Raw genomic sequence first — 48,528 nt, 5'->3', positions numbered from 1 at the left:
CCGCCCGCACCTCATCCATCACCGGCCCCAGATCAGCAACCACCCCCCGCACCCGCGACGCAAAATCACGATGCGCCCGCCCCAGAGCCCACAACCTGTCCTCATCAGCCTTCGGCCAGTCCCCACCCGCCAGCTTCGCCACCCACTGCAACCCCGACGGCAACATGATGCTCACGCGCCCGGATCACCCACCCACGAGGAAGAGGCCATATCCGGAACATATGTCTCTTCAGTAACCACCCAGCGAGAGGATGGCCAATGCCCGGTGAACTGACCGGGACGCCGGGGGATCACACCGTGCGGCCCTGCCGTGGGCGGCCGGGCAGCCGCGCCCGTTCAGCCGCGCCGTGACCGCAACGCGCTCGCCGCGAGAATCCGTGCCACCGGAGCGGACGAGCTGAGGAACAGCACGTCGCATCCTCGCGGCAACCGGGCCAGGAGTTCGGGCACCGGCATCACCCGGTGTGCGGGCAACCGGTCCTTCTCCAGCCCCGGCGAGGTGGAGAAGACCGGTACCACCGGCGTTCCGTCAGGTGCCTCGGTCACCGCAGGCCGCCCGTCGTCGCCGACGCACACGGCCAGCTCGGCCTCCGCGACGGCCGCGACGAGCGACTCCTCCGTGCCGTAGCCGGTGGCGGCCAGCTGAACGGCGGCGTCAGCGGGACCGACCGGGCGGGCCCACCCCAGCGCGTCGGGTGAGGGGCGGTACTCGCTGTTCCTCTCCCACTCGACGATCTCGCCGTGTTCGTCGCTGCGCCAACGACCCAGCACGGCCCAGGAAGGCGGGGCCTCGTCGTCGGAGCCGCGCCAGTGCCGGTCGATGACGGACAGCCAGTGGTTCGGGGCCACGGAGGCGGCCGCGACGAAGTCGTCCGGTGGTGTCCGGAACCCCGGCTCACCTCTCAGAGCCCCGGAAGGGCCACCGTCGGCGCCGACGGCGCCGACGTCACCGGTGCCGTCAGGGCCGGATGTCGTACTGCTCACGGGGCGTCCCCCAGGTCCGCGTCGTCGCCGGGCCTGCTGTCCGGCCGTCGGCGGGTGTTGAGCCAGACACCCGGCATCGAGGTGTCCGGATCCGGCAGGGTGCCGATGTCCAGCGGATCGGCGGGGTCGTCCGGCGTCGGACGGCCGAAGGATCCGCTGTAGCTGAAGCCGGGCCGGCCGGTACGGTCCGAGTACGCCTGCGGCAGTCGGCGTCCCGGTGCCCCGAGACCGGATACCAGGTAGACGACCGGGATCCCGAGACGGAGTCCGCGCAGCAACGGGCTGAGCTGCAGCAGCGCCAGGAACTCCCGGTCCCGCACGGGAACGGCACCGAGTCGGGGGAGGTGCAGCACCAGCCCGCCGGCCGGATCCGTGTCGGTCCACACGATGTGGTACTCGAGGGGTTTTCCTTCCTCCTTCCAGGGCGCGGCAACCGTCTGCTGACGGCCGTCGGCCCCGATGACGTGGACGTGCTCCGCGTCCACTCCGCCCGGTGCCGGCCTGCCGCTCCAGTTGACCCCCTGGGTGCGGCCGTTCCGCCTGAGGAGGGCCGGTGGCAGATACGCCCCGTTCCCCACCAGGTGGAAGGCGCCCAGTACGTCGCGGTCAGCGGTGTCCAGTCCCTCCGTGTCCGCCATGGCGACCAGGAACCCCAGCGTCTGACGCCTCGACGGATCCCACGGGTCGGTGTCGCGCATGTGGAGCACCGCACGGCCCAGCGTCTCGAGTTCCGCGGGAGACTTCCCGGCGAGCGTCCGGGCCGTCCGCGCCAGGGCCCAGAGCACCCGCGCCCTGTCCTGGTCCCGCACCGGGGCACCAGGAGGGAGCCTCAGCACCGACCGGACCGTGGCCGCGCCCTTGGCCACCTCCCGGAGAGCGAGGTTCAGATCCGCGTCCTGGACCATTCTGCCGAGCCAGTCGTCCGGTTGCCGCCGGATCCGCTGCCAGGCGGCGCCCAGCACCCGCGCGTACGCGGCCTTGTCAGGGGTTCCCTCGGTGAACCGCTGGGCGAAGAACGTCCACATGTCCAACCGGAACGGTGTGAAGCGTCCCAGTGCCGGGTCGTTCGCCCGCAGTCTTTCCAGCGCGCCGATGGATTCCCAGGCCTGTGCGTATGCCCCGCCGGGCACACCGCGGGTGTCCTCGATCTCGTTGCCGAACACCGCCCGCAGCGCCCGCACCAGCCTGCGTGTCACCCACCGGAGTTCCCTCGGCGAGAGACCGGCCACCGTGTCCAGGGCCGCCGCCCCTGCCAGGGCGTCCAACTCCTCATCCAGAGGCTCCGGGTAGAAGGTCACCATACGACCCTCCACGCCATGTTGCGGGCTCGTCATGGCACGCTCGAAGAGCTCGAAGCGCACGAAACCCTTCATGCCGGTCGGCGCTTTGAACTCCCTCCTGCTCACGTTCGCGACGTGCTGGGACAGCGGCACGTCTTCCAGCGGGTCGTCCACGTGCGGTGGGGGTCCGGCGGCAAAGTCCTCCTGGCTTCGGGAGCCAGACGTCGCGGACCAGCACACCGTCAGCATTCCCTTGTACTCGGGCGGCAGTTCGGTCAGCTCACGCAGCCCGCCGATGTACCTTCCACCGTCCTCGGCACTCAGCGACACCGTCTTTCCACGGACGACCAGTCCCAGCCTGCCCGGCTGTCCGTGGGCGGCGAAGTGGTAGACCATGGGGTCAGGCGTCTGCGTCGGCTCCACCCGAGTCGCCTGCACAGTGTCGCCGTCCCACACCGTGTGGATGAGCGAGCCCGGTTCCAGGTAATCCCTGAAGCCCTTCTCCTTCCTCCGGAAGCCGTCGTCAGCCGCTATCGAGATGCGGCCCAGCCGTTGATGGTTCTTGGCCACCAGTGGCCCGGTGTCCACGTCACTGTCCCGGAACCGCGTACCGTCCAGCGCCGTCCACCGACGGTCCAGGAACGGCATCGGCTCGTCCAACGGGTCGAAGGACACCCAGTCGCCGTACGCCAGATTGGGATCGGTGTCGATCAGGGCCGGGAAATGCTCGTCCACGTCCACGTCCCTGACCAGGTCGCCCTCCCGGCTGGGAGCCCAGACCCGGCGCCTGAGCCGGCTCGCCAGCGTGCGCAGCAGATCGAGGTAGCGGTCTCCGGCGAACGGCACGGCCAGTACCAGCGGTATGTCCCGCGGCAGCCCGTCCAGTTCCGGCGCCAGCTTCTCGGCCAGCGCGTCGGCGTCCAGTCGGTCGCCGTCCAGCGGGCGCACGCCGGTGTGGTCGCCCCGCGACCGCAGGACGTACGCCGCATCGCCCCACGGTGCGTCGTATTCGCCGACCAGCGTCAACATCCCGTCGCGCCGCTCATAGAGCCGCACCCGCCCGACCCGTACCACTCGCACGGCCTCGCCCGTCCAGTTGCGGCCGCTCGCCGCTCCCGAGACATCCGCCATCGCGGTGCGCGGTGAAAGGAGCGGGTCTTCCCCTGAAGGGACCGAACCCGCCGACTGCGCCGACCGCCGGGTGTCCTGGGGGACGGAACTCGCGGTCCGCCGGTCGTCCGGGCTCGGTCGCTCCGCCGTACCAGGGCCCGCGAACATGTCCGCCGCCACGCCGGACTCCTGCCCCGCCTCCTGCCCCGCGCCGGGTGGCACCGTGGCGACCTGGCCGTCGGCGGTGCGGTGCGCCGGTCCGGGGTGGCTCTGCGCGTCAGGCCCGGTCACGGATTTCCGGGACATCGGGGCCCGCCCCTGGGGAACCACGGAGACGAAACCGGTACCGCTGCCGTCCGGCCGCTCGTGCGGGCGGACCCGGACCGGGTCGTCGTCTCGTGAGGTGGCGGCGGGCAGGGGCGTGGGGCCCGGGCTCCGGGTCGCCGTCTCGGCGGCGGTCGGGGCGGAATCGGCCTGGATGACCGCCCGCAGCGCGTCGAGGGCGGTTTCCGGCGGCGGCTGCGGCACTTCGTCGGCCTGGAGGAAGTCGTACGGGCGTCCCGCGCTGTCCGTATTCTCCCGATACGCCGTGATCTGCAGATCCGTTGCCCTCGCGTACCAGATCCGGGGGGTCGGCCGCGCGGGGAATTCGCCGGCCGAGGAGAGCGGCACCGCGACGACGACGCGGCGTGCCCCGTCCGGCACGGCGGCCAGCGCCACCGCCGGGTTGAGTTCCACCGTCGCGCCCTGCGGGAGGTGCAGCCGGGTCAGACCGGCCACGTCCGTGCCCGCGGGTACGGAGAAGGCGTGGAAGACCGGACGGTTGACCGCCCGCAGCAGCGCCCTGCCCTCGGCCGCGAGCCCCAGGTGCAACGGGATCTCCTCGTACAGTGCGCGGGCCAGTTCGTCGGCCAGGCCGTGCATCTCCTCGCGGACGCGGTCCTGAGCGCCGCGCCCGGCGGGGGCCGCGGCCCGCCGGGCGAGCTCCCGGAACGACGGGTGATTGCGCAGCAGCAGGGGGAGTCGCGTGCCGCCGTCGTCCATCGCCTTGTCGATCGTCTCCGCGACCAGTTCCGCCAGCCGGGCCCTGCCCTCGTCGGCGGGCAGCCGGTCCGCCCCGGACTCCAGCAGCGTGCGGTCGGCGTCGTGGCCGTACACGTACAAGGCGGTGGTATGGGCCTTGTCGAGCCCGGCCACCGGCGCGACCTCGCGGCCCGCGACACCCTCCAGCCATGCCGCCGTCCTGGAGTACAGCTGCCAGTGCGGCGGGCGCAGGCGGTCGGCGAGCGGACCGGGGACCGTACCGTCCAGAGGGGCGAACACGGTGTGGGCCAGGCCGTACACGTGCAGGGCGTCACCGGCCAGCGCTGCCCGCAGGGCGGCCTCGTTGCCGCTCATCCGGCTGGTGAGCAGATCGTCGAAGAGCGCGGCCAGCGGATTCCCGTGGGACAGCGACCAGCCGAACACCGCCTTGACGAACGACGGGAAGCGGTCGCTGGGCAGGCCCAGCGACCGGTACAGCCAGTAGAACGCCCGGGTGCTGCGCTGCGCGCCCAGCCGCACGCCGATACCCCGGTCGCGGAAGAGCTGCAGATGCGAGGGAACGTCGGTCGCGAGCACGGTCTCCGCATGCGGATGCTCGGCCGGCACGGCATCCGCGTACACGGACATCAGCTGGTCGAACGTCACTTCGGGCCGCGCGGGATCGACGGGTCCGGTGTACTTGCCGGCCGCGACGAGCGCCGTCACCGCCTGCCGTGCGACGCTTCGTGCGGACGGATCGCCCGACAGCCGGGCGCCGAGCGCGGCCTCGTGACCGCGGACCGTCGCGCCCCAGTCAGGGAGGTCGTAGACCCGGCGGTAGCGCCCTGCCTGACCTGCGAAATACGGCTCGCCGGTGGGTACCGCGGCCACCGGGAGCGGGTTCCTCGGCCGGAACCGCCGGATCGAGGGATCGTCTTCCGCACCCCAGGGAGCCAGCATGCTGACCCGCTCGCGGCCGCTGCCTCCGGTTGCCATCACGGTGTTGCCCGCATAGGTGATCCGCTTCTCGCCGTGCTGGTCCGCGGAGAGCTGCGCCACGGGCGCGGCACCGGGGCGCTTGCTGCCCGCGAGGCACACCCACAGCAGGAACGGTGTGTCGGGGGTGACGCGCATGCGTTCCAGCAACCGCGCCGCGTTGCCGCCCCCCTGGCTCCCGCTCACGAACTTCTTGCCGGCCGGTCCCACCATTTGGTACGAGTGCTGAAGGCCGTGGGAGGAGCCCACGACGAACGCGGGCGGGCCGTCCTGCGGCAGCGTCCCGGCGGCCAGCGGCCAGGGCTGCGACGGACCCTCCACCCCCTTGTCCCTGACGACGTACTCCGTCACCCCCGGGAAGTCCGCGAGCGCGCGCCGGATGAGGGGCGTCTCCCGCGAGGTGTCGCTGGAGAAACCGACCCAGGTGCCCTTCGGTGTCCTGACGTGCCGGACCAGGATGCTGTTCTGCCACGGGATCGCGGAGAGCGGCTGCGGTGCCTCGACGGCGACGAGGTGCCTGTACCGCAGGCCCGTACGCCCGTCCAGCCCGGAGCCCGCCCGCGCGGTGAGCTCCAGCGAGACCGGGACCGGGATCCGCGCCGGGTGCTGTGCGGGCGACCGGGAGAAGATGGCGAGCTTGCGCCAGGACAGCGGCCGTACCACCTCGAGGAGGATCGGCGGGCCGTCCGCCGACCGGGCGTTGCGTGTCAGGGATTGCAGATGGCCGAAGTAGGGCGCGGGCGGCCCGGAATGAGCCGGCCTCCTGGTGAGGGACAACGGCCGCATCAGATCCACGAGACCCGGTCGGGGCATGGTCGGCTGGAGCGTGCGGGCCAGTTGCCGCAGGCTGCCGAAGGCGACGTCCCGGTCCGTCGTGGCCGGGCGGGAAGGGTCGAGCCGCAGTCCGGTGCCTTGGGCGGACCCTGCTGTCAGGTCCTGGACCAGCGGATCAGCGGGGTGCAGCCAGTAGTACACCGAACCGCTGTCCGCTTCCTCGGCCTGCAGCAGATCCACCGCTTCCTCGGCCATCGAGGCATGGCGGCGCACCTCGGCCAGCAGCCGTTCGTCCGCCTGTGCGGCGAAGGCGTCGACCACTTCCCGCCTGCGGGACTCGGCGCCGGCTGCGGAGCGCTCCGCGAGAGCGCCGACGGCCGGGGCGCGCAGCATCAGCAACGGCCACTGCGACCGGTCGCCGAGGGCGGCCTGTCCGCCGACCTCGCGTATCCGGTCCCGCAGCCGCTCCAGCGCCTCCGGGCCGCCGCCGGTGATCCGCGGATCGAAGAACCTGGAGTCGGGACCACTGGCCAGGGTGAGCGCCAGCACATGTCCTTCGCCCAGCGTGGTCAGGGCGTTGAGGGCACCCGGGTTGGTGCGCATCAGGTCCCGCCACGCCTCCCGGCGCTGCTGCCACAGGTCCGCCTCGGCCCCGGTCGCCGCGTGATGGGCGAGCCCTCGCGTGACCAGACCGAGCGGGCTGGTCCACTCCCCCTGACCGGTGATGTCCGCCGCCAGCAGGTGCCGTGTCCGCTCCGCGTACAGCACGACATGCGGTGGCTGGGCCAGCATCCGCGGCAGGTCGACGTCGTCGGCGAGCCCGGCGGCCCGCAGCCGGCCCAGCGGGTCGAGCTGGCCGTGGACATAGCCGTGCACCCGCGGCAGATCCGTCAGCCACGGATCGGGTTCGACCTCCTGGTCCCACACCCCCGCCTGGTGCGACGCCTCCAGGAACCACTCCCACGGCAGCGCGCCGTCCGCCGACAGGTACCGGCCGGCCAGAGCGTCCCGGAACAGCAGCGCATCGCCGTCCGGATGCGCGTGCCGGAAGATCCGGAGCAGATGCCCGATCCGCTCGGCCTGCCGGAGCTGGCCGCCCGTCAGGTCTCCGGGCTCGCGGTATCCGCGCTGCCCCGCGTCCCGGGCTGCCGCCCCCGAACGTACGTCCACGGCCGCGGGGAGAGCCGCGTGCTGTACGTACAGCGGAGCGATCCGCTCCAGCGTCGCCATCAGTTCGTCGAACGGTGGCGGGTTCTGCCGGTCGAACAGCCTGCCCATCGCCGCACCGACGTCGACTCCCGCCAGACCGCGCACGTCGAACAGCGCCCGGTAGAACGCGACCCGGTGCGGGCTGCCGGTCCCGAAGGGCCGCGGATTCCGCACGATCTGTTCGATCAGGGACTGAGCGGCGTCGCGCGCCTTCGGGTCGGCCGCCAGTACCCGCGCGGCGGTTCTGCCGTACGCCGCCGAAAGCTCCTGGTACCGGGTGCGCAGGGGGCCGGCGAAGAAGTCGGGGTACCGCGGCTCGTGCGCCCCGGCCACGTCTCCGCTGCCCTGCTCGGCCACGGCAGGCGGCGTGCCGGGGCGGATGACGGCAGACGGTGCCCGGACCGTCGTGGGTACCGGCTGCGCCGCGGCCGACGCGGGGTCAGCGACCGGCGACACCGGATACGTTGCCGGTGGGGGCATGCGGAGAACCCACTCCGGGTCGGACCTGTCCGCCTGCGACCCGTTTCGGGCAGCGGGGGTCGAGTCGCCTCGCACGAGGGCGTCATCGGGCGGCGACTGCCCCGGCCCGTTGTCGGAGGCCGGACCGTCCGCCCGATCCAGGATCCGCCGACCGTGCTGCCCGGGTTCCGGTTCTTCGGGGCCGACGTCGAATTCGTCGTCCGAGAAGTCGTCCGCTCCACGGTCGTCCCTCGTCATGGGGCGAATGGTGCGGTCGGAGTCGTCCGACCCCACGTCCGACAGGGAGTCGTCGGACCCGTCGTCGGACCCGTCGTCGGAGACCAGACTCGGAACACGCACGGTGTCCGAGTCCGAAGCGTCATCCGCCAGCTCCCGGAGCGGGCCCCCCTCCTCCAGGTACTCGTGGCCGTAGGTCTCGAACAGCGTCTCCCGGGTGCGCCGGTCGACGACGTGCCCGAAGGGGTGCTCGATCCGCCGCTGGAACTCCGCCTCCGCCTCGGCGGCCTCGTCGTCGTCACGGCCGGATGCCACGAGACTCCGGGCCTCGGCGTCAGGAGTGGTCACCGGTGCCCGGTTGAAGAACTGCCGGCCTGGATACGCGTGCGTGCCGCCGCGCCCGGCCGGCGCGGGCCGCCGCGGGTACCGCACCACCGTGCCGTCGGGATGCCGGACCGTCCAGGACGTGCCCGGAGCCAGGTGGTACAGCCCCGGTCCGCCGTCCGGACCGGGCGTCACCGCCACACCCCCCACAGGCCCGCTGAAGTAGTGGTAGGTGACCCGCTCCCCCGGCACGAGGGGCAGCGCGGCGATGCTGTCGTCGTTCAGTTCCCGTTCCGGCGCGCAGAACAGCATCACCACATCGGTGACATCGCTCGCGACGCGTCGCGCGACATCCCGCGCGGCCCGGCCGCGATCCCGGAGCGTGGCACCGTGACCCGCGGCGAAGTAGGCCCGGCTGCCGTCGGCGATCGGGGCCTCGAACACCTGGTGGCTGCCGTCGGCCTGCCACGCCACCACTCGCCGGATCTCCGGCAGCCTCTGGTAGGTCGGCACCCGCAGCCGCAGCCCGGTGCCCTCGAAGTACAGCTCGGCGAACGTCCGGCCGTCCGCCGTCCGCAGACGGATGGGCTCAGGCGCCCCGACCCGCCGGCCGGGAGCAGCCCCGGCCGCCTCGGCCCAGTTGAAGTGCTCCTGTCCCGGATAAGCCATCCGGGGTGTGGGCGCAGTGGTCCGGTCGGCGACGGGACCCACGGACAGCCGGCTGTGGTGGCGGGGGACGAGGGCTTCGCGGTGCGCCGCCAGTCCCAGCCGGCCCCCCAGCCGTTGTGCGGCCTGGCTGAGCACGGTCGGCAGCGCCAGGTGAAGCGGTATGTGCGGTCGGCCGGCCGCGGCGAACTGCCGAGTGATGATGTCGAGCAGACCTCCCCAGGTCAGCGGTGGGTGGTCGCCCTCCTCGCCGCGCCACTGCTCCAGTGCCGCGAAACCGCGCAGCAACGCCAGGAACGCCTCACTGCTGTCTTCCAGATACGGTCCGTAGACCAGCCGGAGCGCCCGCACCCACAGCAGGACCTCGCCGGCCCGCTCCTTGTCGCCGGTCACCTCCGCCGCCAGGCGGTGCCGTTCCGCGAGCGTCGGCTCGGGCCGGAAACCCGCCCACCAGTCGCCCTCGGCCAACCGGAACCGCGCGCCGAGACCTCGGGACGGATCGGCAGCGGCGATGACCGGCTCACGCCCACTGGCGGTGGCCCATACCCACGCGTCCCGGTTGCCGGCCAGCGCCTGCCCCGGCAACGGCGTCTCCAGCGGGTCGCGGGACGGTTCACCCGCGACATCCGCACCGGTGACGACCAGCGCGGTATGCGCGGGCAACGCGGCCTGGTTCGGATCAGCGGCGAACAGAAAGTCGACGACCCCGGGGTAATCGATCGCCTTGACGGTTCCGTCCAGCAACGCGAACGCGGCATTGTCGGCATCGCCGCGGAGGCCCAGCAGATACGCCTTCCCGAACGGCAACGCCGCAGCGACGGTCTCGGCCACCACCTGCCCCCGGCCGTCCAGCCGCACCTGCGTGTACCCCTGCACCTCGGGCAACAGGTGATAGGTCTCCGCCCGTCCGGCCAGGTCGTCGGCCGGACGCACGGAGAAGCCCACCGGCTTGCCCGCCGAATCCAGATGCCGCACCTGGTGCACCTGCTCCACCGGCACCAGGGTCCCGTCCACGGCTGCAATCTGCGGCCGCCAGTTCTCCGCCGCGAAGTTGTCCGCCGGGGCCTGCGACAGCATCGGAAGAACCCGCGATGCCGCTTCGGCCAACTCCGACAACCGCTGCCGCTCGGACGGAGGCTGCCTGCGGGCGTGGTCCGCCGCCTCGGCCACCACCGTCTGGAGCTTCTGGTGGATCCCGTCGGGAAGCGGTATGCCCACCGCGTAGCCGCCCACCGCCGTGGCCATGTCCTGGAGTTCAGGCAGTTGCGCCATGAGCGTCAGACCCTTGAGTCCGTCCGCACGCACCGCCAGGAAGGGAGCGATCGCCTGCACCGCGGGGTGGTCCATGATGCGCCTGATGGACTCGCGCAGAACGTCCGGGAGAAGCGGCGCAGCGTACTTCACCGCGCGCTTGTAGGCGTCTGTGGTGACCTCCGTCAGCTCCTCGACGACCCGATTGATCTGCTCGGGAGTCATGTGGACACCCGCGTTGGGGGCGCCCTCCACCTGGGGGAAATCGTGCGGGAACCCCACATGTCGCAGCTCCTGGACCGCCAGCGGCACCGCCGATCCGTCGGTGTCCAATGCCGGGAAGTCGGCGATATCCACCGTCTCCGCCTGGCTGACCGTCCTGCCGTCCGAGGTGCGTCCGGTCAACGCTGCGATCACATACTCACGCGGACTCGGCTTGTCGCCGACGGAGGCGGTGAAGAACCCGGGGAAGACCGTCAGCCCACTCACGCCTTGGGACCGCTGTTCCAGGAACTCCTTCAGCACCGTGTGAGTCCGGTCAACGATCTGTTCGTAAGCCCCGTCGAAGAAGTACCGGGTACGTGGCCGCATCGCCCGCAAGACATGGTCGAACGCGTGCCGGGACGCCATGACCAGCAGGTTCTTGAGGAGGAAGGGCGCGTCATTGGGCGGCTGGCCCATGGAGATCGCCATCCGCACCAGCACCCCCGCCAGCTGCACCGCGATGTGACTGAACGCCTGCCACGCATATCCCCACACCTCGTCGATTTCGGGGATGACCGCCAGGAATGGGATGAATTGTGACGGAACCTCGGCCGTCATGACAGCGCCGGCGAGATTCGAGGCGATCCCCTCTCCGTACCTCCTCGCGTACACGAACGGCACCGAGCGTTCAGGCCCCGACAGCCTGCGCAGGGCGTAATCCTGAAGGCCTCGCAGGCCGAGTACCGGCGAGCCAGCGTTGGGCTGCACATATGCGGGAGCGTTCGGCCCGAGGATGCCGGGCATAACCGCCACGTAATCGGTGAACGGTGTGGATTCCCATCCGGGCAGACTCGCGAGGATCTCGCCGAGTGGTACGGGGGCCCGTCGGCGGTCGGCGAGTCCCAGCGCGCTCCGCGCTCGCAGGAGCTCGGTCTGTGCCGCAGCCCGAGACAGCCTCCGCTCCCCAGGAAGCGCGTCCATCGGCGCGACGACGAACTCGGCGATCGGGAAAGTGACCAGGTCCTTCATCGGCACGCCGGCGGGCGCTCCCTCAGGCACCGCGTGGAAAAGTCCCGTATCCGGACTGGGCCAGAACAGCATGAGGTCGTAGACGATGTGCATGCCCGGCCCCTTGGCCAGCACCGCCTTCTTGGTGAGCACCAAGTGGGGCGGGAGACCCCCGATGAACAGCGCGTGCCGGTCCTCGACTTCCAGGCCGATCTTGTTGTGGAACGACCGCGCGGGGTAGGCGGTCTGCCCCGCCGGAGCCCCGCCCGCCAACTCCTGCTCCACGCGGGTACGCCCCACGGGCAGCGCGGAGACGAAGAACGCGGGGCTGCCGTCCGGCCGCTCCAGGGCATGGACCCGCGCCGGATCGGCGGGTCCGGCGGGTGTCACCGCCACACCGGACGGCAGCGCGTGCACACCGACGGCGCCGCCCAGCCCATCGCGGATCCGCTGCGCCACCAGCTCGACCTCGGCCGGATCCGTGCCGGGGAAACACGAGGTCAGGACGAGGTCCGTCATCCCCTGCGGGAACTTCGCCCTGGCCGCCGCCACGAACCCACGCGCGTCGAAACGCACCGGCTCGCCATCCGCCGTCACCCCCTTGAACCACGCGCCGTCGCCGTGCGACCCCCAGAACACCGCCTTCGCCCCCGGGCCGAACGGCAGCCGGCGCCGCACAGCGACCCGTCGGCCCTCCACCCGCGCCCACTGCGTGTACTCGCGCGCCCCACCGATGTCCCGGAACGCCTGCCGACGCGCGTCGGCGTCCTCACGAGGGAACGACATCAGGCCCGAAGGCTGTCCGTCAGGGCCCGCTACCTCCTCCACCGCCACCCGCGCACGCGGCGCCCGGACAGGCGTCAGCGGGGCGTCGTCGGCCTCGGCATCGGACGTCTCGTCGCCGCTGCCGATCGCGTCGTCCACGGCCGGCGCGGCGCTCCGGGCGACCAGCCGCACCGCGTCGGCCAGCGTGGTCCGCGGTACTTCGACCGCTTTCAGCACCTCGAACGGCCGGCCGCCGCTGTCCGAGCCCGGCTCCTGCGGTTCGACGGCGAGGTCCACCACCGCGGGGTACCTGAGATCGGCTTCGCCGATGGCACCGGCCGACGAGTTCTCCACCACCACCAGGACCCGGCGGGTGTGGGCCTGAGCAGGGGCCAGCTCGTCCAGCGCCGCCTGCGGAGTCGTCCGGAGCCGCTGCGCCGGGTGCACGTTCAGGGCCTTCAGGGCCGTCGGCGTCTGCTCGGGCGAGGCCAGGAAGGCGAAGTAGGCCGGCTTGCGCACGGGCGGCAGCGTCCCGCGGGCCTCGGCCGCCATGGCGAGGTGCAACGGAATCTCGTCGTACAGGCCGTCCGACAGCCTTACGACGTGATCGTGCAGGTCGGCACGGATCCGGGCGGACCGGGAGCTTGCCGGGTCGGCGTTCATCGCGTCCCGGGCGAGGTCGCGGAACCGCTCGTCCTGCCGCAGCAGCAACGGGAAGCCCACCGCGCCGGCGGTCAGCGCCTGGTCCACCGCGTGGTGCAGAGCCGTCAGCAACGCCTCCCGGCCGCCGTCCAGGAGCCGGGGATCGAGCAGTGGCGCGTCGGCCTCGCTGCCCAGCAGGAGCAGCGCGGTGGCATGCGCCGGGTCGGCCACGGCCGACGCGGTGTCCGGGCGCCGCTGGGAGGCGAGCCACTGCGTGCGACGGCCGTACGCCTGGTGGTGCGGAAGGCGCAACTCCTCGGCCATCCGCGCGGAGGAAGCGCGGCCGAGCGGCGCGAAACCGGCGTCGGCGTAGGTGTAGAGGTGTACCGCGTCACCGGCGAGGGCACTGCTCAGTTCGGTGTCCGCGGCGAAGACGTCGCGGGCACGCCGGAGGTCGATGAGGATCTCGGCCAGAGAGTGCGAGCCCCTGGACAACGCCCAGCCGACCAGCGCCGCGACGAACGCGTCGCGACTCCCGAGTGGCAGCCGCAGCGACAGGTAGGTGCCGATCAGCGGTTCGAAGCTCCTGAACGGTCCTGCTCTGAGAACGAGGCCGCGCTGGGTGGTGAACTCGTCGCGCGCGACGCTGTCCGCCGCGATCGTGATCGTGCGCCTGCCCCGGTGACGGCTGACCGCGCCGTCGAACGCGGTCATGAGCTGGTCCAGCGTGAGCTCGGAGCGGTCGGGATCGAGGGACAGGTTGTATGCGCGGGGCAGCGCTTTGAGCGCCTGCCGTACGGCGGCCAGCGGCTCCGGACCGCGTGCCACGGCCGCGCCGAGGGCGCGCTCGTAGTTCTCGGCGATCGACTTCCAGCGCGAGGTGCCGTAGAGGCCGCGGTACCACCCGGCGGGAGCGACATCGTACGGATCGTCCGACAGACGGGAGGCGATCGGCTGCCCGTCGGTCCGGCGGAAGACCACCACGGCAGGATCCGGTACCCGCCGCGTCGCCTTGATGCCGAACCGGACGGGCGGGTTCATGTCCGGCACCGGCCTGGTGGCCAATTGCGAGGTGGCGGCGATCGTTTCCCGTTCGACGGGCTGGCCGCCCGCGACGATTTTCGCCAGCTGGTCGGAACCGGGACGGTCCCTGCCCGCGGAGCACGACCACAGGTACGCCGCGAGGTTCTTCGGCAGGCCCAGTCCGTCCATCTCCCACTCGATGATCCGGCTGACCTCGGCGCCTTCGGCGGACCTCAGGCCATGCGGGGACGGCACTTTGAAGAAGTCGGCAGAGCCGTGCGCCGCCCAGAAGAAGGCTCCGATTCCCGCGGCCCGCGGCCGCGAGACCGTAGCCGGTATCAACGACCACCCCTGCTCACCCGTACGCGCGGCGCCCTTGGCGTACGGGACAAGGCCCGCGCCCGACAACAGGTGCGGATAGGTGTTCTTGCGATGGTTCCAGCTCCGTGTGGTGAAGGCGGCCACCCCGAACCGGCGCTTGTCGGACGTGGTCATCCATCGTGTGATGATCGGCCGGTTCCAGGGCTCGGCCGGAACCGGCCGCGGGACCTCCACGGCAGTGACGTGCGCGTACTCCAGACCCGTCGCGATGTCCCGGGTGGGCGTGTACCGCTGGAACCGGAACCTGACAGGGGCGGCGTACTGCGCCTCGCCGCGACCGGGGTCCCGGGCGAGCATGGGAACAAAGCGCGCCGAAGACCGCTCGACCTCCACCAGCACCGGATGCCCCTGCTGCCGCCCGACGGAACGTGCCAGTGCCTCGATGCCCGCCTCCCTGCTCGTCGGCGGGCGGAAGAACAGGTCCTTCTGGAACTCCCAGCCCTGCGTGGCGTAGTCGTGCTGCCCGTGCAGCGGACCGGGCCTCCACAGCGGGATGAACACCGTGCCGCCGAACTCGGGCTGCAGCCGCAACCCTTCCACGGCCATCGCCGTGTGCCGGGCCATGTCCTGCACCATCTGGTCATCGGCACGCAGCGCGGCCACGGCGAACGCCGCCCGCACCCGCGTTTCCGAACGCCGCTCCGGAACCTGGTCGGCCAGCCGGCTGATGCCCGGATCCTTCAGCAGCACCGACGGCATGTCCGCACGCGGCGCGCCCCCGGCCAGCTTGTCACCGAACGAACGGATCACCGCCCGGAGCCGGTCCAGCGCCCCGGCGCCGCCGCCGACGATGTCCGGGGTGAAGAACGCGACGTCCGGACCGCCGGCCAGGTGTATCGCCACCAGGTGCCCGGGGCGCAGGGACCGCAGGGGAGAGGTGACGCGGTAATGCCGCAGCCACGACCGGTATGACTCCCGGCGCCTCCACACGGCGTCCGCTTCGGAGGGGGACGCCGCACCGGCTGCCCGGCCGTCGACCAGGACGCCGAACATCCTGTGCGTGCCCGGTTCCCCGGTGACCATGGGCCCCAGCAGATCCGCCATCCGCCGGTGATACAGGAGCTCGTGCGGCAGACGCCTCAGCGTCTTCCGCATCTGCGGGTCGGCGGCGAGCACCTTGTCCGGCACCCGGCCCTCGGGGTCGAGCATCGCGCCTGCCCATCCGTACAGCCGGGCCTCGTTGATCCGCGTCGCGTCGGGCTCCACCTCTTCACGCACCGCCCGCTGGGTCATCGCCAGCAGTTGCGCCAGCGAGTGATCGCCACGGGGCAGCAGCCAGCCCAGCACCGCGTCCCTGAAGAACATCTCCTCGCCATCGGGGACGCCCATGTGCTGATAGACCCGCAGCACCAGCTCGGGCTGCGTCTCCGCGGTGATGCCGTTGTCCCCGGCGTAGACGGGAGCGGCGTGCGCGAAGGCGTCCATCACCTCTTCGAGACGGGCCGGGTGCCGCTTGCTCAGCAGCCTTGTCATCTCCTCCTTCCGCTTGGCGTACGCAGGGTCGTTCCGCTCGAAGAACAGGCGCCGGTAGCCGTCCGGGTACGCCGCTTTCAGCAGCCCGCTCAAGTGCTGGAGGCCCTTCCGGGCGTGCGTGCCGACCTTGGCGTCCGACGCGATGGCCTTGCCGAGCGCGATGTCGTAGTCCCGTCGGGCGCGCTCGGCCTCCGGCCCCTCGTAGCCGGGGAATTCCGGATCGCGTTCGTTGTCGCGTTCGTTCGGCGGGGCACCGTCGGTGACATCGCCGGTGTGTGGTCCGGCGATCACGGACGTCCCGGCCGTCCCGGCGTCGGCCATGTCGGCGTCCTGGATCGATTCGGCCTGTTCCTCGGGCGTCGGCGATGTGGTGACGACCGCGTCGGGCAGCTGGTCGAGGCCGACGGGGCTCTGACTGATCGCATGGCTTCCCGGCAACGTGGCCATCGACTCCGCCGCGGTGGCGACGGCCCGCACCGCGTCCAGTGCCTCTCGCGGATCGGCCGACGGCAGCTCCTTCACCCGCAGCAGCTCCAGGGAATGTCCGTGACGGTCCACCTGGTACTGATGCGATATGACGACCAGCTCGGTCGCTCTGGCGTAGCGGATGTGGTGCTCGCCGGGGTCGTGCGCCAGGGCGGTGACGTCGCGGGCCGTGGACGTCTCCACCGCCACCAGGACCCGGTGGGCCCCGGTGGACGGCGTCCCGAGCCGCCGCAGCGCCACTGCCGGGTTCCACTCGACGCGCTGGAACTGGTCCACGTTCAGTCTCGTGAGGCTCGCGGCGGCCCCCGCCGCCGGCGCCTCGAAGGCGAAGAACACCGGCCGGCCGACCGGGTGGAGTTCGCTCATCCCCTCCGCCGCGAGCCCCAGTTCGGTGCTGAGCCGGTAGCGCACGAAGTTGGCCATCGTGGGCACCGCGTCGAGCATGTCCTGGTGGGCTTCGTCGAACTCGGGAGTACCCGGCAGGGTGACGGCGACGCGGTCGGCGTGCCCTCTCAGGCGCGGATGCCGCAGCATCGGTGGCAGGTTCAGCCCGTGGCCGCGTCGTGCCCGGTCCACCGCGTCCTCGATCTCCTGGCGCACCAGCGGTTCCAGCATCGTCGCGCCCTCGACGAAGGGGAGGTCCTCGGCGCCCGATTCCAGGAACACGCGGTTGCCGCCGTGGCTGAGCATGTACAGCGCGGTGACGTGCGCGGGGTCGAGGCGGTCGACCTGCCCGCCGTTCCAGTCCCGGGCCGCGGCGTGCCGGGCCGCCCAGCTGTCGGCGCCCAGCTCTGCCTCGGCGCCGGCCGGGACCGGCGGCAGGTGCTCGGACTCCGCGAGCAGCCGCACGGCCCGCACCAGACCGTGCGGCACCTGAATACCGTCCGAGTCCATTCCGAGGTGGGCCATGCCCTCGGCGTGCATGCCCCGGTGCGGCGGGCGCAAACGGTCCGCGAGATCACCCGGCGGCAGCCCCGCACGCGGCGCGAACACCGTGTCGACCAGCCCGTACAGATGCGGCCCGTTGCCCGCCAGCGCCGCCACCAGCGCCGCCTGATTGCCGCTCAACCCGGACATCTGCAGGGAATGCAGCAGCCCGGCGAGGGGATACCGCCTGGACAGCCCCCAGCCGAACACCGCCCGCACGAACACCGGGAAGCGCTCGCTGGGCAGGCCCAGGTCCCGGTACAACCAGTACATCCCCCGCGTGTTGGGTGCCTGTACGAGCCTGATACCTCGCGCGGCCTCGACCTCCCGCTCTGTCAAAGGGGGAACAATCACCGGAGCGGCGACGGCCGGGTGCAGTTCGGCTGCGGCGGCACGGGTTGTGTCGATCAGCTCGTCCAGGGTCGCACCGGGCCGGCCGGGGTCGATCGGCACCTCGAACCGGCCCGAGTCGGCGATCGCCCTGACGACCCGCCGCATGAGGGGCAGCACGGCCTCGTCCCCGGACAGCCGCTCACCCAGCGCCGCGTCGTAGATCTCCGCGTGCCTGAGGAACGCGGCTCCCGCGAGGTAGCGCGCCGCCTGGCCGGCGAAGTACGGCTCTGTCGAGGGCGCCGGCTCACCCGCGTCCGGCAGGGCACGCCGCTGGAACTTCACGAACCCGATGTCGGGTGCCGCGCCCCACCCCGGCATCAACACCGTGTAGTCCGGAGCGGCCCCCAAGGTACCGACGCGGCTGTTCCCCGCGTAGGACTCGCGCTGCGGCGGCTGCTCGTCGGCCGCCAGCTGGGCCACCGACGGCAGGCCTGGACGCTTGCCGCCCACCAAACACTGCCACTGCATCAGGAGGGTGTCGTCGGACAGCCCCGCCTCCGCCAGCCGCCGGGCGGACTCGGCTCCACTCTGCGTACCGCTCATGAACGTGGGACCGAATCGCCCGATGCCGAAGACGGAATGGGGCGAGCCGTGCATGGAGACCACACCGAACCGGGCCGCACCCGTCCCCTGGTCGGTTCCGAACGGCAGCGGCCAGAGCCTCGGCGGCCCGGACGTGCCCGTCCGGCTGTCATGGACCCTGTGGTGCGTCACGTACGGAAAACGCTCAAGGGCGGCCCGGCGATCGAACATGTCCCGAGCGTTGAAGCTCGCATAGCCGAACCACACTCCACCCGGCGTGCGGATGTCACGGACCAGGAGCTCGTTGTCCCAGGCGATCTTCGACGTCGGACGCGGCAACTCGACGCCGATCAGATGCTCGTACCAGAGGCCGGACCTCGCGTCCCTCGAGTAGCCCTGGGAACGGATCCGCAGCGTGACCGCCCGCGGAGACACCGTCCGGCGCTTGTCCGGGGTGAGCGAGAAGACCGACGTCTCACGGGGCGACACCGTCCGTACGACGTCCAACAACACCGGATGCACGCTGCCGGTCGGCGTCCGACCCACCTTGTCGTTCAGCTCCCGCAGCACCGCGGCGCGGTCCGAGGAACCCCCCTCGAACGCCTTGAGCGACACCTCCTGGCCCATGACCGCGTACGGCTTCGCCGCACCGAACAACGGCCCCGGCACCAACAGGCCGTACAGCACGGACCGGCCGTCCGCGGGTTTCGCGGGCAGCCTGTCCAGCGCCTCTTCGGCCATCGACGCGTGGCCACGCACCTCGGTCAGCAACCGTTCGTCCGCATTCCGCACGAACGTGGCAACCGCCGCCGCCACGTCGGCCGCCGGTACGGACCGGCCGATCACGTCCCGGATGACGGGGTCGCGCAGCATCAGCAGCGGCCAGGTCGACCCGTCCTCGGGATCCGCGTCCCGGGCCGCCGCGCGGATGAGCTCCCGCAGCCGGTCCAGCGCCTGCGGCCCCTCCTTCAGTACCTCCGGGTCGAAGAAGCGCGCGTCCGGACCCGACACCAGCGTCAGCGCCATCGAGTGCCCGGTCGAGATCCGTCGCAGCACCTCCAGGATGCCCGGGTTGCGGAGCATGTCACGAAACGTCTCCCGACGCTCCCGCCACAGACTCGCCTCTCGACCGGCTGCACCGGTGAGTTGGCTCACTCCCTGCCCCAGGACGAGGACGGGATCGAACCAGTCTCCGCGCCCGGTGATCTTCCCGCTCAGCACCGGCCAGGTCTGCTCGGCGTACATCACCACGTGCGGCGGCTCCAGCGCGTCGAACGCCGCACGGTCGCCCGCCAGGCCGCTGTGCTGCAACCGCGCCCGAGGATCGAGATCGCCGTGGATCCACCCGTGCACCCGGGACATGTCCGTCAGCCACGGATCGGGCTCCACCTGCTCGTCCCACACCCCGGCCCGGTGCGAGACGTCCAGGAACCACTCCCACGGCAACGCGCCCGGACCCGCCAGATACCACCCCGCCAACGCCTCACGGAACACGAAACTGTCACGCTCGGGCAGCCCCAGCTTCCGGTGGACCCGCAGCATCAACTCGATGTCACGCGCCTGCCGAAGCTGCTCGGACGTCAGATCGACCGACCCGTGGTAACCGCGCCGCCGCATCTCGGCATTCCACGTCGCGTCACGCAGCGGAACACCGACCGGCGCCGGCATGCTGAATTGCATGGCGTAGCGCGGCACGACGCGCCCGAGCGCACCCATCAGCTCGTCGAACGGCGGCACGTTGTCCGGATCCACCAGGCGCCGCAGCTCGTCAAGAGCGTCGAAGCCCTGCAACGACGACCGGTTGAACAGCAGTCTCTGGAACTCGTCCGTCATGCGGGCGGAAGGTCCCCTGGCGATCCTGATGACGTTCCGGAGCGCGTGCTGAGTGTGCCACCGCACGGTCGGATCCCCCGCCAGTGCGCGGGCGACCGCACGCCCGTACAACTCCGAACGGCCCAGGTAGGACGTCCGGTCCGGCCCGGTGAAGAAGCCCGGGAACCGCGGCTCGTGCACGGCGGGGAACGCCGTCACAGCCATGCCCGCGCCCGACCCCGACCTCGTCGCCTGCGCACCACCCCGCTGGACCGTGGCGGGCGCCGTCGCGGCACTCGGGCCGCCGGCCACTCCCGCCGGAGCCGTCCGGGAACCGGCAGTCACGCCGGTGACCGGCGCATAGGTGACCGGCATGACGGCGCCCGGTGCGGACCGCAACACCTCGGCAGCTCCCGCCGTCCCGGTGTGGACCGTGTCGACCGTGTCGACGTCGTGGCCCCGGCTCCCGGTCGAGCTCGCGGAGGATGCTCCGCCACGCGCGGTCGACACGGCGTCCCGGCTCGATCCGGGCAGCTGGTCGAGGTCGGCCGGGCTCTCGCTCAGCGCGTCGCTTCCCGGCAGCGAGACCGTCGCCGCCGCCGCGGTGGCGACGGCTCGCACCGCGTCCAGCGCCTCCTGCGGATCGGCCGTCGGCAGCTCCTTCACCGACAGCAAGGAGTGGGAGTTGCCGTGGCGGTCCACGTGGACCTGATGCGAGGTGACGGTGAGTTCGGTGGTGTGGGGGTAGCGGATGTGCTGCTCGCCGGGGTCGTGCGCCACGGCGGTGAAGTCGCGGGCCGTGGACTTCTCCACCGCCACCAGGACCCGGGGGCGTGCCTGGTCGGAAAGCGGTCCCAGCCGCCCCAGCGCCGTGTCCGGGTCTGCCTCGACGCGCTGGAACTGGCGCGCGTTCAGCCTCGTCAGGCTCGCGACGGCCCCGGCCGCCGGCGCCTCGAAGGCGAAGAACATGCGCCTGTCGACCGGGGGCAGCTCCGTCAGCCCCTCGACTATGAGTCCGAGATGGGTGGGGAGCTGGACGCGCAGAACGTGGGCCATCGTGGGGATCTCGTCGAACATGGCCTGGTGGGCTTCGTCGAACTCGGCGGTGCCCGGTGCCGCGGCGGCCAGCCGGGCGGCGGGCCGCTGAAGGACCGGATGCCGCAGCAGCGGTGTCAGCGACAGCCCCTTGCCGTCCGCCGCACGGCCCACCGCCCGGTCGATCTCGTCCTCCACCCACGACTCGAGCATCTCCGCGCCCTCGTCCACGGGGAGTTCGTCGGCGCCCGATGCCAGGAACCTGCGGCTTTCCTCGTGACTGAGCAGGTACAACGCGATGACGTGCGCGGGGTCGAGGCGGTCGACCTGCCCGCCGTTCCAGTCCCGGGCCGCGGCGTGCCGGGCCGCCCAGCTGTCGGCGCCCAGCTCTGCCTCGGCGCCGGCCGGGACCGGCGGCAGGTGCTCGGCCTCCGCGAGCAGCCGCACGGCCCGCACCAGACCGTGCGGCACCTGAATACCGTCCGGGTTCGCCGCGAGGTAGGCCATGCCCTCGGCGTGCATGCCCCGGTGCGGCAGGCGCAGACGGTCCGCGAGATCACCCGGCGGCAGCCCCGCACGCGGCGCGAACACCGTGTCGACCAGCCCGTACAAATGCGGCCCGTTGCCGGACAACGCCGCTGTCAACGCCGCCTGGTTCCCGCTGAGTCCGGACGCGTGAAGATCGAGCAGGAGTGCCGCGAGGGGATACCGCCTGGACAGCCCCCAGCCGAACACCGCCCGCACGAACACCGGGAAGCGCTCGCTGGGCAGGTCCAGATCCCGGTACAACCAGTACATCGAACGTGTGGCCGGGGTCGATTTCATGTCGATGCCGCGTCCCTCGGCGAACTGCCACTGTTCCGAGGGGTCCACGCTCCACGGGGCGGCGCCGGCGGGGTACCGCTCGGCTGCGGCGGCCCGGGTCGTGTCGATCAGCCTGTCCAGGGACACACCAGGCCGGCTGGGGTCGACCGGCACCTCGAACCGGCCCGAGTCGGCGATCGCCCTGACGACCCGCCCCATGAGGGGCAGCACGGCCTCGTCCCCGGACAGCCGCTCACCCAGCGCCGTGTCATAGATCTCCGCGTGCCTGAAGAACTCGGCGATTCCGGCCGGGTAGCGCGCCGCCTGGCCGGCGAAGTACGGCTCGGCCGAGGGCGCCGGCTCACCCGCGTCCGGCAGGGCACGCCGCTGGAACTTCACGAACCCGGGGTCGGATGCCGCGCCCCACCCCGGCATCAACATCACATGATCCGGAGCGGCCGGCACGGTGCCGACGCGGCTGTTCCCCGCGTAGGACTCGCGCTGCGGCGGCTGCTCGTCGGCCGCCAGCTGGGCCACCGACGGCAGGCCGGGACGCTTGCCGCCCACCGAACACTGCCACTGCGACAGGAGCGTGGCGTCGGAAAGCCCCGCCTCCGCCAGCCGCCGGGCGGACTCGGCTCCGCTCTGCGTACCGCTCAGGTACTTACGGCCGAACCGTCCGAGCACGGTGACGTTGTGCGGCGAACCGTGCGCGGCGGCGACGGCGAAGTACGGCTTGCCGGTCAGCGAGTCGGTGCCGGTCGGCAGCGGCCAGGGCCGCGGCGGTCCGTCCGTGCCCGTCCGGCTGTCATGGACCTTGTGGTGCGTCACATACGGGAAGCGCGGGAACGTGAGGCTCCGGGGGACCATGTCCCGAGCGGGGTAGCTCGAATACCCGAACCACACTCCACTCGGCGTGCGGATGTCGCGGACCAGGATCTCGTTGTCCCAGTCGGTCTTCGAGGTCGGCCTTGGTATCTCCGTGGCGACGAGATGCTCGTACCACAGGCCGGACTTCGCGTCCCTGGCGTAACCCTGTGAATGGATACGCAACGTGACCGCCCGGGGGGACACCGTCCGGAGCTTGTGCGGAGTGAGCGAGAAGACCGACGTCTCACGGGGCGACGACGTCCGTACGACGTCCAACAGCACCGGATGCGCGCCGCCGTGCCGCGCCCGTTTCACCTTGTCGTTCAGCTCCCGCAGCGCTGCGGCACGGTCGGAGGAACCTCCTTCGAACCGCTGCTCGAGCGACACCTCCTGCCCCTTGACCGCGTACGGTTTCGTCCTGCCCGACAACGGCCCCGGCGCCATCAGGGTGTACAGCACGGACCGGCCGTCCGCGGGCTTCGCCGGCAGCATGTCCAGCGCCTCTTCGGCCATCGACGCGTGGCCGCGCACCTCGGCCAGCAATTGCCCGTCCGCGTAGTAGTCCAGGAAATCGTCGACCGCCGCCGCCACGTCGGCCGCCGGTGCGGACCGGCCGATCACGTCCCGGACACCCGGATCACTCAGCATCAGCAGCGGCCAGGTAAGCCGGTCCTCGGGATCCGCGTCCCGGGCCGCCGCGCGGATGAGCTCCCGCAGCCGGTCCAGCGCCCGCGGTCCCTCCTTCAGTACCTCCGGGTCGAAGAAGCGCGCGTCCGGGCCCGACACCAGCGTCAGCGCCATGGCGTACCCGTCCGACAACCGCGCTCGCGCCGCCAGGACGCCCGGGTCGCGCAACAGATCGCGCCACGCCGCCCGGCGCTCCTGCCACAGGTGGGCTGCGGGGCCCGTCACATCGCGGACCTCGTGCAGCCCCCGCCCGAGGACAGCGACGGGATTGACCCAGTCTCCGAGCCCGGTGGCCTCCCCGCTCAGCAGCGATCGGGTGCGCGTCGCGTACATCGCCACGTGCGGCGGCTGACGCAGCGTCTCCCGGTCCGCCGCCACCCCACCCGGCCGGTCGAGCGGATCGAGATCTCCGTGGATCCATCCGTGTACCCGGGACATGTCCGTCAGCCACGGATCGGGCTCCACCTGCTGGTCCCACACCCCGGCCCGGTGCGAGACGTCCAGGAACCACTCCCACGGCAACGCGCCCGGATCCGCCAGATACCACCCCGCCAACGCCTCACGGAACACGAAACTGTCACGGTCGGACAACCCCAGAGTCTGGTGGACCCGCAGCATCAACTCGATGTGACGCGCCTGCTGAAGCTGCTCGGACGTCAGGTCACCTGATCCGTGGTAACCGCGCCGCCGCATCTCGGCATCCCACGCCGCGTCACGCGGCAGCACGCCGAGCGGCGCCAGGTGAACGTCCATGGCGTAGCGCGGCACGACACGCCCGAGCGCGCCCATCAGCTCGTCGAACGGCGGCACGTTGTCGGGATCCAGCAGGCGCCGCAGCTCGGCATGGGCGTCGAAGCCCCGCAGCGACGCCCGGTCGAACAGCAGTCTCTGGAACTCGTCCGTCATACCGCCGGAGGCGTGCCAGGAAGCGTCGACGACGTTTTCGAGCGCGTACTGAGCGTAGTCACGCACCAGCGGATCCGCCGCCAGTGCCCGGGCGACCGCACGCCCGTACAACTCCGAACGGCCCAGGTAGAACGTCCGGTCCGGCCCGGTGAAGAAGCCCGGGAACCGCGGCTCGTGCACGGCGGGGAACGCCGTCACGGCCATACCCGCGCCCGACCCCGACCTCGTCGCCTGCGCACCACCCCGCTGGACTGTGGCGGGCGCCGTCGCGGCGATCTGGCCGGCTGGGTTGCGGTAGCGGACCGGTGGCGGGGCCAGTGGTCCGGGCTCGGACACAGGTGTCTGCGCGACGGGGGCGCGGCCCTCGGGGAGGGCGGAGACGAAGCCGGTGGCCGTGCCGTCCGGCCGCTCGTGGGTGTGGATCCGGACCGGCTCGTCGGCCGTGGCCGGGGTGACGGAGACGTCGTGCTCGGCCAGATGCACACCGAGCCCGGTCGCGTCCTTGACACGACGCGCGATCGACTCCTGCGTCCGACGATCGGTGCCCGAGAAGCACGGCGTCAGCACGATGTCCGTCGCGTCCGCCGGCAGCTCGCCCTGGAGCAGTGCCAGCAGTCCGTCCTCGTCGAAGCCGATGTGCCCGTCGTCCTCCGTCACACCGGCGAACCGGCCGCCCTTGCCGTGCGAGCCCCACACCACGACGCGCGCTTCCGGCGCGACCGGCAGCCTGCGCTGAGTGCTCACCAGGTTGCCTTCGGCATCGCGCCACCACTGGGTGTACGTCCGCTGCCCCGCGGCGTCCCGGTACCCGTCCCGGCGCAGGTCCGCGTCCTCGCGGGTGAACGACATCAGTCCGGAGAGCCGCCCGTCGCGGCCCAGGACCCGCTCCACCCTCACCTGGGAGCGCAGGACATGACGCTGCGGATCGGTGATGTCTCCTGCGGCCAGCATCCGGGCGGCGGAGTCGCGGGTCATCCGGACCGGGACCGGGTGCGCGATCGGCACGTCCAGTTCCGCCGTGGCGTCCTTGGCCGCCATGGCGTGTCCGACGGTGTCGCGCAACCGGGCGACCAGGCGCAGGTCGACGGTGAACTGCACCAGCGCGGACGGGCCCGAGAAGACCAGCGTGGCCGCGTTCCCGCCGCTGCTCCGGGCGGTCTCGGCTGAGCTGTGACCGGCGGTGCGGGCCAGTATCGGCTCGTAGTCGTGGACGTTGCCGGCGGCCCAGTTCATCCAGGCCGGTGCCGGCGTGCTCTGTCCCGCGACACCGCCGCTGTCCGCCACCGTGCCGTCCTGGCCGCTGTCCAGCAGCCGCAGACTGCCTGGGTCCGCGCCCGAGACCGCTTCGAACACGGCCTTCTCGCCGGCGCCGAGGACCGCGCCGTCGGTCAGCCGGGCGTGCAGGTAGACGTCCAAGTCCTCGATGCCGAAGAACCGCTTGACGAAAGCCGACGGCAACGGAAGTCCGGAGGTGGCGAGCACCGGCAGCGCCGCCTCCAGCCACTCCGTGGACGCTTCCTCCCGCACGGTGTACGCCGCGGCCCTGCCGATGGTCCGGAAGTCCGGCGACGCTCCGAGCATCCGGGTCAGGGCGGCCATCCCCGCCCGCACGCGGGCAGCCCCCCGGAAGCCGTTCACCTGTACCTCCGCCGGCAGGCGCGTCCCGGAGGCGCGCCACCGCGTCAGCGGCACGAGTGGGGCGGACGGCTGGTCCACCGGCGGCAGCTCGCGCGGCGGGCGGAGACCGGTGAGCGCCCGCAGATCCGACTCCGGGAGGCGGAACAGCAGGTAGCGGTCGTCCTCGACAGGTGACCCGTCCGGTGCGGGGAGCGGCGCCTCCAGCTCCACCGACACGATCGGCCGGGCACCGTCCGCCGCCCCCGCTCGGTACAGGTCCAGCCGCGCCGACACCGGGATCCTGACGTCGACCATGCCGGCCTTGTCCGGAACGGTCGTCGTGACGCTGGTGATCAGCGCCTTGCGCACGGTCTCGGCGAAGGCGTGCCGGCCGGTGGTACCACCGGTCGGTATGCCCGCCAGTCCGCCCGCGCCGCCGGTGAGAGCGACGTCCAGGAGGAGCGGGACGTCCAGCCCGGGACCCCTGCCTTCCGAGCTGGTCGTCCCGAGGTCGAGCAGCGCAGTTGTCGCGTAGGCGATCGCCTCGCCCTCAGTGGGGCGGCTGTCGAAGATGCCGTCCTGCCGGTCCAGCACCAACTGCGCCACGTAGGCCCGGGCGCCGCTGCTCTGGTCGAACAGTTCCACCGGCACGTGGTCGTCCGCCAGGCTGGTCAGCAGGGCGACGCCACCGTCGAGCAGCGCTCCCAGCCGCTCGGTGTTGCGCCGTCTGTCGTCCAGCAGCCGTTCGGGCAGCAGGTCCACGGGGATGAGGTCCTTGGTGAGCTTGCCCTGCCTGGCCGCCAGTTTGCCGCGCAGCGCCGGCAGCAGGCGCCCGAAGTCAGGGGCCTTCTTCACCGTGCCGAGGCCCAGTGGCCCGTCGGCGGCCAGCCGCAGCCCGGCAGCGGGGTCGGCCTCGGGACGCCGCGCCACGGGCGCGGGCGGAGTGATCCCCTTGGCCCGCAGACGGGAGTCGATCTGCGCTCCGAGTCCGAGCGCGCGTGCCTGCTCCTCCGTCAGCAGCGCGGCGGCGACCCGGGACAGCAGCCGGCCGCCGGTGCTCACCTTGGCCGGCAGGATGCCCACCGCCGCCTCGGCGGCCATGAGGACCTCCAGGTCGGCCTGGACCAGCACGACCCGGTGGTCCGCGTCGGTGGTGCTGATCCGGTCGATCGCGGCGGCGGACGCCAGCGACGACTGCAGTGACTTGCTGAAGCCGAAGCCCGGTACCAGACCGCCGAGCAGCCATGTCGACTCCGACGGGGAGCCTGCGCCGCCGAGCATCAGCGAGGTCTTCACGAACCGGCTGGCGTCCTTGACGCTGACGATCTGGTGGCCGCCGGTCAGCCACTGTTCGGTGGCGGGTCCGTCGAGGACCTCCACGACAGAGGGGTTGACCACGTGGAAGCGGCTGCCGACCGCGCCGGTGAGGGCGCCCGCCCTGCGCACGTAGTGCAGGCCGTCGGCGACCCAGGCACTCCTGGTGCCGCGGGCCAGACCGGCCGGGAGCGTGTCGGCGCTGAACCGCTCCTCGATCCACAGCGCCGGATCCAGACCCTCGGTCGTGAACGCCTCGTCGCCACCGGCGGCGTCGACGAGCAGTTCCCGCGCCAGTTCCCGGATCTCGGCACCGTCGCCGACGATCTCCATCGCGAGCCACTGCTTCAACGCCCGCTTCTCGGGCCCGGGGGCGGCCCAGGCCGGGTCGTACATCGTGTTGATCCCGCGCAGCTCGGGCACCGGGACGGTCCGCGTCTCCGCCGCGATGTGCGGCAGCCGCACATCGGCGGGCCCCAGAGTGAGCGCGGTCGGGGTCGTCAGCCGCACGGGCACCGGGTCGATCGTCAGCGGGCGCACAGCGTCGTCCGTACCCGGGGCGGCGCCGGTGCGGGCGAGCGTGGTCACCTCGGGGGTCTGACGCCCGGGCAGCCCTGGCGTCACATACCGGGGCCAGGTCCTCGGGCGTTTGACGGAGGTGACCTCCACGTCGAAGGCCAGCACGGAGTCGTAGGCGCTCGTGTCGCCGGAGCCGGTGGTCACCCACCTGGCTTCCACGTTCGGCCCGGACATGGTGGCCCGTGCCCTGGACGCGCCCAGGGCGGCGGCGAACGTCAGGTAAAGGTGCCCGGGAACGGGCTTGGCCGAGAGCAGCCCCACCACCGAGGCGCCGTACTGCCCGGCCTCTCCGCTGAGCGCGCCGTCGGCCAGCTTGGCGGTGCTGCGCAGCTTCCAGTCGGCCAGGTCCCCCTTGTAGTCCAGTGCCGTGACGAAGCGGCCCTTGACCCGCACCAGGACGTACTCGTTGCTGCTCCAGCCCTTGCGGCGCAGGCGCACCGGGATGCCCGTACTGAACAGCTGGCCCTTGCGGGCGCTCATGTTGGAGGGTGAGAGTCTCTTGGTCAAGGCGCGCTGGTTGACGCGCATCCGCGCGTGGTCCACCACCGTCTCGAAGAAGCCGGACTTGTTGGCGTCACCGAATCCGGGCAGGAACCCGGCCAGTCTCGGGTCCTCGGCGAACAGTGCCTCGACGCGCTGGACGAGCTGGGCGGTGTCCACCTTGGACAGTGCCACGCTCGGGCTCGACGGCCCGAAGAGCATGGTCCGCCGATAGCCCGGGTGCCGCAGCGGGCGCGGAATCGACGTCATGCCGCCGGGCAGCCTCAGGCCCAGTGACGCGGCCTCGTCGGGACGCAGGCTCAGCCAGGCGGTGACGTCCTTGTGAGCGGGCCCGCCGGCGAGCCCCGCGCGCATCGCGCTGGACCGCGCGCCCGTGCCCTCCGCCCAGATCCGCACCCGCGCCCGGTAGACGGCCCGGCCACCGGTGATCTGCGGGCCGACGGCCGTCGTGACGACCGACCGGGAAGCGACGCTCCGGCTGGTCGCGGACATCAGCCCGGGCCGGACGGCCACCCGTGCGTGGGGACCGCCGGACATCAGGCCGAACCCGACCGCCGGGCCCAGCCCCACCTCGCCGCCGGCGCCGTGGCCGATCTCCACCGACCGCTGCCGGTCGGACTGCCGGTACTGGCGGGAAAACATCTCGTCGACGGGGAACGCCGGCGCGATCGAGACGATCTTGGCGCGCGCCCGGTACGCACCGCGCAGATGTCCGTCCTTGCTCACCAGTTCCTCGGAGTCCGTCCACCCCTCGAAGTAGGAATGCAGGTCCTGGGTGAGGCGGTCCGCGGTTCCGGCCCTGAGGGCGGCGGACCGCCCCGGAGCGCCGGACGCGGTGAGCGCCGGGTGTACGACGGAACGGATGACGTCGAACAGGCCCTTGCCGCCGGCGAACTGTCCGCCCGCGTCGGTGACCCCCAGGATGTCCAGCGACTCCGCGAACTGCGCGGCGCGTGCCGCGTCCGACGACAGCGGCTCAAGGGAGGCGTCGGCGGGCCGTGGACCGTCGGCGACGAGGAAGCGGACCGGCACCGTGGCGGTCGCGGAGCCCTCGGCGCGGAAGACCACGGGCGCCGCGGGACCTCCGGTCCTCTCCACCCGCACGCTCACCGTCACCTCACGCGGGACGTCCACCGAGCCGCCGACACTGGACAGCAGGCTGTTGAGCGACAGGGTCTCCTGCGCGCCCGTCTCCCGGGAGGTCTGGCCGAAGGACAGGTTCACCGCCGCGGTGGCACCGGCCAGCAGGCCGGGCGTCGGTGTCGGCAGGAGCACGAGTCCGTTCGCCTTGACCGCCCAGCCGTGCGTCGACTTCGCCGAACGGGCGTTGGTGCCGGTGACCATCTGCAGACCGGCGACGTCCGGGCCCCCGCCCTGCGGCTGGTTCACCACGGTGACCCGCGGTCGCCTCTCGCCGTCGGAGCGGCCGACGGCGACCGTCACGTCGTACCAGCCGCCACCGCCGCGGATCTGGAACGGAACGCCGTCGCCGAGGAAGGCGCCGCCGTTCGACTCCAGTTCGTCGATGACCGGCGTCGGATCACCGCCCTCGGTCAGTTGCCGGATCCGCTCGGAGACCCAGGGGAGGACGCTCAGGCCGTGCAGATGGGCCAGTCCCGGAGCCTTCATCGACTCCAGATACGGGGGCAGCCGGAAGGTACCGATCACCTGGGGCGGGGTGAGGACCGCGGGGAGGCCGCCTTCCGACTGCGTGGCCGAGAGTTCCTCCGTGGCCAGCGAGATCACACTGCCCCGGTCGCTCGACGGGCCGACGGACAGGGAGAGCGCGTGGCCCACGGCCAGCGACGCCCCCATGTCCACGTTGCGGAAACGGGGGTCGGGGTAGGCCGGTGCGGGACCGGTCGTCGCTCCGGCGGCGGACGGCGCGGCCTCGGGCTCCGCTGCTGTGCCGGAAGCGTTGGTCGCCCACTGGCCCGGTCCGCCCGCGGAAGTGTCCGAACCGGGGTCGATCTCCATCAGGGGTCCCGAGGAGTCCGACTGCGACGAGGTGTCGGACGACGCGTCCGGACCCGAGTCGATCTCCATGGGCTCGGGCCGCGATCCGAGCTGGGCCACCTGGTACTCGTAGGGCGCGCCGGAGGCGTCGTACATCACGCCGCGTGCGGTGAGGTGGACCTCGGTGTGCCAGGGGAACATCACCTGCCGCAGCCCCGGGTCCGCCGCGCCGAACGACACGTCCCGGGCCGGCGAGCCCTCGATCCGCAGCAGGACCCGGTGCTGCCCCGGCGTGGCAGCGCCGAGCCGGGCGAAGGCGGTGCCCATGTCCAGGCCGCCCAGCTGGAACTGCGGGAGCGTCAGCGCGTGGAGCGTGCCGGGCAGGTGCCCCCCGAGCTCTCCAGGGGCCAGGTAACCGACATACACCGGGGCGCCGGCCTCGTCCAGCCCGGCCAGGGTCTCGGCCAGCATCCCCAGGTGCTCGGGAATGCTCTCGCGCAGGGCTTCGGAGAGGGCGGGGACCATGTCCATCATCTCGGCACCGATCTCCCAGTACCGCTCCTCGGCGCCGAGGGTGAGGTCCCGGACCTCGGTGACGAGCGCCTGGAACCCCGTGTGGCCCACCAACAGGTGGGGGAAGTCCGGCAAGCCACTCGCCATGGCATCGGAGATGATGCCGCCGAGCTCGTCGGCCAGTCGGTCCTGGCCCTGCGCCGCCCCGCCGGTCTCCGTGGCGAGCTGCGCGCTCAGCAGCCGGTGGTCCGGGCCGTGGGTCCCCAGGTACAGGGCGGTCAGACGCGCGGGCGGCAGCGCGTCCAGCGGCGAGCCGGAGTGGCGGGTGGACCACTCCCGCAGGGACGCGTGCCGCGCCGCCCAGGTGCTCTCGCCGAGGCTCTGCTCGTCTCCCAGGGGGAACTCGGGCAGGTCGTCCTCGCTCGCCAGTGCCAGGATCGCGTCCGTCAGACCCTCGGGGACTTCCAGGTCACCCGTCATCTGTGAGGTCAGGTTCCGGAAGTACAGCTGGTGATGCGGCGGCCGCCAGGCATCGCCGTGGGCGTCGTCCAGCTCATCGGCCTCGGAGCCGAACGGATCCAGGGTGTCGTGCACCCATGCGTACAGGTCCACCGCGTCGCCGAGCAGCGCGTCCCTGAGCCGGTCGAGGTTGATTCCCAGGCCGTCCCCTGCCAGGTGGCTCTGGGCGTATTCGCCGAGGACCTCCACGACGGTGCGGGTGCTCTCGGACAGCCGCCACGCGAGAATCGCCTTCAGCAAGGGCCGGTGGCCGCCGGGGAGTTCGACGGCCTTCCAGGCCGTGAACATCGATCGCATGGACGGGTAGGGACCGTCGCGCAGCAACAGCCCCCGTACCGTGCGCAGTTCATCCCAGGTGGCGCTGTCCCCCGCGAGGGTGGCGTCCTCGTTCCCGTGGTCCCGCAACAGCGCCGAGTCGATCGCGCCCATCAGGTCCGACACCGACGGAGCACCTTGGGGAAAGACCACCCGGTACTTCCCGGAGGCTTTCAACGCGGCGGCGAAGCGCCTGGCGAAGTTCTCGACGTCCGCGGACTCGGCCAGCGCATCCCCGATGGCGCGTTCGTGCTCCCGGGCGACCTGTTCCCATCGTGGGTCCTTGTAGAGGCTCCGGTACCGGGCACCCTGGCCGGCGAGCGGCAGGCGGGCGATCCGCTCGGCGCCCGTCACCAGCCGCCGGGGCCGGAAGACCCGCCATGCGGGCCGGGGCCCGCCCTTTTCCGTGTAGATGATGAGCTCGATCCCCGGAACGGCTTCGCTGTCGGGCACCGCGGCGTTCGAGGTGGTCGATCCGACGGTCTCGACGCCGTCGGAGAACTCGTCGGCGGCCTGCTGGGCGGCCGGTGTCACGCCGTCCGGGCCGTACCCGCCGTAGCAGGTGAACACCAGTTGACGGGTGCCGTTACCGAGGCCGAGGCGTCGCATCAGCAGGGCGCCGCGGCGGCCGATCGACGTGCCGGTGGTCTTCCTCGCCCCTTCGGGTGTCATCAGGAGGACCGTTCCGGTGCGGCCGTGCGAGGTCCAGACCGTGAACGCCGGTTTGTCGCCCGGCTGCACCAACCCGGTGGTCAGCGGAACCTGGAACGGCTGCCGCAGCGTCCAGTGCGGCGGCTCGTAGACGACTCCGCGTCGCATGTGGAGCAGGTCGAAGTAGGCTGCGGACCGTTCGATCCAGTCGGGGCCGGCGAAGCCGGCCTCGCCGAACAGGATGCCGCCGCGGGTGCGCAGCTCCCGGGTGATGACCGGCTCCTGCCAGCGCCGTCCGGCGGGCCGCACCTCCTCGTCGAGGGTGACGAGTCGGTACTCCAGGCCGGTCGCCAGGTCCCGCACGGTCTCCTGGTCCTTGACGCGGAACACGGCGCCGTTCGGATAGACGACCTGATCCTCGGGGAAACGCGCGAACGGTCCGGACTCGTGAGCCGTGAGCGGCTTTTCGACCCGATAGACCACCAGGTGCTGCCCGGGATGACGCGATGCCACGGCCGGCACCGACCGCAGGACGGGACCGATGTCCGACTTCACGGTGAAGCGCGGCGGCCGTTCGAAAACGTGCCCCTCGGCCGCGTAGCCGTACGAACCCTGGAGCGGGCCCGTCTCCCACTCGGCCCACAGCACCGGCCGCTCGGCCTCCGGCAGGAGCATCAGGGACCGGGTGGCCATCTCCGCGTGCTGGGCGAGCTCCCTGACGAGGTCGTCGGTGGCCAGGGTGTCGGCGACCTCCCGCAGCCGCGCGTAGGACCGCTCCTCGGGGTGGTCGACGAGCCGTCGCACCGCCGGCTCCCGCAGCATCACCAGGGGAAGCCGGGACTGCGGCGCGCCGTGGTCCAGGTTCTCCAGCCGGAACAGGATCTCGGAGCGGAGCCGGTACCTGCCCGGCGCGCCCACCGCGGTGATGTGCCCGCCCATGAGCGTGGCGTCGTCCCCGCCCAGCAGGAACAACGCGATCAGGTGGGCACCGCGGAGAGGGGGGAAGGCACGGCGGTACGTGCGCATCCACCGGCGCAGGGAGTCGCGGCGCAGGAACCAGGCGTCGGTTCCCTGACGGGCGACGGAACCGCCGGAGAGGGTGTCCAGCACTCCGGCGCCGAGGTCGTCGAGACTGAGGCCGCCGGTGACCTGCGGATCGAGCAGGTGCTCGGCCCAGTCACGGTATCCGGCCTGGTGCGGCAGCCGCTGCACGGCCCGCCTCAGTGCGTCGTCGCCGGCGAGCGGTCCCTTGTCCAGCTGCATCAGGGGTTCGAAGAGGAAGGGCACGAGGCCGTACAGCTGGGAGGCGTCGGCGTCCACGGAGGACGCCGTCCGCAGGTCCGGCTCCAGCGTGTGCGCCCCGTCGGTCTCGGCCACCCCGGCCCACTGAGCGGCACCGAGAAGTTCCGCCAGCGTGGGGGCGGGGTCCTCCGCCAGCATCCAGCCCAGGAACGCGTTGCGGAAGGCGAGCGGATTCGAGCCGGGCAGGATGTCGGCGTGGACCCGCATCAGCAGTTCGGCGTCGCCGACCCGCTCGGCCTTCGCGTCCGCGTGCTCGGCGGAGAGTGGATGTCCCAGTTCGGTCAGCCGGACGGCCAGGTCCCGGTCGGCCGGAGCGGGCCACCACAGGTTCCGGCTCCTCGCGTGGACCCGCGCTCCCCGTACGACCGCCTCCATCACGGTGGCGAGCGCGGGCGGGTTGTCGTAGTCCACCAGCTTGAGGAACTCCCGGCCGGCGCGGAAGTCCCCCGGCCGGCCGGGCGGGAAGAACAGAAGGAAGTCGTCGACCGTGCCGACCACATGGGTCCGAAGCTCGGTGAGGACATCCTGCGCGGCCTTGAGCCACATCGTGTTCGCGGACATCACCTGGCCGAGCGCGCGTTCGAAGGAGCGTGCCCGCTCGACCCATGCGGCCCAGTCCCTGAAGTACACACTGGGGAACCGCGCCACGACACCGGACGGATCGAGTGACGTGGCCTGCGACGGGACCGTCCAGGAAGCCGTCGAAGGACCGGCCGGGTGGGAGGCGGTGTGTTGCGGGGCGTGGACCAAGGGGGCGGCGGGGGTGTTCGCCGGCCATCCGTCCGGGCCGTTCCGCAAAGCTGCGGCGCTGGACTCGTCGGCGGCCGGCTCGTCTGCCACGGACGTGCCGAAGACCACGGCGGAGCCGCTCGCGGGCGCCGGTCCCTGCCGGAAGGAGCCCGGTGTCACGTCCGTCGTCGGCGCCTCGGCGGCGCGGATGACGGACCTGAGGGCTTCGCGGGTCGCCGCCGGATCGGCCGTCGGAGCTTCGGTCGCTTCCAGGACGTCGTACCCGGCGGCCTTGTCGGCCGCCGGGGTGATACGCAGATCCACCGCTCGGGGGTAGGCGAACATGCCGTCCGTACCCGGCAGCGAGCGGGCCGCCGAGTCCGCCACCCTGACCAGCACCAGGCGTGTCCCGTCCGCGACCGGCCCCGACTCTGCCAGGGCGACGGCCGGATCGTGCGCGACCCGCTGGAACCGCCGTACGTCCAGCCCGGTCAGGGTGGCGGTGTCCGCGTCCGACGGGACCGGGAAGGCGAAGTACACCGGTCGGCCGGCGGCCGGCCGCCGGGCCAACGCCTCCGCCGTCACGCCTCGGTGGAACGGGAGGTCGCCGCCGAGGGCGGGCAGCAGGTCGGCTGCCCGGGCCCGCACGGCCCGGCGGGCGTCCGCGTGTTCCGCGCTGCCCGGCGCCGCGTTCGCCGCGCGGTCGGCGAGCTCGCGCAACGCCGGGTCCCTGCGCAGCAACCACGGCAGGCTCTCGCCGTCCGGTGCGCGGTCCACGGCGTCCCGTACCGCGTCCGGCAGTTCCCCGGGGCCCGCCGCCAGCAGAACCCGGTCCGCGGGGTGCGCGAGCAGCCCCAATGCGGTGGCGTGTGCCGGGTCGAGAGCGTCGGTGCCGTCGGCGTGGCTGTCGAGCCCCGCCGTGAGGTGGGAATACAGCCGCAGGTGCGGCGGGCGCAGACGGTCCGCGAGACCGCCGGGCGGCAGTCCCTCCCGCGGCTCGAAGACGATGTCGGCCAGGCCGTACAGATGCGTCGCGTCGCCGGCCAGCGCCGCGGACAGCGCGGCCTGGTGGTCGCTCGTCCCGGAGTCGCGCAGGTCGCCGAGGAGCGTGGCCAGCGTGGCACCCTTCGACAGTCCCCAGCCGACGGTCGCCCGCACGAACCACGGGAAGTCTTCGGCGGGCAGCGCCAGATCCCGGTACCGCAGGTACAGCGGCCGGGTGCCGACGACCGGGCGCGCGGGCACGCCGATCCCGCGCTCGTCCCTGAGCTCCGCCCGGACGGCGTCGGCGGGCGGCCAGGTGTCCGACCCGGGGTACCTGGCGGACGCCTCCGCGCGCAGCGCGGACATCATCGCGTCCAGCGGCGCTCCCGGCCGGCGGGCCTCTGCCGCCACCGGCTCGCCGGAGGCCTCCAGGGCCGCCACGGTCCGCCGGACGATGTCCGCCGCCGCCGGGTCGTGCGAGAGCCGCTCGCCCAGGGCCCTCTCGTAGTCCGCCGCGATCCGCGGCCACTGCTCCGGAACACGGTCCGGCAGGCCGGCGGCGTACGGGGCGAGCGTGCCCGGCGGCACGGTCCGGTCCTGGACGTCGCGCGACCGGAACGGCAGCAGGCCCAGCTCCGCTTCGGACACCGCGCCCCACCCGGGAAAGAGCTCCGCGTAGTCATCGTCGGGGCTGATCCCCACGGTGCTGTTCCCGGCGTAGGACAGACGCTGTGCGGGATGCTGGTCGGCCGACAGCTGCGCCACCGGTACGGCACCGGGCCGACTGCTGCCCGTTGAGCACGACCACGCGAGGAAGGGCAGGTCGGCGGGCACGTTCCGCTCCGCGAGCCGCTGGGCGAAGTCGTGGCCCTCCTGCGAACCGCTCACGTACTTCCGCCCGTAGCGGCCCACCTCGACGAACGAGTGCCGTGTGCCGTGCGATCCCTTGATGAGGAAGCCGGGCCGCCTGGTCCGCCGGTCGATGCCCGTCGGCAGCGGCCAGCGCTTCCGGTCCGTGGCCGTACCGTCGACGTGGTAACCCTTGGCGCTCAGCAGCTTGGCCGTCGCGACCCGGGCCAGGGCGACGTCCCTCGTCCCATGGCTCTCGAAACCGATCAACACGCCTTGATCGGTGCGCAGTTCGCGCATCAGGATCTCGTTGTCCCACGCCTGCCGCGCGGACGGGCGCGGCACCTCGGTGACGGTCACCCAGGGGATCCACCGGCCCGTCGCGGCATCCCGCCAGCGGCCCGCGGTCTCCACCCGCAGTCGCATCGTGGCCGGGGTCTGCACGGGGAACCGGTCCGGGGTACGGGAGAGGACCGCCGTCTTGCGCGGCGACACCGGCCTGGGGAGCTCGACCAGCACCGGCCACGCGCCGCCGGGGGCGCGATGCTCCGCCGACTCCCGCCACCGCGCGAGGGCGACGTCCCGGCTGGACGTACCGAGGGCGAACGCCTCGATCTCCTCCTCGCGGCCCCCGACCGCCGAAGGCGTCCCGCCGATCAGCGCGCTCAGCGGGTGATCGGCGGGCAGCAAATACCACACGGGGCCGCCGTCCGCCGGCTCGGCCTGGAGCAGGTCCAGCGACTCCTCGGCCATGGCCGTGTGACCACGGAGCTCGGCCAGGAACCGCCCGTCCACCCGCTCGGCGAAAGCGTCCACGGCCGCCCGCAGCTCGGCGGGGGACGCCGATCGGTCCACCGCGTCGCGGATCCCCGGGTCGCGGAGCATCAGCAGCGGCCACGCCGACCGGTCGCCGGGCCGGGTCCGTGCGCCGACCGCGCGGATCAGATCGCGCACACCGCCGAGCGTGAGCCCCGGTGTGAGCAACACCGCGTCGGGGCCGGACACCAGGTACAGCGACATCAGATGGCCGCGCTGCAGCTCGGGCAGCGCGTCGACGGCTCCCGGGTTGCGTATCAGGTCGCGCCACGCGGCTCGGCGCTGCCGCCAGACTTCCGCGCCGGTCCCGGTGGCACTGTGCTGGCCCCAGCCGCCGGCGAGGGACGGAAGGGGATCCTCCCACGTGCCTTGGCCGGTGACCTCGTCGCGGAGCAGCGGCTGCGCGGTCTTCGCGTACATCGCCACGTGCGGAAGCCGGTCCAGGGCGTCGCGGGTCTCGGAGTCGTCCTTGAGCGGCCCGTGGGGAAGGCGCTCGGACGGGCGGATCACACCGTGGATCCAGCCGTGCACCCGGGAGAGGTCCGTCAGCCACGGGTCGGGCTCCATCTCCTTGTCCCACACCCCGGCACGGTGCGTGACGTCCAGGAACCACTCCCACGGCAGGGCATCGGGATCGGCCAGGTACCAGCCCGCGAGGGCGTCCCGGAACCCCAGCACGTCGTCGTCCTCGATGTCCAGGTCCTGGTAGACGCGGAGCATCAGCTCGATCGCACGGGCGTAGGCACGCTGTCCGTCCGTCAGGTCGGCGGGCCCGTGATAGCCCCGCTGCCGCATCGCGGCGTCCCAGGCGGCGTCCCACTGCTCCACACCGACCGGCTCGGACCAGCCCTGCTCGTCCCGGTACAGCTCGGCGGCGCGCTCGTACACCTCCATCAGCCCGCTGAACGCCAGCGGATCGTCCTCGTCCAGCAGGCGCTCCCACTCCTCTCGGACATCGACCCCCTTCAGGCTCGGCAGCCCGAGCAGCGTGCGCCAGAAGTGGTCCCTTCCCCGCGAGTCACGGCCGTACCACTCCGGCGCGCTGTCCACGAGTTCGCGCAGCGCCGCCCGAACGTGGCGACTGGAGACCGGATCCATGGCCAGTGCCCGGGCCGCGGCATTGCCGTACTCGACGGACCGCTGCCGGTACTCGTCCCGTAGGGGGGCGGGCCCGGTGAAGAAAGCCGGGAACCTGGGCTGGTGGGCGTTCGGAAGCGACACCGGGGCCGGGCCGGTCCCCGCCTCGGACTCCGGGGTCCGCAGGGCGACGGGCCGAGTCGGCATGGCGGACGGGAACGCGTCTTCCCTCTGCGGCGCACGTGCGGCTGTCACAGGCGTGGCAGGCACAGGCATGGCTGACACGGGGGTGGCAGGCACGGGCGCGGCTGACACGGGAGTGGCCGACGCGGTCGTAGGCGACGCAGGCTCGGTCGACGCGGGTGCGGTCGGCGCGGGGGGTGGGGCTGAGGCCCATGCCGGGGCCGGGTCGCGGTGTAGTTCGGTGGCGTGGCCGACCGCTCTGACCGCGTCCAGTCCGGTCCGCAGGTCGCCCGACGGGGCCGCCACGGCGTTCAGCACGTCGAGTTGCGCGCCGTCGGAGGTGGTGAACCCGTCCTGTGAGGTGACACGCAGTTCCGTCGCCGTGGGGAACCGGATCTCGTTCCGGCCGCCCGACGCCGGCATGGTGCGGGCCGACCGGTCCACCACCTTCACCAGCACCGGGCGCGTACCGGCCGGCACCGGGCCCAGTTCGGCCAGCGCCTCTTCCGGGCCCGGTTCGATCCGCTGGAACCGCGGGTAGTGCAGCCGGATCAGGTCGGCGGCGGACACGTCGTCCGGAGCCGCGAAGGCCAGGTAGCCACCGGCCTCGGGCTGCTGCGCCAGCGCCTCTGTCGCCATGGCCCGGTGCGTGGGAATCCGCGTCAGCAGCTCGGGCGTGAGTTCGTCGGCGCGTTCCAGCATGTCCTGGCGGGTGATGCCGAACTGGGCGCTGTTCCGATCCGCGGTGGCGGCCCACTGGGAGTAGCGCTCCATCTCGGTGTCCTGCCGCAGGAGAAGCGGCAGGTTCGCCGGATCGCCGTCCATCGCCCAGTCGACCGCTTGACGCAGCAGGCCCGGCAGTTCGGAGGGCGCCGCCGCCAGCAGCGTGCGGTCCGGTTCGCTGCCGAGCAGGCGCAGCGCCGTGGCATGGGCGGGGTCCGTACCGGTCGGCGTGAGGGACGCGGCAGCGCCCACGAGGGCGTCGATGGGTGCGGTGAGATCGCTGTAGAGCTGCCAGTGCGGCGGGCGCAGCCGGTTCGCCGTATCGCCGGGGGGCAGGCCCTCACGCGGCGCGAACATGGTGTCGGCCAGCCCGTACAGCTGCACCCCGTTGCCTGCCAGGGCCGCGCCGAGCGCACCCGCGTTCGCGCTCATCCGCGAGTCGTGCAGGTCGGCGAAGAGCGCTGCCAGGGGGTGGCCGTTCGACAGTCCCCAGCCGAACACCGCCCTCACCAACGACGGGAACTGCTCGCTGGGCAGCTTCAGCGCGCGGTACAGCCAGTACATGGCGGTCGTGCTGGGCAGCTCTCCCAGGTGCACCCGGATACCGCGCTGCTCCAGAAGCCGCTGCCGGAGGGCGGAGTCGTGGGTCGCGAAGGACGACGAGGCCGACGGGTACCGGGCCTTCGCCGCGTCGTTGAATGCCGTCACCAGCTGGTGCAGCCGCACATCCGACTGGCCCGGATCGACACCGGCCTGGTGCGTCCCGGATGAGGCCAGCGCCCGCACGGCCCCCTTCAGCGTGTCGTGGGCCGCCTGATCGTCCAGCAAGCGGGTGCCCAGCGCCGTCTCGTAGTCGGCGGCGATCCGCTCCAGCCCCGGTCCGAAGGAGCCGTAGCGGGTGGCCTGGCCGGCGAAGTACGGATCGATCGTGTTGGCCCGGACGACCGAGCCGGCCTCGGTCCGCGGCTGGAACTCCAGGATCGACAGTTCGGACGGGGGCTCCGACCCCCAGCTGGGCTCCAGCACCTTCGTGCCCTCGCCGGTGGCCACCGTGGTGTTACCGGCGTGGACGGCGCGGTGCCGGGGCTGCTGGTCGGCGGCCAGCTGCGCCACCGTCACCAGCCCCGGGACCTTCGCGCCCACCGAGCACTGCCACAGCAGTGCCGGTGTGTTCTCGGGCACCCCTTCTTCCGCCAGTCGCCACGCGAACGCACGCCCGGCCTGCGAACCGCTCACCCGCAACGGACCGAAGCGCCCCAGCCCCTGGACGGCGGTCCTGGAGCCGTGCGCCGAGTAGTAGACGAACCCGGGCCGCTGGGTGGCCTTGTCGATGCCGACCGGTATCGACCAAGTCCGCGTCTGCCTCAACTCCCTGACATCCGACTCGTCCAACTCGGAGACGTAGTAGGTGCTGTCGTTCAGCAGAGCGTGGGGCTCTTGCTGATAGGCGGGCAGTTCCACGAGCTTGTCACTCTGGTAGCCGATCAGTACGCCCTGGTCGGTGCGTACGTCACGCATGAGGATCTCGTTGTCCCACGGAACGCGCGGTGCCTGCCTCGGCACCTCGCTGACGACGAGGTGCGAGTAGCGCAGTCCCCGCTTCTCGTCCCAGCCATGACCGACCCGGTCCAGGCGCAGCCGCACCGGCCCGGGGGCCTGCGCGGCGAAGGCACCGGGATCGCGGGAGAAGAGCGCCGTCTTGCGCAGTGACACCGGCTTCTCCAGCTCCACCAGCACCGGATGCCCGATCTCCGGCGGTGTCCGCTTCGCCATTTCCTCCAGCACGCCCAGGGCGACGTCACGACTGGACGTCGCCTGCGTGAACGGCGGGTACTCCTCCTCGGTGCCTATGAACGCGTCGGGTCCGCCGTCGCCGGACAGCGGACCCGGTGCCATCGACACGTAGTACATGGAACCGCTGTCCGCCGGCGCGGCCTGCCACAGGTCCAGCGCCTCCTCCGCCATCGACGCGTGCCCGCGGATCTCGGCCAGCGTGTGGTCGTCCACCGCCTCGGCGAAGGCGTCGACCGCGGCCTTCACGTCCTGCGGGGATCCGCGGTCGACCGCGTCGCGGACCGCGGGGTCGCGCAGCAACAGCAGCGGCCACGCCGACCGGTCGCCGGACCCGGCCAGTGCGCCCGTCGCGCGGATGCGGTCGCGCAGTCCGTCGAGAGTGAGCTCCGGGGTGAAGAAGACCCGGTCCGGCCCGGTGACCAGGGTCAGCGCCATGAGGTGTCCGCGCCGCAGGCTCGGCAGCGCTTGCAGCGTCCCGGGGTCGCGCAGCAGGTCCGACCACGCCTCCCGGCGTCGCGTCCACAGCTCGGCCTGCGCGGGGTCGACGCCCTCACCGGGCGTGATCCCCCCGGTGAGCACGGTCGGGTCGCTCCAGTCGCCCTGGCCGGTGACCTCGCCGCTCAGCAGCTCTGCGGTGGATTCCGCGTACATCGCCACATGCGGCGGCTCGTTCAGCGCCCGGCGGGCCGGATCGTGCACGGGGTCGTCGGACAGCCGCGCCTGTGGATCCAGCACGCTCCGGATCCACCCGTGCACCCGGGACAGATCGGTCACCCACGGGTCGGGTTCCACCTGGCGGTCCCATACTCCGGCGCGGTGCGAGGCGTCCAGGAACCACTCCCACGGCAGCGCGCCGGGCCGCGGCATGTACCTGCTGGCCAACGCGTCCCGGAACAGCAGGAGATCATCTCGGGAAGCGCCCAGATGCTGGTAGAAGCCGAGCATCAACTCGATTTCCGCGGCGTGCCCGCGCTGTTCCGGCGTCAGGTCCTCGACACCCCGGTAACCACGCTGCCGCATCGCGGCATCCCACTCGGGGCCCCGCGATCGCACACCGGCGGGAGCGAGCTCGGGATGCCGGACCGCGTACCAGGCGGCGCCGCCCAGGAACGCGGAAAGGGACGTGTCGAAGTTCTTCTCCTCCAGCAGACCGCCCGCCGCCCGCGAGACGCGTCCGGAGCGCAGGGCCCGGGTGGCCTGCCTCATCCGGCGCCGAATGCCGGACCGCCCGTCGGTGACCGCACCCCGCAGGCGGGCGAGCGCCTGAGCGGAGTCGTTCAGCGAGGCCACGAAGTCCTCCGCCAGGTGCGAGTGCCCGTACTGCGCCTGCGCGGTGTCCACCAGCTGCTGGAGTGCCCGGTGCGGGCTGTCGAAGACCCGCGAATCCTCCCTGAGGGCCTTGGCCACCTGGAATCCGTACTCGTCAGACCGGCTCAGGTATGCGTCCCGTCGCGGCGGCGGCGTGAAGAACCGCGGGTACCGGGGCTCGTGGACGGCGGTCGGCGGTGCGGTCACCGGCCTGGCACCGGACACCGGCGCCTGATCGTGCGACGCTTCGCCGCCGTGCTCCGAGAGGGTCTGGTCGGGCGTCCCGGTGTCGCCCTCGCTCACGGGGGTGTGCGGGACGGACGTGGGCGCTTCGTGCTCGCCCGGCGCGGGCTCGGTGACCGCGGTGTGCGCGGAAGACGGCCGGGACACACCGAGGGGCGCCTGGGCGTCCTCATCCGGGACGGGGCCCTCTTCGAAGTCGCCGGACGGCACCGGCTCGGTGGTCCCGGTCTCGGGGGGCTGTGTGCTGCCGCGTGCGGGATCGGAGCGGTACACGTCCGCGGCCCGGTGGTCCCAGGACGGCGACAGCGGTTGCGGAGCGAAGCGGTTCTGGTAGCCGTTGACGAAGTCGAGGAGGAAGCCGAGGTGGAAGTCGTCATCGATGTCGGCCAGCGTGGGGCCGTCGAGGCCGCGGCCGTCGCCGAGCACGTCGAAGGCCGCGTTCGCACCGCGCAGTGCTCCGGCGACCCCCGATTCGAAGGTGAGGTGTGCCGCGAGGTCGGCCGCCTCCTGTGCCACCTGCCGGTCCCACCCGGCGACCCGGCTCGCGAGCTCGGCCGGGGTCGTCGCGTGCATGCCGAACACCGTGTCGAAGGTGGACAGCATCCGCTCGTCCCAGGCCGCTTTCGCCCGTGCGACGTCGGCCTCGGACAGGGCCAGGCCCGGGTTGGCCCCCCGCCACGCGGCGAGCTGCTCCGTGAAGGTGTTCTCCGTGGATTCCGCCACGGCATCCCGGGCCTGGTGGCGCAGCAGCACGGTCTGGATGTGCTGGGGGTCGGTGAGTGCGCGGTACTCGTCCCGCCAGTTCCACAGCAGCTCCGCACGGTGGCCGGTATCCCCGAGGATCTGGTCGAATCGGTGGTTGACCGCCCCCGCGATGCCGGTCCCCAGGCCGCGCAGCAAGGTGTCGGGCACCGCGCCGGGCTGGATGCCGAACCGCTGCCGGAACGCGTCGCTCACGGTGGGCGGTTCCGTCGCCCAGGAGTCCACGGCCGCCTCGGTGGCGTTCAGCGCGCCGCGTATCGCGTTCTCGCGGGCGGCCTGAGCGGCGAGTCTCGCCGGCAGGCCCGCGACCACCTGGTCGAATCGCGAGCGCCACTGGTGCAGCGCCCCGGGCAGGTCGCCGGGCAGATGCTCGGTGGAGTCCGGTGGTCCGAACACCTTGATGAAGGCCGTGCGCAGCCCGCGACGGGCCTGGTCCAGCACGGCGGCGCGGCCGGGGGCGGACACCTGCGTGCCGGAACCGCCCGTGGCCGGCCCCACGGCCTGGGCCTCGCCGACGGCGACCGGGGGGTCGAGAGCGGTCAGCAGTGCCCGGCTGTCCTCGTCGAGGTGCTCGGGGAAGGAATCGGCGAGCCTGTCGAACTCGGCTGCCAGCCGGGTCAGTTCCGACTCGTACCCGGCGCGCAGATCGAACTGGTCCGGCAGCGTGCCGGTGAGTTCACCGAGCCGGAGCTCCGCCTGGCGCACCTGGGCGGACAGGTCACCGTGGGCTCCGGAGCCGAGCGGGAAGACCTCGTCGACGGCCCGGGTCAGCTGCTCGTCGAAGCGCGCCCGTACATGGTCGCCGACGGCGGCGGCGATCTCCGGCGTCATCTCGTACGGGAGGGCCGTCCCGGAATCGGCCAGCCGCCGGCCCCATGCCAGCAGGCTCCGCTCGAACGCGGCACGGCCCCGGGCCAGGGCGGTCTGCCGTACGGCCTCCTCGGCGAAATCGTCCCCGTGCGCCTCGGACGGGGCGTCCTGGATGCCGGGGTCGGTCACGCGCCCGTGTCCGCGGTTCTCCCAGACGCGTTCCCGGATCTCCTGGAACCGCTGCTCGTCCAGCCCGTGGCCGTCGCCGGCCGCCCACGCGTCGAAGGTCTCGTCGAACTCCTGCCGCTCCGCCGCGTGCTGCGCCCGGATCGCGGCGTCGGCCGCGGCCCGGTCGAGCCGCCGCGCGTAGTCGGTGAACAGCCGCTCCTGGTCGGCCCGCCAGGCGTCGGCGCGCCGGTCGTCCGCCGCGATGTGGGAGGGCGGGGCGACGAACGGCATGTCCGTCGGCGTTTCGGCCCGGCCCGCCCGCGGGTGGTGCTGCCCCGCCGCGTCGACCTGCTGGTCGGCCGTTTCGGTGGTCGGGACCGGCGAACCGGTGTTCCGGCCGTCCGACCGCGCCGGCTCGGGCCCGGTCTCCTGTGGGACCGGCGGACCGAGGAGGGCATCGATGCTCTGCGGGCCCTCATCATGTACGGCGCCCGCGAACGGCGGGAAGCCGATGACGGCCGGCTGCTCGGCAAGGGGTTCACGGAGCGCATCGAAAGCACCGGACGCCAGGTGGTCGTCGACCCGCTCCGGGGTCATGCCCAGGTCGTACAGGGCGCTGGTGGCCCGCTGTTGGTCGAAGTACGCCAGAGCTCCCAGGACCCTGGCCTGCCGCACCTTCCACTCCGGCCATTGCGGCCGGTCCCGGTTCTGGGTGGCTTCGTCGGCGCGCTGCTGGGCGTGCTCAAGGGCGTCCGAGGCCAGCCGGTAGTCCTGCCATGCCGCGATCCGCTGCTCCGGAGTGCCGGATGTCCCCGCCCGGACCGCCGCCGCTTCCTGCTGCGGGTCCAGTCGGACCTGGTCGGTGACGCCGGCGGTGCCGGAGGCGGTGGCAGTGTCGGAGTCGGCGTGTTCCAGGGATCCGTGGAGTGTCTGTTCCTCGCTGTCGTCGGCGAACCGACCGGTGACGGGCGTGTCCCTGGAGGGGGCCGGCCGCTGGGCGGCCTCCTGGGTGAGCTGCCCATCGCCGGGGACGTCCTGGCCGGGCCCTGACGCCGATCGCGACTCCGCCCCTGCCTCGGGTCCTGCTCCGGACCCGGTTCCGCTCTCGGGCGGCGAGTCCGGCCCCGGGCCGGTTCCGGGTTCCGACGCGTGCGGCCCTGCCGCCGGGGGCTCGGACGACGGGAGGGAGCTCAGCGTGTTCCGGAAGGTCCCCTCGTGGTCCTTCTCGTGCTGCGACCACGCGTCGATGTTGTGCTCGTGCGGCGCGAAGAGCTCGTCGTAGGTGCGGGTGGACTCGTTGCCGAAGTCGTCGGCGGTCTCCTTGACGACCGCGTCGGCCGGGGAGAGCCGCTCCTGACCCGTCGGGACATCCGATGCCGCTCTTCCACCGAGCGAATGGAACGCCCTGGCGGCGTGCTCGAGGTTCTCCCGCAGGGCGAACTCGTGGTCGAACCTCGCCTCGATCTGGGCGTCGAGCAGGGCGCGGTTGTCGGCGTAGGAGCGGGCGGGCCGGTTCCCGTCGCGGTCCCACCGGGGCTGGACGTGGGTCCGGCCGTCGGGGTTGTCCGAGTGGTCGTACCAGTGCTCGTCCACCGCCTTCTCGTTGGCGTGGGTCAGCTCCGTGGTCAGGCGGTCGCGGGCGTCCTGGCCGAAGGTCCGCAGCGAGCCCTCTTCATAGTGGTCGAAAGCCTCGTTCAGGTGCCGGTGCAGGTCGGCGTTCCTGAACTGCCTGAACTCGGCGTGCCCGAGCCGGTGGTCCAGCGTCTGGAAGACCCGGCCGACGTATTGCTGCCAGGTGAGTTCGAAGTCCGCGCCGGCCCGCTCCGGTCGCGTGTCCGAGTCGGCTGTGTTCCGGGCCCGTTGGTAGGACGTGTGGAGGTCGTCGTGGAACTCCTGGCGGAACCTGGCGAGGTTCTCGTCGTCCAGGGCACCGCGGATGCCGAACCGGTCCTCGTAGTCCTCGGGGTCGAGGTCGTCGTCCAGCCGCCGCATGGCCTGCTCGACCTCTCTGGACGAGTCGGCGAGCAAGGTGATCCGCCGCGGCAGGTTCTCGCGCAGTGCCGAGATCTGTCCGTCGATCGAACTGCGCCGCGCCACCGGGTCGTCGGGGAACTCCTTGTGCGCCTTGTCGACGATCGAGCGGACCTTCGCGAAGGTGTCGGCACGCAGGTGGGACAGGGACGTCGGTACGTAGTCGGCCTCACCGGGGCGCGGCTTGCCGTTGTCGGCGTCGTACGTCGCTTCCTTGTAGTGGTCGGTCTCGTAGTCGTCCCGACCGGGCAGTCCGTCCGCCTCGTGCAGATAGCGCCCGTCGAACAGGTCGGCCTCGCGTACCTGGTCGAGCGCCGTGGTGAAGTCCTTGTCTATCCGCTCCAGTTCCTGGTGGCGTGAAGACGCGTTGGCGAAGAAGCGGTCGGCATGCGCCATGTGCTGCTCGTAGGCACCGGCCCAGTTTCCGGCGTCGAACGCGCCGGAGCCCTTCGCCTGCCAGCGCTGTTTGAAGTCGTCGAGGACGGCACGGTGGAAGTCCACTTCGGCCTGCGCGTGACCGACACTGTCCTTGGGCAGGTACCGGCCGCCGAAGAGGTCGTTCTCCGTGAAGGTGCGGTAACCGTCGCTCAGGGCCGTCTCGGGCGTGCCGGATTCCCGCTGGAAGCGCAGGAATTCGTCCGTCCGGGCGTCGCGGTCGCCGCGGTAGGTGTTCCACCGGTCGATCCGGCCGGTGTCGAAGAGAACGTCGCCGGCAGGGATGAACACGTCGCCCTGCGGCTCGTCTTCCCCGGGCTCGGGGATGTCCCTCTCGTGCCGGGAACCGGTCCCGGTCTCGTGCGGGGGCGTTCCCTGCCCGGGGTGCGGCGTGCCGACGCCGTCCCCCGGATTCTCCCGGTGACCGGCATCCGGCAACTCCGTCTGCCGCACCACCGGGTCCGGCTGCCGCACCGCCTGTTCCGGCTCGGCGGCCTGCTCCGCCAGCCCCTGCGGATCCGAGGTGCGTCCGGGCCCGCCAACCGTGAGTGCCTGTCCTCCGGCCGAGCGGGGAGGAGCGGGTGGCGCACTCTCCGGCGCGGACTCCTGGGTGACGACGGGCCGTCCGCCGGGCTCCTGGCCGTCCGGCGCACGCGGTGCCGGGGTGCTGGAGGGCCCGCGTGCCGGCAGGACGGTCTCCGGGGCACCGCCCGGCCCCCGGCCGCCCGCGATGCCGAGCGCTCCGGGTTCAGTGTGCGGCTGCCCGTTCACCGCATCGGTCCGCAGCACTTCGGGCGACGACGGCCCACCGCCCGCGGCACCCTCCTCGACCACCGGCGGCTCGTGCCCCGGCACGCCACCGGCCACCCCGTCACGCGACACCTCGGGCAGGTTCAGCACATCGGCCGAGCCGCCTTCGGTTCCGGCCGGCGCCAGTTCGCTCTCGGTACCCGGGCGGACCGGTTCCGGCGGCTCGACCTCCCGCACCGCAGGCGCCACCGTCCGCACCGCAGGCGTCACCGACGGCCGCGGCTGTGCCTGTGCCTGTGCAAGGGGCGTCTCCTCCGGATGCGCCGGAACACCGTCGGCCTGTGACCGGACGGCCGGCTCCTGCCCGGGAGGGGTCTCATGGAGCGCATCCGAAGGTCCCGACGGCCGCCCGGCAACGGTGGGTTCGAACCCGGGCAGCCCCTCACCCTCGAATGCCGGTGGCGCGGCGTGCTCGCCGGGGCTTCCGGTCTCCGGGGCCGTCGGACCGGGCGACTCCACGCCCTCCAGCCAGGTCCTGACCGGTTCGCCCTCCAACCTGGGAACCCCGCCGAGCGCCTCCGTACTCAACGACGGGGGCTCGGAGACGCCGGAAACGCCGGCCCGCGGACCGCTGCCGCGCGCCGCCGTGCCCCCGGCATCGCCCTGTGCCGACGCACCACCCGCACCGCGCTCAAGCACCGTGCGGGTCCTGGGCGGAAGGATGCCTTCCGTGCCGATCGACGAGACCCCGGCATCCGACACGGATCCGTCCGACACGGGTCCGTCCGACATCGAGGACACGCTCGGCACCCGGCGCTCCTCGTCGCCGACCGACAGCCCGTCCGAGTCCGGGTAGTAGTCGCTGCTGCCGTCACCTCCCGACCAGAAAGAGTCGCTTTCCGACCAGATCGAGTCGTTCTCGGCGCGAGTAACTCCCGAATGTTCACTGTCGGTACTGCCGTCCCACAGGGTGTTCCCCTCTCCCGTCCCGGCAGAAGAGGATTCCGCTCCCTCGTACCCGTCCTCGGAGAACGTCGTCGTGCCGTCCGACGACAGGCTGTGCACGCTGCCCGGCCGCGACGGCCCGTCGGTCTCGTCCAGACCCTGCGCGAAGAAACTGTCACCGCCCTCAAGCGGGACATCACCCTCGAAGAAAGTCGGCGGCGCCTCTACGTCACCAGGTCCCGGCTCCTCCAGCGGAACATCCGGAACATCGTCGCCTTCCCCGCCCACCGGAATGTCCGATCGTTGGACGGTCCCATCGGCCCCGTCACCCGAACCAGGAAGATCCGGCCGCTCCGACAGATCCGGCACGTTCTCAACAACCCCCTCCCCCTCACCACCACGC

Annotated in this window: 4 protein-coding genes; 2 read left to right on the top strand and 2 right to left on the bottom strand. The window is 72.3% G+C overall.

What is annotated here, in order from left to right; genetic code table 11:
- Positions 1-336: 336 nt before the first annotated feature.
- Together AB0D74_RS47655 and AB0D74_RS47650 are read right to left on the bottom strand one after the other, a co-directional pair.
- A complete protein-coding gene (locus tag AB0D74_RS47655; protein ID WP_362601907.1) occupies positions 337-984 on the bottom strand; it encodes a type VII secretion system-associated protein in 648 nt (215 codons plus the stop codon).
- Positions 981-47,429, bottom strand: coding sequence for a hypothetical protein (locus AB0D74_RS47650; protein ID WP_362601904.1), 46,449 nt, complete (start codon positions 47,427-47,429; stop codon positions 981-983). Before AB0D74_RS47650 ends, AB0D74_RS47655 begins: the two co-directional genes overlap by 4 nt.
- A 481-nt stretch (positions 47,430-47,910) precedes the next feature.
- On the opposite strand from AB0D74_RS47650, the gene AB0D74_RS47645 reads away from it, so the two are divergent.
- Together AB0D74_RS47645 and AB0D74_RS47640 are read left to right on the top strand one after the other, a co-directional pair.
- Complete coding sequence (locus tag AB0D74_RS47645; RefSeq protein WP_362601901.1) at positions 47,911-48,036, top strand: hypothetical protein; 126 nt, start codon at positions 47,911-47,913, stop codon at positions 48,034-48,036.
- 203 nt (positions 48,037-48,239) lie between these two features.
- Positions 48,240-48,528, top strand: a 289-nt coding sequence (locus AB0D74_RS47640; RefSeq protein ID WP_362601898.1) for a hypothetical protein, incomplete at its 3' end; no start/stop codon positions are given.

It is taken from the genome of Streptomyces sp. NPDC048278 (assembly GCF_040652195.1).
In the GTDB taxonomy this organism is placed as follows: domain Bacteria; phylum Actinomycetota; class Actinomycetes; order Streptomycetales; family Streptomycetaceae; genus Streptomyces.
This window is presented reverse-complemented; position numbering and strand designations above follow the sequence as displayed.